We start from the raw sequence: 47,157 nt of genomic DNA on the forward strand, positions 1-47,157 counted from the left end.
GGTGAGAAGGGATTGCTCATCACGACCGGTACATTCACCAAAGACGCTCAGGATGAGTCCAAGCGGGATGGTGCCCCGCCCATCGACCTTATCGACGGCGACCGCCTATGCCAGTTGCTGAAGGCGAACGCTCTGGGCGTCGAGACGCGCGAGAGAATAGTTGAGGATGTCATCGTTGACCCCGACTTCTTCGGGGCACTCGAACCTCGCTAGGCCATTGAGGACGAACATTGCAAGTTGCTGCGACACAGGTACGTGCCGTGGCTAAACCTGTTGTGCTTCAACGCAGTTTCTTACCGCCGATCAGGTAGGGTAGGGCGTAGTCCGGTCGTCGGAGGCGACGCGGCAACCCCCAAAGTTTGTGCCAAAGTGTTGCGCAGGGCGCACACAGCGGCGTTCGTCATGAGCCTGGTGGAGTGACGCCGGGAAACGTTATGTAACGCCAGGACAGCGACGTACAGGCCAGGGTGTAACGCCAGGGCGGCGACGTAAGCGCCGTGAACTCCGTTGGCTGGTGGCAGGGGTGGGAGGTGGCAGGGGTGGGAGCACATAACCCTTTCATGCCACCCAACCAGGGAGAACCATCATGACCACTCATTCAGGCGCACCCCGCACCGCCAAAACAGGCACCTACGAACCCCCCGCAGCTTCGCCTGGCGCCGATTTATGGTGCGGAACCGCGCATCGGTCGCGGCATCAGCAGCCAAGGCGACGTGCTCGGTTCATGGGGCATTCGAAGGTCACGATGACGCTGACGGTGTACGCGCACCTATTCGAAGACGACCACGCCGACGCGATGTCAGCGCTCGCTGCGATAGGCACGGCGACGACCGGGGGAACGTGTTGCGGCTGCAGGGTTAGTCTTCTCGTGGCTTAAACAGATCACGTCCGACCTGAATGAACTGGGTCAACCTGCGCTCGGTACTAACTCCGGTAGCGAACTTTCGTGTCATTTCGGGCCGCATCCAGAATTCCTTCACTACAGCCTCGACATCATCGCGAAATGGCATGTCGCGCCGGACATAGTATCCCATCCCGATTGCAAAGACTTCGAAGGAAGTGTTGAGAAACTGTCCGCTGAAAATCTGGCGATCAGGAATCCATCGCCGGAATGCATCTTCGCCGAGTTTCTCATTTATTGTCTGAAACACCGTTGAAAATACATTCTCGATCTCGTCTCTATTTAGTAATGGGTCTGACGCAAGAGCTAGAGACTGGTCATCCAGAAATTGAGAAAAATTGCGCAGGTCATTTTGGCGCAGGGGGGATCTGTTATGTAGGACCAAGAACCTAAGAACTAGTTCGATGTCGTACTGTTCTTTTAGTAAGCGTTCGGATGGCTGCACCGTATTAACAAAATCGGTGTTCTTTGCTAGCTTTTCTGTCCATTTCAAGAAGTCTGGATCGACGGCCACGAGCATTGCGCTCCTTAGCTCTTGAGGCGTCAGCATTGAACCGTAGCTGTTCAGCCGCTGAAAGAGATCGTACTTGGCGTCCGGTGAGGACTCCCTCTTGATAATCTGGACGTCGATGCGCGAGGACTTGATATCGAAGACCTGGGTGCTCGGCAGCTCCCGGCATTCTTCACCATCCTCGCGTGGATGATTCTGGAAGGGTGGCCAGACCCGGCCTTCCAGGTCTGGAAGATATTTTGTTCCTCGCAGGCGCAGTGGGTCCAGAGGCGAGCCGTCTTCCTTATTCAACAAACCCTGCAACTGCAAGAGTGTGCTCATCCTCTGCAAACCGTCGACAATTTCCCAACCCTTCTCCGTGGTGGCCACAAAAATTGATGGGATCGGTATGCCAAGGAGCATGCTTTCAATCAGCTTGGACTTCTGATCATCATCCCAGCGGAAGAACCTCTGAAACTCAGGTCGAATTATAAGCTCTTTATTCTCAAACATTGATGTCAACTCCCGAACGGACATTGCGAGTCTTTCCGAGGAAATCTCTCGTCTTCGGCTCTCAATCTGCTCAGCAAGATTATTGGGCGTATCTTTGGTTGGCTCCGACACGGCTATTGCCACCCTTCGAGTTCTGTAAGTTCTGCGGACAGACTCGATAAGTCGGGGAAGACCATTGACTCAGTGAATCCGATGAATTTGAGTTCGGTCCGAAGGGTCTCATGCTCTCCGGTGTATTCGTACTTCCTAAGGAGTCCTGCCCACTTGTCCTCAGTGTCTGCGATCGCTTCCATACTATCTTGAAGCTCGCCAGCCATCGTGAACGTGCCCCGTTGCGCAACGATGCGCGGACTATTGTGAACCCCGTATATGGCGACAGGATGCTTGGCTCGCCAACCTAGGTGGTTCTCTGACGTGACAGGCTGCCAGCGTTCACCGATTTCGTCTGCGATTGTCAAGATGTTGATCCCAGTTTCTTGGAGTTGCGGTACTTGTTGATTCCAACCAACGGGGTCGAGGGTCCAGATTGTGGGGCGAGGCAGAGACGGAGCGTTCTGCACGTCCGACAGGGGGCCGGGGGCCAAACTGGCGAAGTAGGCGGCAACCAAAAGGTTCTCAGACCAATCAAGGAGTCGAGTGGGCACGCCATGGTGCTGCATAGAGAAGAGATGCTCCCACGGCCCCTGCGGGTAGCCTGCAGCCCAGAATGGAAGGCTTCTTTCCCTGAATCGGGCAAGGAGCCGAGACTCGCGACGATAGATTTCCTTGTCGGTACGTGGGCCATCTCGCATCAGTTTCGGCACCAGATGGTACTCGTGGCTGCTGTGCCCCCTGAACCAGAGGCTCTTGCCGTCAGCCCGCTCAGCGAGCACGAGCTCTATTAGCTGATTGACGGATTGGAATTGAACCACCTCGACTACCACGGCTGGTTAGTTTATGGTCCCGGCCTGTCGGCGTGGTCTTCGACACGCGGCCCATACGCGGCCCCAAATGCGTCCGAACACCACCGAAGCCCCAATCAAATCGCTCTGAGCAGGGCTTTTGTCGGAGCCGATGACGGGAATCGAACCCGCGTATTCAGCTTGGGAAGCTGATGTTTTGTAGTATGGGAGGATGAGCCCACCCGCCCTGACCTCACCAAAAGCACTGGTAGACTGATGTTTTGGCACTACATGTGACGCAGGGCGGTCGCACGGCATACGCTGCCGTAAACGTAAGTCTTAAACGTAAGTCTTAAACGTAAGTAGGTTCAGACGTGAAAACTCAGCCACGACGGCGGCGCGGTGAAGGCTCCATCTACCAACGCAAAGACGGCATGTGGATCGCGCAGGTCTACCTCCCCGCGACCGGCAAGCCCTACCAACGAGCACGCGCCAAGCAATCCGACGCCATCGCCGAACTCAGGAAAATGCAACGCGACGCCGACAAAGGCATCGACCTCAGCGCGAAAACCACCACCGTGTCCACATGGATGACACAGTGGCTCGACGACATCGCCTCCCGCAGAGTGAAACCCAACGTCCTCGCCAACTATCGCAGCATCAACCGCCGACACATCGAACCGCACATCGGGAAACGGCGCCTCTCATCCATCGACGCCGCAGCAATCCGCAAACTGCTGCGCACCGTCGAAACCAACGTGTCATCCCGCACCGCGCAGATCACCTACAACGTCCTCAATCCAGCCTTCGCCGACGCGGCGAAACATGGCCTCCTCGAATGGAATCCCGTTGCGCGCGTGGACCGACCGGGCGCACTGTCTGCTCGACGAGATCCCCTCACCTCTGCGCAGGCGAAAGCGATCCTGAGACACCTCCTCAACCAAGGCGACCCCTCAGAGCTCGCCCGCTGGTCCACTCGACTGTTCACCGGCTTCCGCCAAGCCCAATGCCTCGGATTGACATGGGAGCGCGTCGACTTCGACCACATGGTGCTGGACATGGCCTACCAGGTGCAGCGCCTCCCACTCAAGAAGGGCGTCAGTCATCCACGCGCACAAGACGTGTACCCGCGTGCCGACTTCGATGTGCGCCGCGACCTCGACTTCACACCCTTGTGGAAGGGGTGGTGCCTTGTCGACCCGAAAACCGAGTCGTCCCGCAAGATCGTCCCCATGGTTCCGCCACTCGCCGCAGCCTTGCAGGCGTGGCGGGATGCGAGCGACGACACAACCGGTCTGGTGTGGTCACGCGACGGGGGGAAACCCATTGCGTCACGTGACGATCTGGCCGACTGGAAAGCACTCTGTGTCGCCGCAGGAATCGCCCCCACCATCAAGGATGCCCCGGTGCAGCACGTCGGACGCAACACCGTCGCGACACTCCTACTGGAGGCCGGAGTCGAAGAGTCGGTACGTATGGCGATCCTCGGACACTCCACCGTCGCCGCCCACCGCAGATACGCCTACGCCAACACCGACATCACCCGCGCCGCCCTCGAGCAAATGGCTACCTTGCTGCAACTCTCAGACGCCGCAACCGATTGACGGTGAGCGGTGCGTACGCCAACGCTTCCTCGGTGTCGCAAAGCCGATTGACTCGCTGCCAGAACCGGGTTACTGACATGTTGAACTCGGATCTGATCGCATCGGCCATGGCGCCGCTGTGATTCCACCGTTGGCCGGCCATGTCGAGTAGGCGGCGATCCTCGCCAGTCATGCGCGCTCCTCAAGTTGCTTCCCCACCCACACCTTCTCCTCCTCAGTCATGGACTGGACGAACACCACCAGCATCGGCACGTCCACCCACAGCTCGGCTGCGGTCTCGCGTGCGTCGCGTGACCACAGCAGCGCGTCGACCAACGCTTCGAGTTGGATGAGCCGTCGTGCCGCGATGCGCTCGACTGTCAACTCCTCGCGAGCTCGCAGCACGCGGTCAGTGGGGAACACGCGGCGCTCATCGTGAACGAGCTCGTGGGCGAGTGTGGAGCGGCGTTGAGCCTGATCGTCGCCAGTGTTGATCGTGACCCGATCACCGCGCAGACAGCCGCGGCGACCATCGGCCAACCGCTCGAAGGTGATGTTCAAATGCTCGCGGTCACGCGCGTCTCGCCAGGGGTGGTACATACCGGACAAGCTAGGGGAAGGCTCTGACAAAAACGGGCGTGACCAGGAATTACACAGATGTAAGTTGCGTGCGGAGGTTCATCTCCATCGCCTGTTCTGAGATAATCTTCTCCCACCCAGGCGTACTACCTCCGGCTACGTGAACCGCAGTACGCGCGGCCGCGAATGCGCTGGTGACGGCATCTTCGGCGCGCTCCGCATTAATCGACATCGACATCTCGATTGTTCGCGCTGCAAGGTTGAGCGAAGCGTCAGCATCCATGCCGTCCATGTCAGCGAGGCAATCGGCCACATCCTCGAAGATGGTTTCCAGGTCGGTGTCCGAGAAGTCTTCGAACTCTAGCCGGAACTCAATGTGAAACCAGTTCATCGCGCCTCCCAACAGTCTTGCCGCTCGAACCACTTGCCCGCGTTCTTCCCGTAGTTGGGATCTGATGGGGTGAGGTGGATACTCCGCTGGTGTTGACCACACGGACAATACGCCCGGTAGTACTTCTTGTTCTTGATTATGCGCCATCCAGCTCTTTCTGCCTGCGTGAGGATGCTCTCAAGGTCTTGACGTGGGTGTTTCGGTCGATCACTCACGCCCCGTCCTCCGGCCCGTCGGGGTCGGGCGCTTCACCCTGCTGGTCCATGTCGCGGCGGGTCTGCTCACTCTCAGAGATGCCACCAGTGTCACGAGCGGCGAGGTCATGGTCGGCCTGGCGCTGGTCGCGGCCGTCAGCCGCCTGGGTCTTCTCACTTTCAGCCGCTTCGCCCGGTGTTCGCGGTTGCGGGGTAGCTTCCACTGCATTGCCACTCTCCCTTGCGTCCAGGAGCGCTCGGACCATCGCGCGGATAACGCGGCGCTCACTACCGGTGAGCCTCCCCGCTTCATCGGGGAGGGTGAACGGCTCGACAGGTTCCTCGCCCCGAAGTCGATAGACCTCGGTGGGATCGATACCTAAGCCATCGGCGAGCTCCTTGATGGCCTCATGTGATGTTCGATCTCCTCGCAGGATGCGACGGACCTTGGTGTGGTCCATGTTGATCCGCGTGGCGAGTGGCCTATACCCAAACTCGACGCCTATCTTGTCGAACAGGGGCCGCCATTGCTCTGGCGGTAGTTTCGGGTCGCCCACAGTGCCCACCTTGCATGTCGAGTTGAGTGTTCGAATAGTGATTCGCTAGACGGTCCGTCTAGGAACTACTCGCATGTAATTCGAGGTCAAGCTACTTACCAGCATATTTTCTCAGACTCGTAGTTGACACCATCGTCTAGTGGTGTAGCGTGGTGCGTACACCAAACAACGACAGGAGGGCTCGACCAAATGGGCTTCACGTCACGCGACATGTACGCGGAGGTTGTCGATAGCGACCTATTGCGTCGGGCGCTGCGGCGGTCCGGGCTCTCGTACCAGGAACTAGCCGATGAGGCGACCAGTGAGTTGCGACGCATTGCGCGTAGCGAACGCCGGAAACGTCGCGACGATGGAGTTCCCGATGGTGTGTCGAAGTCGCTCGTCGAGCGACTCGTCAATCAGCGGACCAAGACCACGCATGAACTGCGGGCCATCGCCATTGAAAGGTCTCTCGGCGTGACCGATGGCGATCTCTTCGCGCCGCGAATGTTGCATGGTGCACACGCCGTACCCCGATCCGCATAGCCACGCAAAAATGCCCGCCCGGTGCGCGAACACCGAACGGGCCTGAACGAGAAAGAAGGTCTCGTGAGTACCAAGAATACCGAACTGGTTCCGATTGCGGTACCAGGCACCGACCGCCAGATCATGGCAACCGTCATCGACGGGCGCCCTTCCGTGTCTATCCGGCACGCCTGTGAATCCATCGGCCTTGAACCTGCCCGACAGATTCAGAAGCTCAACAGCAGGTCATGGGCAACCGTGTACATGACGCCCACGGTTGCGGCGGACGGCAAGACGCGCGAGCTCGCCATGATCGATCGCCGCACCTTCACGATGTGGCTCGCGACGATCGACACCAACCGTGTCTCCAAAGAGGCACGCCCGATCGTCGAGGCGTTCCAGGCCGAAGCTGCGGATGCGCTCGACGCCTACTTCCACGAGGGCGGCGCGATCAACCCGTCCGCGACCGAGGATCAGCTCGACCGGATCACTCGGCAGGCTCAAGCTCAGGCGTCGGTCATCCAAGCCCTCAGAGGCATCGTCGACCCGAAGCACCTTGAGGCGAAGGGCCGGATTGTGCTCGCCCGCGCGTTGGGGGAGAAGCCGGAACTCGACCCCACAACCATTCCGCTGTATGTGTCCGACTTCCTCAAGTCGAAGGGTCTCGCGTCAGACATGGTGGCAGCGAAGGCATCCGGATTCGGGAAGCGGCTGAAGGGTCTGTACGTCGCCGAGCACGGAGACGCCCCGGGTAAGGCGTTCCAAGAGTTGCCGAACGGAACTACCCGTGAGGTGTTCGCGTACACGGAGGCTGATCGTCCCTTGTTCGATCAGGTGTGGGCACGTCACTACGCGACAGAGGTGGCGGCATGAAACTCTCACCCCGCTTGTTGAGCGCCCTCATGGGCATCGGTGTTGGTGTCGCTCTCGTCACTGGTTGCGACCCCGAATCCTCTGTCGCTAAGCCGACTCCGGTTGCGGCGACCCAGGCTCCTGCGACCGTTGCCGTCCCTGCTCGGTCTTTGACCGAGAAACAGGACCGCACCTACTTCGCGTGCGCCGCGCCTGTTTACGGCTTGCATGTCTCCTATGACGCGGCGGAGGCTACCGCGCCGGATGAGTTGGCACAGGTGGTGAAGTCCGGGCGCGAACTGTACAGCGCGTACACGGATGTGCCGTTGTCGGTGGATGAGGCAATAGAGGCTGCTGATCTCTCCGACGATGAGGCCGCAACCCTGCGTTGCGCTGTCCAGGCTTTCGGTGATGCGGCATGAGGTTGGTGGAGGTGTTGCGGGGTCGGTCGGCTTGATTCTCGGATTGGTGGCCCATGGATGGTTTCCGTTGTGCGGGTTCGATTCCCGTGATGGGCACGCTCGGCGTGGCAAGGCAAGGCATGGCGAGGCGGGGCACGGCAAGGCAAGGGATAGGTGGCTCGGAATGGTTGTAGCACTGTTCGATTCGGTGCCCGAGCACGGCCAGGCGCGGCAGGGCTGGGCTTGGCGCGGCTCGGCTGGGCTTGGCGCGGCACGGCCCGGCAAGGCAAGGCAAGGGATAGGGGCCGGGAATGGTTGCAGGAGCGTTCGATTCGTTCCCCCGGCGCGGCTAGGCGGGGCGCGGCGGGGCGGGGCTCGGCAAGGCAAGGCTCGGCAGGGCAGGGCAAGGGATAGAGGTAGTCCGGATGGTCGTATCAGCGGTTCGACTCCGCTGACGGACACGCGCGCATGACAACGAAACACACACTCACGCACGGAGACTCGTATGAAATCATTCACCATCACACTCACCGGCAACACACCGTTGCTCATGCACAACTCACGCCTGTCCGATCCGCTCGACCCGGCAACCAAGGCATTAAAGAAGATCAGCGGCAAGCGATCCAAGACCGACGACGACCACGAAGCAATGGGCGAAGCCGAGTTCATGGGCGGCCTCTACCTCGACCCCGACGTCGGCCCATACATTCCCGACCTCAACATCGCGGCAACACTCCTCGGCGGTGCCAAGCTCAACAAGCTGGGCACCAAGGTCACTCGCGGAATGCTCATCACCACCCCCATCAATCCGGTCTCCTACGACGGCCCGCGTGACCCCGCTGAAATGTGGAAGTCGGGGCGGTTCTCCCATCGCGCATCCGTAGGCGTCGGACAGTCCCGCGTCATGCGGACCCGACCCGTCTTCTACGACTGGGCTGTGCAGGCAGACGGATTGATCGACGAATCACAACTCGACTTCGACCAGCTCATCCAGATCGCAAGCAACGCCGGCGACTTCATCGGCATCGGAGACTGGCGCCCCCGTTTCGGGCGCTTCACCGCAAAAGTTGAGGAGGCATGATGCGCAACCCATTTCAGCCCATCGGGGACAAGTCCCGTCGAGCCATTCTCGTTGACCTCGTGGCGGACATCCCCGAAGACACGATTCTTCCGTACGCCGACATCGCATCCGCCCTCGACGTTGACGAGGACGACCGCGAGATATGCCAGGGTGCGGTGAATGCCGCTAAGCGCGGCATCGAAGCCACGCACAGCAAAGCCCTTGTTGCGGTGCCGAACATAGGCTACCGGGTGGTCAAGGCATCCGAGCATTTAGAACTTGCGCAACACCACCAGAAACGCAGCCGTCGACAGCTTGTCCGCGCGAAATCGAAAGTCGCACACGTTGATATGTCGAAGCTCACCAAAGGTGAACGCGCAGCAGTCGGACTCGCAGTCACATCGCTCGGATTGCAGATGGACTACATGCGCCGAAACGACTTACGTACGTCGCGCCTCGAAGATGCCGTCGCAGTCGTTGCTCAAACCACCGAGAGATCGGAACAGGAGATCGCAGAACTGCGGGAGCGGTTGTCCCGACTTGAGCAGATCGGAGGCGACGCGGCATGAGGCACATCGTGTGGTGGCTCGACGGAAACCTCTGGCGCTCAGTCAAATGCGCCAACCGCTCCATCGCGCTCCTCGTCGCTGCCGAGTACACGTACGCCGGCTTCTACATCCAGATCAGAAAGGCGGCAAGCGCATGAACTACTACGGCTGCGAAGTTTTAGGGGTCGAAGCTGACCACGGCGACACCGCAGACATTGTGATCCACCTACCTGAATCCATTGGGCCGGAGCTCTTCATGGGCATCCCGATTGTCGACATCGAGGGCTGGCCCACCTTCACCGACCACTCCCGCGCGGGTTGCTGTGCGGGAGAGCGCGACCGGGCACCTCTCACGCCCACGGCGGTCGCGCACCCCGACCCGGTAGAGGAAGCCGGGTCGGGGACCAACCTCAAGGAGGACAGATGACCGTCGAACCACTACCGATGATTCTCTACGACCTCGAGAACGCGGTCCAGGCGTGCAGTGGCGTCTCCAAGGACACGCTTCGGCGTGAATGGAGGGAACGGAAACTCACTTTTGTGCGGGTACGTGGCTCGAAGAAGCAGTACATCACTGCTGACGAATTGCGGCGTTGGGCAAACGATTTGGAGAAAGCCTGATGTCGAATCTGTTGCATGTTTTGTTCGCGCCTGTGGGTGCTGAGGAAACAACATTGTGCGCGGTCCTGTGGATGATGCTTGTCGCGATCGTCGCCTCGTACTCGCCACGCCTGTTCACGCAGGATGCCCACGACGATGTGAATGTCGACAACCAGGTGAATGTGCTTCCTGCGCGGGGTGATTCGGATGAGTGACATTCGTGGCGTCACCCTCGGCCAGCCCCTCACTGACGCCCAGCTTTCGCACGTCACCGCAATCCGCGATCACTGGATACGCGTCGGCCTCTCAACCGAGCGCTGCGACCGACTGAAGGCCGAGCATCTCGTGAAGTCCGCATACCGCGTTGCGGGACTGGATGAGCCGCCGATCGTGGTGTGGATGGACTCGCCGCTGGGTGGGGTACTCGCATCCGCCATGATCCGTAATCTGTCAGAGAAGGGCCAGCTCGAGAACCAGCTTTGGGGCCAGCTCGGGGGCCAGCTCCGGGGCCAGCTTTGGGACCAGCTTTGGGGCCAGCTCCGGGACCAGCTTTGGGGCCAGCTCCGGGGCCAGCTCCGGGGCCAGCTCGGGGGCCAGCTCGGGGGCCAGCTCCGGGACCAGCTTTGGGGCCAGCTCGGGGACCAGCTTTGGGGCCAGCTCCGGGGAGCGGAACTCGTTGCCGAAGCGCCCGATCCGGGCAATGACCCGCACACCATCCGGCTGTACGAGCTGCCCGCGGTCCTCGAAGAGGCTTACAGCGAGCCCGCGCGAATCGCGTTGGTTACTAACGGCTCTGTCGAGCGAGACGGCACTCGTCACCGCTACGGGATTGTCGTCCGCAAATCCTTCTCCGATCCGATTGCCGCAATGGCAGACACCTACGGCGTCCCCGCTCACGTGTACAAGCAGCTCCAAGTCAGGCGCTGACAACCATCCGAAAGGAAATCGCAATGACCGCAGTAACTCTCGCTGAAATGATCGCCCTCACCGGCAAGGAGGTCCTCGACTATCTGGACCGTGATGCCGCTATCCCCGTGGTGGATACCGCTGCCGCGCAGGGTGATGTGCTTCTCGTCCGCGTCAACCGCGCGCCCGCCACCACAGAGATGCCAAGGATGGTGGTAGCGGTTGCGTCGGAGGCGTCGTCCAACACTCACACCCTGCATCCGCACGGTCCGGCGTTCTGGGATGCTCACACGTCGCGTCGGGACGACGACGTGATGCTCGGCGTGGTGACAGTACCGGAGGGGTCGGAAGTCTTCGTCTCACACCAGGAGCATGGTGGCCTGATCATGCCGGCAGGCACGTACGAGGTGCGTCGCCAGGCGGAGTTGGGCCGGATGGTGCAGGACTAATGACGTGTAATCGTTGGGCCGACGACGACGGCCTGGACTGCTATCTAGAATGCCGAGACCACCAGGTGCGCACCGAGTTTGATTGCGCCGCTGATCGGTTGATGAGCATTCCTCCGTCAAAGCCATTGCCGTCGTCGCGGTCTGTGTGGCTGGCGATCTTCGGGGGATGCATTGTCGTTGACGCGCTTGTTGTCCTCGGTGTCGTGTCGATCGTCGAGTGGTTGGGGGCGCGATGAGTGTCATCGAGTTCCCTGCCCACCAACACAGTGTCGAGTGGCACATCCTCGACGCCGAAAACGAATTGCATGACCTCGCGCACTGTCTCGGCTTTCAAGCATGGGTTGGTCATCCGCGGGGTGAGTGGGAAGTGCAGGTCATGTCGGGCCGTCATGTCGCGGTCCGTCTACCAGGTACGTCGCGGCTTGTGGTTGTGGAGTCAGCTATCGCATGGATGGAGGCAAAACAATGAGCCGCAAACGTGCTGATCGTTGCGCAAGAGGACACTCCCTTGTCGACGCCTACGAGACGATGAAGCGAGATGGCGCAGTGAATCGGCAGTGCCGTACCTGTCGTGCCGAGCGTGCCCGCATCACCAAATGTCGTCGCGGCCACGACCTCACCGACGAGAGCAATGTGCGTTGGGATGGTGCACGCCGACGCTGCATCACCTGCGCGAACACAACGAAACGTGCCCGAAAGACGCATTGCGCCAACGGGCATGAGTTCCGGCCGGAAACGACATCGGTCAGTGCTAGGGGGTGGAGGACATGCCTGCTGTGTCGTCGCGAGGAGTATGCGCGCCGGGGTACACCGAAGCCGCCTCGTAATCCGGTAGTCGTGTTGCAGGCACCGCCACGTGATGAGAACGCGTTGCCGATCTGCCAGGGCGATGAGCGGTTCACGAGTGATGACCGTGAGGTGTTGATGCAGGCCGCGAAGGCGTGCCGGTCGTGCCCGCTGATCGCTGAGTGTGCTGAACGTGCACTGATTGGCCGCTATTCGTGGGGCGTGTTCGCGGGAAACATTTTGTCAGGCCGCATGTCTCGTCGTCAGCGTTTGGCGTTCGAGGAGATGCGCGCATGACCGCTTATGACGACGGCTACGACGGTCACCCATCCAGCCGCGACTACGACGACAAAGACCACAAGGACTGGATTGACGGCGACTACGACCGCTGGACCAGGGACCACGAAGACGATGCGTAGTCCCTGGTACTTCCCGCCCCGCGAAACCCGCGCCCTCGACGAGTACGAGCAACTCGCCCGCGACGGCGTACCCGAATGCGACATCTGCGGCGTGTGGGGACACCACACCACCAGATGCCCTGAACGGCACAGCCTCAGAACGGTTTCCACGCATGAACCCGACCCCTGGAAGGACACAGCATGAGCGTTTCACCACACGACGAACTGGCGGTACTCACCGCCTACCAGAAGGCCGTAGGTGCCCGCATCAGCGACCTACGCAAGACGCTCGACGACACCACAACTGGACTCAAGCCGGACACGAAACTGCCTGTGTGGGCAGGCGGAATCAAGGTGGGGCGGGTCACCCGCTCACAGGGTGGCGAAACGAAAGCATCCATCATCGACCGCGCCCAACTGAACGCGTTCATCCTCGCGGAAGGCAACGCAACCCTCGACTTGGTGGAGGTGGTGAACACGCCCGAGTGGGCTGTCGCTGAGGCGATCACCCGCGCCGAGAACGGTGAAGCGATCCCCGGTATCAGCATCACCACCACTGCACCCGTGTTGAAGGTGTACGTCGAACCTGACGCCATCCACATCGCGGAGCAGGCGTTGTCGAGACTTCCCGCATTGGGGGCAGGCGATGAATGACATCACTGTATTTGAGGCGTGGTCTAACGTGATGGGCCAGGTGCAGGGCATCCGAAAGGGTGAGCGGAACCAGGCACAGAACTTCAACTTCCGTGGCATCGATGCTGTGCTCAATGCTGTTGGACCGGCACTGCGGGAACATCAGGTGACGGTCGTGCCCACCGCCGAAATGATCGATGTGGAGCGGTATCAGACCGCTAAGGGCGGGCAGATGCAGGGCGTGATTGTGCGCATGACGTACACCGTGTTCGGGCCTGCGGGTGACAGTTTCGCTGGTTCCGCGTACGGGCAGGCAGCAGACGCAGGCGATAAGGCGGTCAGCAAGGCCGAGAGCGTCGCCTATCGGACGTTCCTCCTGCAAGCATTGACGGTCCCCACCGATGAGCCCGACCCCGACTCCCAAGTGCACGAGCGGGTCTCACCGCTGCACGCGGCGAAGATGAATCTCGCAGCCGCCGTCGAGGCGAACGGCATGGACATTGGGAAGTTCGCAACCTGGGCCATGTCCGTGAAGGGGCCGGGGTTGAACATCTCCGAATGCGTTGATGTGGCGAAGATCAACGCCCTCACCGAACGGGTCTCATCGGAAGGCGCAGCGATCCTGGGCGGTTCGGATGAGTGAGCCACTGAACCCTGTCGATGTAGAGAACAGCATCTCCGAGATCGCGAACCGTATCGCGAAAGGAGTTGCGGTCGTGTCGAATGCGTACGCCGCATATCTCGACGCCGACCGCATGTATGACCGGGCGTTCGCGCAAGCCTACATGGCGCACCAGGGGCCAGCGCACGAGAAGAAGTATGCCGCCGAGATTGAGACGGGAGAACTGCGGTCAACACGGGATGAGAAGGATGCAGCATTCCGGTACGCGGATCGGCAGTCGAAAGCTCTGATGGAGCAGCTTCGCGCAATGCAATCGGTCAACAAATCTGTGATGTCGATGTACAGCGTTGCGGGGAGGTCGTGATGTGTCCTGTGTGTGCGTGCGGCTTGGGTACCGGGCAGATGGTGCGCATGGATTGGGCGAACCGTACTGGCGTGCTGGTCGATTGCCCGAACTGTGTGGCGTACAGGCAGTCTCAGGAAGTGTTGGAGGCGTTGTGAGAGCCACAGGGTTTTCGAAGGTTGTGCGCGATCTGGTGGCTGAACGGTCGGGTGGTGTGTGTGAATTGCTGATCCCGGTGGTGTGTACGGGTATGGCGCAGGTGATGCATCATCGTCGGCCTCGCGGGATTGGTGGGACGCGGCGGGTGGACACGAATGAGCCGTCGTCTGCTTTGCATATTTGCGATGCGTGTCATCGGCATCTTGAGGTGTCGGAGCGGGGTGTGGCGCGCCGGAATGGGTGGTTGGTGTCGCAGCACGCGTCTCCGGTGAATGTCCCTGTGTTGTATCGCAGCCGGGTGTGGCTGCTGCTGACTAACGAGGGCGGGTTCGCCCCTTTTCTGGAAGGAACGGCATGACCATCACGATACCACCTATGAATTGGAGAACCGATGAGTGACAGCATGATCCCAGAGTTTTTGCCCACCCTTTCATCCGGAGCGCATAACCCCGGATCAGGTGAAGCCTGCGTGATGGAGTATGTGTCTTTGCTTGCGGGTGAGGCCTGGTCGGATTCGCCTGCCTGTACTCATCCCGCGTTGGCTGCGATGGCACGGCGTGTGAATGATCGACTGCCTGATTGTGAGCGGCATCGTTTGGTGCCATTGATTGGCCGGTTGTTTGGTACCGGCGGTACTGCCACCTCGGGGCCTGAAAGGCACGTGTTGTCTGTGCGTTTGGCGGTGTGGGCTGCACGGGAGGTTCTGGCTTTTACGGGTGAGGATCGTGTGGTGTGTGAGGCCGCGATTGTAGCTGCTGAGGGCTGGTGTGAGGGGACGGTTTCGGCGGAGGAATGTGGCGTCGCCGCCTACGCCGCCTACACCGCCGCCAACGCCGCCGACGCCGCCGACGCCGCTGCCGCCTACTCCGCCGCCAACGCCGCCGACTCCGCCTACGCCGCCTGCGCCGCAGCAGCCTGCGCCGCCGCCAACGCCGCCAACGCCGCCGACTCCGCCTACGCCGCCTGCGCCGACGACAACGCCGCCGCCGCCGCCGCCAACGCCGCCGACTCCGCCTACGCCGCCAACGCCGGCGCTGATCTTGTCGATTTGCTCTCCAGACTCATCGACGAATACGACAGGCTTACCGGGCGCACGGAACATCGGCACGTGTCAGATGGGGAATTGCGGGCACTGGCTGAGGCGATCCGATGAGTGACATTGTGGAGCGGGCGGAACGGCTACTGGCCGGGATCACGCCGGGTCCGTGGTGGTGGACGAATGAACTCCGGCAGCGGCTCATTGCTGGCGGCTCGGAAGATGACCTCTCCGATGCGCGCGAGATAGTCCGCTGTGCCGCGCTACTTCACCCGGACAAGGCTGACGCCGAGTTCATTGCTGCTGCACCGCAACTCGTAGCGGACCTCCTGGCCGAGGTGAAGCGGTTGGAAGGCGACCTGCAAATGGTGGCCGATTTCGCTGGTGCCGCAACCGATGTCAGGGACATCGTGCGCCAGTTGCGGGCGCAGCGATGCGTCGTCGCATCCCTGAGTGCCGAGGTGAAGCGGCTCCGCGACGTTATGGATGAGCTGACCGACGTCTTGTACGTGCCTACCGACGAGATCGTTGACGCCGTACGACGACGGCTGACTCCCCGCGTCATCGAGACGCAAGCCGAGGTGAACGCTCTTCCTGCCGGGGCCGTGGTCCGCGAAAACGGTCCTTACCCAGAGGCTTTCGTATATGAGAAGTACCTCGATGAAACCGAGTGTGACTACAGATGGTTGTATCCGGGTGATAGTGACCCGCAGATCGAGCCACCACTCCCCGTGACGGTCCTCTACGCCCCCGAGGGTGGTGACCTGTGACCGCACGAGATGAGTTGCAGCGGTGGGTGGAAGGCGGCTCTTGGGCCGATCAGGGATACGAATCTGAATTGATACCTGTCGACCTCGCACGCCGGGTGCTGGCCGAGATGGACAGCGGGCGCGATGAACTCGAAGCCACACGAGGCTACGCAGGCAAGATGGCGCGCAAAGCCGAGGCGGCTCAGTTCGACATCGAGGACGCCGACCAACGACGTGACGATTGGAAGTCCCGCTGGCAGGAGGCGGTCCGTCACGCCGACGAAGCATTCGCCGAGCGTGACGCCGCGCAAGCCATCCTCGCCGAAGTGCGGGAGCTACGCGACGAATACCGCGCCTACCTCGACAGCGGCCAAAACCAGGACGACCCGACAGGCATCGGACCCCTCCTCTCCGTGAAGGGCGTCGTCCACGCCCTCACCGCAATCCTCGACAGGAGCACACCATGACCGAACCGAAGAAGTACCGCAAGAAGCCCATAGAGATTGAGGCGATGCAGTGGGACGGCAAGTTCCACTCAGCCGAGCCCATTGCTCGGTGGCTGAACGGGCGTGCGGTTGTGTGGCCAGTCCCGCGAGGCTACGAGCACCACCGGCGTCGAGGGACGGAGCAGGACAGGTCGCGCGGAGACGTCCTCGACACAGCACCCGCATTCCTATCCGTCTATGGCCTCGGCGGTAGCTCTGTACGTGTGGACGCCGGGAGCTGGTTCATCGTTGATAACGACAACGTGAGCGTGCTTACTCGCGAAGAGTTCGCCGCGACGTACGAGGCGGTGGAGTCATGACCGACCACGACACCACCATCCGCGAAGCACGGGAGTACCGGGATGCCCTCACTTCCGGAGACGTCATCACGGTCCAGATCAAGTCCACTGCAAAGCCTCTCGTCCCCGTTGACCCCGACAAGCTGAGCGGAATGCTCGAAGCCCTCCTGGCCGTGATCGAGCAGCAGCAGGCCACCATTGAGCGGTTCGAGGCCAGCAATCGCTACGGCGATCAGATGATCTTCGCGCAATCCGATGTGATCGGCGAACTCAACAATGACGTGAGTGACCTCCGCGCCACCATCGACCGGCAGGCCGAGACATTGCGGCGGGTGCGGGAGCGCGCAAACGACTACGCAGACGCAGGTCTTGCCCGCATCCTCGACGCCGGGGGTGAGGGGTGAGCGAACTCCGAGACCTCGAAGACACGGCGAGTGTGAGCGATGATCCGCGACTACGGCTGGTCCACCCTCACCTACCGACACTGCCGCCACTGCGGCACATCCGACAACGGGAGACCGATGTGAGACCACGCCTACTCGACCTGTTCTGCGGCGCAGGCGGTGCAGCAATGGGCTACCACCGAGCAGGATTCGACGTCATCGGCGTCGACAACAACCCACAACCCAACTACCCGTTCGAGTTCCACGAAGCAGACGCGCTCGACTATCTGGTCGGTAATGGATTGCACTACAACGCAATCCATGCATCGCCACCCTGCCAAGCATCCTGCACCCTCACGAAAGGCACCAACGCCGGCCGCGAGTACACCCAGCTCATCCCACACACCCGCGCCCTATTGGCCTACTACCGTGTGCCAACCATCATCGAGAACGTGCAGGGCTCCGACCTTCGCCGCGACCTCACCCTGTGTGGGGAGATGTTCTCGCTCGGCGTGATTCGGCATAGGTACTTCGAGGTATCGAACTTCACCGCGGTGCAGCCGCACCACAAATCCCACCGCGGGCGCGTCCGGGGGTGGCGGCACGGCAAGTACCACGACGGGCCTTACGTCGCGGTGTACGGAGACGGCGGCGGCAAAGGCTCCATTGATGAGTGGCAGGCCGCAATGGGAATCGACTGGACCGACAACCGAGAAGAAATCGCCGAAGCCATTCCACCCGCCTACACCGAGTTCATCGGCCGGCAGATCATGGCGAGTATTCAGCAGGCCGCGTCATGACCATCGCCGGCGTCCTCCACGACAGCACCTACGCACTCGCACGTCGCGAATACCAGGCTGGGCAACTCGCCTGGGAAGGTATGTGTCTCAGCGACATCGCGGATCGCCTCGGCTGTAGCGCGAAAGCTGTCCGACAACACCTCGACAACATGGACATGATCCCCGACCGCGGCCCGTACCCACAGTGCGGCACCGCCGCGGGCTACAGCATGCACCGCCGCCAAGGAACGCTCGTGTGCCGCGCATGCAACGACGCGGCGAATCAGCAGAAACGGAGAACGGCGTGACGAGCGACTACGGGCAGTTCTTGGCAGCGAAGGTCGATTTCGACAGCCGCACCGGGTTCGAGATCGACCTTGACGACGTGCACCCCGCACTATTCGACCACCAACGTCGGATAGTCCAATGGGCGGTACGCGGCGGACGACGCGCGATCTTCGCCGCGTTCGGACTCGGCAAGTCAATCATGCAACTGGAGATCCTCCGACAGATCCTCAAGCGCGAAGGCGGTATGGCACTCATCGTCTGCCCGCTGGGCGTGCGCACCGAGTTCGCCCACGACGCAAGGAGGCTCGGCGTCCAGACACGGTTCATTCGGCGCAATTCAGAAGTTGACGGCCAGGGCATCTACGTCACCAACTACGAGAGTATTCGGGATGGGAAACTGGACCCGTCGCAGTTCGTGGCGGTGAGCCTCGATGAGGCCGCGATCCTGCGCTCATACGGGTCGAAGACATACCAGACGTTCCTCCCACTGTTCTCCGATGTGCAGTATCGTTTTGTCGCCACGGCCACACCATCACCGAACCGGTACAAGGAACTGATCCATTACGCCGGGTATCTCGGCATCATGGACACAGGATCGGCTCTCACGCGATTCTTCAAGCGCGACAGCACAAAAGCCAACAACCTCACCCTGCATCCCCACCACGAAAAGACGTTCTGGCTGTGGCTCAACTCGTGGTCGGTGTTCCTACAATCCCCGGCCGACATTGGGTGCGACGCCACTGGATACGACCTGCCCGAGCTGGACGTGGTATGGGCCGAGGTCGACGCCGATCACACCTCAGTGAAGTTCGATCGCGACGGCGCGGCACCCCTGTTCAAGGGCGCCGCACTGTCAATGGTCGACGCAGCCAAAGAGAAGCGCGACACCATAGAGCAGAGAGTGGCGAAACTGTGCGGGATGGTCTCACAGCATGACGCGGTGACCGGCGGGGACCAGGTGATCATCTGGTGCGATCTCAACGCCGAGCAGGACGCGATCGAGAAGGCGATGCGTCGCCTGGGGTTTAGCTACTCCTCGATCCACGGGTCACTCGATCCCGACGAGTCCGAACGCCGCCTCGAAGAGTGGCGCGCCCGAAAGACGAAGGTACTCATCGGAAAACCCGTGATGCTCGGCGTCGGAGTGAACCTCCAGCAGTGCAACACCGCATTCTATGTGGGCATCACCCACAAGTTCCACGACTTCATTCAGAGCGTGCACCGAGTGCAGCGGTTCGGCCAGACACGCCGCTGCCGTATCACGATCATCTACGCCGACTCCGAACGCGAAGTGAAGTCCACCCTGCTCACGAAGTGGCATCTACATAAGGAGTTGACCGACAACATGACACGAGTCATCACCGAACACGGCCTATCGAACACGTCGATCGCCGACGCGCTGAAGCGGTCCATCGGCGTCACCAGATCGGAAGCATCCGGTGAAGGATGGCTACTGGCTAATAATGACTGCATACCCGAAACCGCTGCAATGGAAGAGAACTCAGTCGATCTGATCGTCACATCAATTCCGTTCGGCAATCACTACAGCTATTCCAACACCGTCGAAGACCTCGGCTACACCGACAACAATGATCACTTCTGGGCGCAGATGGATTACCTCACCCCAAACCTGCTGAAGATCCTCACCCCCGGACGCATCTACGCCTGCCACGTCAAGGATCGAATCCTGTTCGGAGCGGTCACCGGCGCCGGAATCCCCACTGTCGCACCATTCCACGCCGAGGCGATCCACCACGGCCAGAAGCACGGATTCGACTACATGGGGATGATCACTGTCGTCACCGACGTCGTGCGAGAGAACAACCAGACATATCGGCTGGGCTGGTCCGAGCAGTGCAAGGACGGCTCGAAGATGGGTGTCGGATCACCGGAATACGTCCTACTGTTCCACAAGCCGCAAACGAATCGGGAGAAGGGTTACGCCGACCTCCCGATCGCGAAAGACAAAAGCATCTACACCCGCGCGAGATGGCAGGTTGACGCGCACGCCTTCTGGCGATCCAGTGGGGACCGGAATCTCACCACTGAGGAGTTGTCGGACCTTGGTCCGGAGCAGTTGTCGAAGCTGTTCACTGAGCAGACCATGCGCCAGGTGTACGACTACGAGTCGCACGTGAAGATCGGCGAGGAACTCGACGGCCGTGGCGCTCTGCCTGCCACGTTCATGAGCCTGGCTCCGGCGAGCTGGCGGGATGATGTGTGGCATGACGTGAACCGGATGCTCACGTTGAACGGTGAGCAGTCGAAACGCAACGTGGAGCAACACATTTGCCCGCTCCAATATGACATCGTCGACCGACTTATCGAGCGATTCTCCAACCCTGGAGAGTTGGTATTCGACCCATTCTGTGGCTTGGGAACTGTCCCCATGCGCGCACTCAGGGCCGGTCGCCGGGGCCGTGGCGTCGAGCTAAACGCGGGGTACTGGCTCGACTCGGTGAAGTACCTCGAAGCCGAGGAACGCCGCAATGACATGCCGACACTGTTCGATCTCACCGAGGCCTCATGATGAGCGACCTCGCCAAAGTAGTGGGCCGCATCGAACCCGAATGTACCTGTTCTTGCCATGACTTCCAGGACGGCTGCTGGTGTGGGTACTGCTGCCATCTCGACGACCACACACTCACGGACGGTGATGCCTCGTGACGTGGACCGGACCCCGCTGCCCCCACTGTGAGCGCGCCATGAACGCATGGGGGCGCGTGTGCTGCGACTGCGCGAGGGGGGCGAAAACCATTGCGGCGCAAACAGAAAACAGCAGGACAGAGGGTAGGATGGAGACGACCCCGGCGAGTGCTGGACACACTCAACCGGGGTCTGACCAAACCGTTCTGCCTAGAACAGAAGGGAGTGGCTATGCCTGATCGTAGCCCTCGAACAATCGTTCAGATCATGGATGAGTACGCCTCACTGAGATCACTGTCCAGAGAATACGGTGATGAGCTCTTCGGATGTGCTGATCTGCTGGCTGAGGTGCTGGTTCTCGCCTGCGAGCCGCCTGCGGATCTGGCTGCGGCGATCATCGAGCTCATCGTCCCGGCTGCTGACGAACCGTCTGATGGGTGACGGGGGATTCGTGCGACTTCCATACGAGCTCATCGACAGCGGTCGCCTTACGCAGAACGAGTTGACGGTCTACATCGCCTTGCTGCGGCATAGAGACCATCACTCAGGCCGTTGCTGGCCGTCACACTCGACCGTTGCCAAGGAGGCGAGGGTGGCGAAGTCGACAGCGAAATTGGCGATCAAGAGCCTCGTCGAGAAGGGCGTTGTTCGTGTTGTTTTCTCTGAGCCACGGAAGCCGAACGTGTACGAAGTGTGCCTGTTTTCGAGGTTCCCGAGTGGCCCGGAGGGTGGGTCGGGAGACGACCTAGGTGGGTCGGGAGACGACCTAGGTGGGTCGGGAGACGACCTAGGGCTAGGCCGAGAGACGACCCACCCTAGGTCGGGAGACGACCCCGAACAAGAACCAACAACAAGAACCAATGAACTAGCTCCACCGAACTCGAACCACGAAGAAGCTCTAAGGCTCGACGCGTCGAGCGAGAACGCAGGATTCACATTCACGACCGAACCCGAAAAGCCTGCGACAGGAAAACAGATCACCATCCTCAAAGACCTGTACATCCACATGACTTCCGAAACGCCACCATCAGCGATGGCGAATCAGTGGACGGAGTTCAACAGACGCCAGGCAGACGAGCGGATCACAGCATGGCTCAAAGCGATGCCACGAGGAGACAGCTACGCAGGACCGGCATACGGCGACGCCGCATACAACGCGCTATCCACCAACGGACAGGACGCTGCAGATCGCGGGATGATGCCCGACAACATTGCGAGACTCTTCAAAGGCGGTGCCGCATGAGTCACACGATCACCCTGCCGATCCCGCGCCCACTGCTGACGACGAACCAGGCACGGTCGCGGCATTGGCGAATCGCCTACCGCGCCAAGAACGAAACCGAACTGCTCGTCCGCAACGCCCTCGCACTCGCACCCATTGCGCCACGGACAATCCCGCAAACCGTTTCGGTCACCTGGTTCGCGCCCGACGCCCGACGCCGAGACAGCGACGCCCTGGACTTCACGAAGAAGGCCGTGCTCGATGCGTTGGTGAAATCCGGCGTCCTCGAGGACGACTCCCACAAGTTCGTGACGAGTTCCACCACAGCAGTCGTCATCGACAGAGACGATCCGCGCATCGAGATCACGATTGCCGATACCGATTCCCGCTCCACGGAGAGTCCACCAGCGAACTAAAACCCTGTGCCCCGTATCCGAGTGACCCCCACACCCCGAAAGGCCGTCAAATGCCCACAGAGACGCCAAAGCGCGAAAACCCGCCAATCACGACCGGATGCTGCGACGCGCAATGGTCCGGACTCGCCGCCGCACACTGCGCCGCCTGCCACCACACATTCACCAGCGCAGGCGGATTCGACCGACACCGACGCGGCGGAAACTGCCTCAACCCCGCCGACATCGGAATGGTGACAGCGGACCGGAAATGGCCGGGATGGTCGATGCCCGGTTCATGGAATGGCCCCGACGAGGCCGCGTCATGACGACCACGCACACGCCGCAGCAAACACTCCACGACTTCATCACCACGAGCATCCACCGTTGGATGCACGGCCAACCCCGGCACCGCGATCTGGGTCAGCATGTGGCGCTCGACTTGTGTGACCACTATCGGATTGAGCCGCGATTCAAGAGCAGGAGCAACCACGCATGAGTACACCCCTCACTGACGCCCTCCACGACGGCACCCTGACCGACTCGGATCGTTGGGAGCGGGTACGGGCATTCGTCGACCTCGCTCCGATCACACTCGAATTCGAGGAGATGCCATGAGTGATCCCTACCTCACGCGGGCTGAGATCGACCACCTCGCAAACGAGCTCGCCAAGTTGCCGGGCATCGAAGCGGAACTCGCGGTGGCAGTCACAGGCGTGAGACGTGGTGCTCCTGTTCGCAGAGCCGTGCCGAGATCGAAGCCGCCCTACTCGATCGAGATGCAATCGCTCATCGACGACCTGCGTGACACTCTTGTCGCCGTGGTGCGTGACCTGTGTGAGCAACGTGGCCTGGACTACGACGGCGGGCAAAGTATCTCAGGCATCGGCAAGTGGCTGCACGCGAATCGATTTGGTCTGCAACTCATCGAGTCGGGCGTCGAATCATTCAACGATCTGTGCACCATCATCACTCGGTGTGAGCGTTCACTGTCGTGGAGCGAGCAGGAGTATCGAATCCCCAAGGATCGTGAGGACGAGATGGTCGCCCGAGCCAATCGCTTCGAGGTGGATGCTGCAGCAGTAGAGCGAATGGCACACAAGCTGGGTGATCAGGCCAAAGGACTGAACCGAGACAGGGTGGACTACCTGCGCCGACATGAATACCTCGAGGGTCACCGCAACGTGGACGAGAAGACTGGTGAGCCAGTGGGCAAGTGGTGGTACTACCTCGGCGATGTGCTGTCTGCACATAAGAAGGCGAGAGAGAAACGCGCTCGACTGCCGAAGGTTGACAAGGCTCAGCAACTATCGTGATACGCTACCGCTTGAGCGACCATCATCCCCGGACACCAGCAGGTGCCGGGGATGTTTCGTATCCACACTTCCCCTCATACGCCTCAAGGCACGCAGGGGAATCGGAGGGGCGCGCACTCCGAGCAGCCACACTCGCCAGGCAACGCTGCACAACACCGCGCACAACTTCGGAGGTAGAGCGATGCAACTCCTCGCATGGGCACTCATCACACCCATCTACCTCACAGCCCGCACCATCACAAGCATCACCAAGCGCCTCGAAGTAGCAGCCATACGAGAAGCAGCATGGGCGAATGCAGTAGCAGCAGAGGAAACCTCGGCACATGGCAAGAGCCACTAAGACCACCGCACGCGGACTCGGCTGGCAACACCAACGCACACGCGCCCAACTCCTCACACAACACACAGACGGAACACCCTGCTGGTGGTGCGGACGCCCAATGTTCAAACAACCCGAACGCAACTGGGACACCACACCACTCGAAGCCGACCACACCCTCTCCCGCTCCCAAGGCGGAACACGAGCCGACCGACTACTGCATTCAGTTTGCAATAGGCAGAGGCAAGACGGATCTAGGGACCACTTGCGGCCCGCGGTAACCGGGAGCTCATCAGCTATACCCCCGACATTGGGGTCGCTCGGTCATCGAGCCATGGATTGGCCCTGACCTACCCACAAAGAAGAACCCCCGAACCTGAGGAGAACCCATGCACCGGAAAATCACAGTCATCACCAAGCCGCGCGTGACCCGCACCCCACCCCCCTCAAATATCTGAACCCCCCTGTAGTTGCTGACTCCGAGGTGGTCAGGTTTTTCTCTCCCCCGGTGGAAATGCCCTAGGAAGAGGTGGAGGTTATGGCGTTTGACCGGGACTTATTGCGACCTGGGGGGTTGCAGGCGCGGGGTTCGGCGTTATGGGACGCGCTTACGTCGAATTCGGAATCGGTGGAGCGATGTGTGCTCGCGGGAGAGGCGGCGAGGCTAGCTGATCGGCTCGACAGGCTCGATGAGTTGCTGAGTGGCGATATTGATACCTGGGTTCGGTTGACGCACAGGCTGATGACCGAGGACTACGAACTGAAGATCGATTCGGCTGCGTCGGAGGCACGCCAGACTGCGGCGTCACTTCGGCAGATTCTGTCGCAACTCGCGGAGGGTGCGGCACCAGCGGTGGGAGGTTCGATTGCCGACGAGCTCGAAGCCCGCAGGGCTGCTCGGCAAGCAGACTCCTCGGGTTGAGTGGATCACTCCACGCGCCGCGGACTTCTCGGCGGGGCTGGATGCGCTGGATCTAGCCGATGTGGCTGGCAGGGATTCCCTTAAGTGGCAGCAGTACGCCGTCCGTAAGGGGATGGCGAAGCAACCTTCGGGGTCCTGGGCGGCGTTTGAGGTCGGCGTCGAGGTATCTCGGCAGAACGGGAAGAACGGCTGCATCGAGGTTGTCGAGCTTGGCTGGATGATCACCGAGCCGGGTGTCAGCATTTTGCATACAGCGCACGAGTTCCAGACGGCAATGGAGTCGATGGACAAGCTCGAGGCGCTAATCCGTTCGCATCCGTTACTGGAGAACGAGATTCTCCAGGTTCGGCACGGCAACGGCAAAGAGATGATCAAACTGCGGAACGGTTCGATCATCAGGTTCCGCACTCGAACCAAATCGGGCGGTCGTGGCTTCTCGGTGGATCGACTAGTCATCGATGAGGCCATGATCTGGTCGCCTGCGTCCCAGGCGGCGATCATGCCATTGCTGACGACGGCGAAGAACCCGCAAATCTGGTATCTCGGGTCGGCGGCTGATGCAGATGTCCACGAGTACTGCGGAAAGTGGGCGTCGCTGCGAGCTCGGGCGCTTGCTGGTGATGACCCGGCGCTCATTTGGATGGAGTGGTCGGCACCTGACCCACCGGATGATCCTGTTGCGCGGGCGGAATGGCGCCAGAATCGAGAGAACTGGGCATACGCGAACCCATCTCTCGGGCTCCTCATCTCCGAGCAGTACATCGAGGATGAATGTGCAGCATTCCGTAAGGACATCGAGAAGTGGGAGATCGAGCGGCTGTCGGCGGGGAAGTGGCCGCGCGAGGGCCTTAACCATAGTCCGGTCATCGATCCGGAGGCGTGGAATGCGATGACGAATCAGTTTCCGGCGCTGGTGGGTTCGATCGGCCTGGCTCTCGATCGTAGTCCTGATGGGTCGGTGTGGGTGCTGGCTGCGGCTCAGCACACTGCTGATTCTCGTGTGCATGTGGAGATCGGTTACTGCCGGTCGGCGACGTTGCGTGGTGCTGCCGCGTATGTGTCGAAGGTTGTTGCGGCGTGGGACCCGTGCGTGTTGGTGATTGATCGGAAGTCTGCTGCTGCGGCGGTGGTTCCGTTGCTTGCTGAGGATGGCATCGAGCCGGAGTTGACGGGTGCTCCGCAGATGGCTGTCGCGTGTCAGGGGTTCCTTGATGATGCGGGTGATGGTCAGTTGTCGCATTCGGGGCAGGGGGTGTTGTCGGATGCGGTTGCTGATGCGACGAAGCGGATCATGCCGCAGGGCGATTTTGCGTGGGACCGCACTGAGGGGTCGGTGGCTCCGCTGGTGGCGGTGACGTTGGCCCGGTGGGGTTTGCTCACGTTTGGTCTTGATGTGGCGGGTCCGATGGTTCGTCCGCCGATGCCTGTGCCGGAGAGTGTTTCGGCTGATGTTGATGTGTTGACGGCTGCGTTCTGAGAGGAGGTGGGCTGTGGTGAAGCAAGTTGCGGTGAAGGCGCCGAAGCCTGCGTTCTCTGAGAAGGGCTACGTGTCGAGCATGGTGCCGGATGGCACGTTCTCTCAGTGGGAGATGTTTGAGCGGGTTCCGGATTTGCAGTGGCCGGCGTCGGTGCAGACGTACTCGCGGATGATGCGTGAGGATTCGCGTGTGTCGTCGTTGTATGCGGCGATCACTTTGCCGATTCGGCGTACTCCGTGGCGTATTGAGGCTGCTGGTGCTCGTGATGAGGTGGTGGAGTTTTGCGCCCGTGATCTCGGGTTGCCGATTCAGGGTGGCGATGATTTGCCGCAGCCAGCGCGCACGAAGGGAAAGTTTTCGTGGACGCAGCATCTCGGGTGGGCTCTCACGAATCTTGTGCAAGGACACAGTGTGTTCGAACAGGTGTATCGCGATGACGGTGATGGTTGGGTGCATCTGCATAAGCTGGCGCCTCGTCCGCAGCGCACGATCTCGGCGTGGAATGTGGCGCTCGATGGTGGGTTGATGTCGATTGAGCAGATGGCTCCCGCGTCGACCGGCAAGGTGCTGTACGGGGTGTCTCCGCTGCGTATCCCGATCGGTCGCCTTGTGGTGTATACGCGCGACATGGAGCCGGGGCAGTGGATCGGTAATTCGTTGCTGCGTCCGTCGTTCAAGCATTGGCTACTCAAGGATGAGTTGATTCGCTATCAGGCGGTGGCGATTCGCCGTAACGGCATGGGTGTGCCGATCGCGGAGTCTCCCGAGGGTGCAACACAGGATGATGTGGACTACCTGGCCCGCATGATGCAGTCGTATACGGGTGGAAGTAATTCTGGTGGTGCTCTGCCTCCGGGCGCGAAGATGAGTCTGTTGGGTGTGCAGGGCAACCTCCCCGACATTCAAGCGGCTATTGCCTATCACGACAACATGATTGCGATTGCGGGGTTGGCGCACTTCCTCAACCTGTCGGGTGGCGGGTCGTATGCGTTGGCGTCGGTGCAGGCGGACACGTTTGTGCAGTCGGTGCAGACGTTCGCCGAGTCGATTCGTGACACTGCGACCGCCCACATCGTCGAAGACCTCGTGGACATCAACTTCGGTGTTGATGAACCTGCGCCGCGGATCGTGTTCGACGAGATCGGATCTCGACAGGATGCGACCGCTGCGGCTCTGAAAATGCTGGTGGAGGCAGGCTTGTTGTCTCCGACGATTATGGATGAGCAGACGGTTCGGCAGCAGTTGGGTTTCCCCGCAAAGCCTGAGGGTTCACCTGCGGCGGTACCGCAGGCTCCGGGGTTGGCTCCTGTTGCGGCGTCGAAATCTCGCCGCACATCACCCAATTCAGTGGAGCAGGGGGCGTTGTGGTAGACGTTCCGGCCACTCCGGTGTTGGCGACAATCCCGCGTGTAGAGCTCGGGTCTGTGGGCACCTGGGACATCAGCAATATTGCTGGCTGGCATCCCACTGCTGAGGATTTTGCGTCTGCCGTGTCGGCTCTTGATTGTCCTGCTGTGCGGCGCCCGGTGCTGAAACTTGGGCACTCGGACGGACCTGGCGACCCTGCCTTGGGGTTGATAGACAACCTTGCGATGTCGGCAGATGGACAGACTCTCGTGGGGGATTTCGTTGGCGTACCCGCATGGCTGGCATCGGCAGACGGGGAGGGGCATGCAGTTATTTCGTCGGCTTACCCCGACAGGTCGGGGGAGTGGGAGCACAACTACACATGCCAGCTTGGGCATACTCACCCGTTTGTGCTGCATTCGATGGCGCTACTCGGGGTTGTGCGTCCTGGGATTGGCACTCTGCAAAGTCTCTATGACTTGTACGCGAAGGCACCAGATAAGGAGAAGCCAATGGCTGCTACTGCATTGGCGTCGGTAACTGTTGATCAGGTGCGTTCTGCGTACTACAACGGTCCCGCCGCGAACAACTACAACTTGTGGATTCGGGAAATGCTTATCGACCCGCCACAACTCATCGTCCAGAACGATGCCGACGACTCTTTGCTGAAGGTCCCATATGTGGTCACTGATACCGAGGTGACTTTCGGGGAACCGGCGAAAGTGAAGGTCGAATACATCGATGAATCTCCCGCCCCTAATCCGTCTGCGGACGGTGACCAGGTGGCGGCAGCCGCACCAATTGTTCGGTTCGCGTCGCGCGCCGAATCACGTCCCGGCCGTCCGGTCGGTACGTCCAAGCCCACCGCGGGAGCGGATGGGGTAACCACCGAAGGAGGTTCGGGCGTGGAAATCACGAACGAGCAACTGGCGGCACTCCGCACTGCTCTCGGGCTTGCGGACGACGCCGATCTGAGTGCGATCACCGATGCTGCGAAGGCGATTGGTGATCAACTGCCGACCTTGCGTGAGGCGTTGGGCCTGGCCGAGGACGCCACGATCGATGACATCGCGAAGGCCGTGAAGGATAAGCCTGCCGATGACGGTGCGCCGACTGACGGTCAGCCTGCCGCGGCGTCGACGAAGCTTCCGCAGGGTGTTGTGGCGGTCGATGCGGGTCGTCTGGCGACACTCGAGGCCAACAGTGCCCGGTTCGCGGAGCATCTGGAGAACGAGCGTCGGGCGGGTATCGAGAAGACGCTGAATGCGGCAATCTCGGAAGGCCGTATCACTCCGGCGCACAAGGAGTCGTGGCGTAAGTCGTTCGAGGCAAATGCTGATCAGGCGCGTGACCTGCTCGCCACTCTGGCCCCGAACTCGGCTGTCCCCGTGTCCGAGCTGGGCCACTCGACTGAGCCGGCCGACGTATCCGACGTCCGCGACTCTGCGGCATACAAGGGACTGGAGGGCTGATCATGGCCGGAATTGTTGTGAAGTTCGAGAAGGGCCGGATTACCCACACGGCCGAGGCGCCGATCGTTGGTGGCCAGGTTGTGCATCCGGGTACTGGTCCACGCAGTGCGGTACCGGCGACCGCCGACTCTGAGAAGGTCCTCGGCGTCGCGCTCACCGATGCCGCACCGAAGACCGATCCCGCACCGGGCGTGCTGTATGTCGGCACCGATCAGGTGACCGTCGCGTCGGCGCCAGCCTCCGTGCCGGTGAAGTCGAACAACAGCGCCAACCCGGGTGACCTTGTGGTCGCCCACACCGCGGGTGCGGTGAAGAAGGCCCCGGCCGAGGCGAAGATCACCCAGATCGTCGGCCGCGTCATCGAGAAAATCGGAGGCGCAGACAACATCGTCCTCGTCCGGCTGGGAGGCTGACCAATGGCAGACAACACACCCGTCATCGTGTCGATTAACGATGGCCCGAGCATCACCGTGAAGCAGGTGATGGGCGACCCTAAGGTCATCCCTACTCGCGTGATCGACCTTGTGCGAGATCAGATCGTCGGCGAAACCCTGTTCCGCAATGCGGGAAATCCAGGAAGTCTTCTGGTCCAGTTCCAGAAGTCCAAGCCGATGTTCCTCGATGGTGGCCCTGAGCCCATCGCCGAGTTCGGCGAGATCCCGGTGTTCGACCTGGGTGAGGGTGAACCGGACGTTGCCCGCGCCCTCAAGATTGGTGCAGCCGTGCGTATCTCGCGAGTCATGCGCGACTACAACCAGATCGACAAGGTGAAGCACCAAATCGATGGCGCATCCAACACCATCATTCGGGCCAACGATACGGCATTCCGTGAGGCACTCGACGACGCGGACGTGCCTACGGTCGCGGCTAGTGCCGCATGGGACACCGCCGGGGCGAAGGCCGTCAACGACGTCATCGACGCGATCGATCTCGTGAGCACCGCGACGTACGTCGATGGCGATCCGTCCCAGCCTCTCGGCTTCACCCCTGACACTCTCGCGATCCATCCGTCGAATCTGCGGGCGTGGTTCAAGAGCGACGACTACAAGGCACTCTTCCAGGGCAATGTCGCCGGTGAGCACGTCGCCTTCAAGGGGGCGCTGCCGGAGAAGTTCCTTGGTCTGACGGTGCTCGTGTCGCCGTTCTGGCCACTCGACAAGGCGCTCGTCAGCCAGCGGGGCATCACCGGCTTCTATGCCGATCCCGACCCCTTGCAGGGCACCGGTCTCTACGGGGAGGGTGGCGGCCCCAATGGTGGTCCGACAGAAACCTGGCGTGCGGATTTCACCCATACGCGCGTGATCGGTGTCGATGAGCCGAAGTCTGCTTGCTGGATCACAGGACTGCGCTGATGTCGGAATACCGCCTTCTAGCGCATCTCTGGACCGGAAAGGATGGGGTGCGCCGCCGGCGTGGAGACGTGTTCACTCCCCCCGACAGTGAGGTGCAACGCCTACTGAAGGCGGGCGCCATCGTGTCCGCCGACCCCAATGTTGCCGTGTCTGAGCCGGTGTCGGACGGCAAGCCGGGGCGCCCTCGCCAGACCGCCCCTGTCGCCGAGTGGCGGAAGTACGCGGTCGAGTCGGGGAAGTTCAACGCCGATGAGGCGGAAGAACTAACCAAGGCTGAACTGATCGAGATTCTGTCGTGAGCGGGGAGGGGGTGTTCATTTCGGTTGACGATTTCGCTGCGGGATGGCGCCCCCTCTCTGACGCGGAAGAAATCGACGCGCAGCGACTACTCGATTCCGCAGCGGCATGGATTCGTGAGCAGTACGAGAAATTCCATCACGCGCCGATTGCAGATGATCATCCAGGCGCTATTTCCGTGTCTATCGACGCTGTACGTAACGCGATGGAGACTGGAAAATACGCAGGTCATTTGGCTTACGGCCGAGGGGAGGGGCCACGTTCAAAGTCAGGGACCTTCGCCGCTCCAGGCGGATCACTAGTATTCACAGATTGGCACAAGGAGCAGTTGGGTATCCCGACACGCCCTCGCCCTTCCTTCTCTTTCGACGGGATCGTGCAGGATGCTCGGTACTGAAACTGTCATCGTGACAGGCGATTTTGTCCGCGACGAAGACGGGAATGTCACGTCCGGAACAGGCATCGGCCCTGTCAAAAGATGCCAGGTGCAGCCCCTCACATCACAAGAGTTGGTGGAACGGGGACGCTCTGCCACCGATGATGCTGTTCGTGTTCTCTTGCCGATAACTGAAGGAATCTCGCGTGACTCCGTCCTGATCGTTCGAGGCGAGCGATACCAGGTCGACGGTAACCCTCAGCCATACATCGATCCGGATGATCCTGAGATGTCGGGGTATGACATTGAGGCAACACGGAGGGCGGGGTAGTGGCTGCATCACCGTTTCGACCTGACCGCAAGGGGATCGGCGAGATCCTAAAGACCGAGTTTGTCACCGAAGTCAACAGGCTTGCACAGGAAGTCGGTGATCAGTGCGGTGACGACGTCGAGGTGCGTTTCTACACCACAGACCGTGGTGCAGCATCAGTCACCGTACCCGCCGAAGTGCAGGCCAAGGAAGGTGCGTTGACGCGCGCCGCCACTGCTGTGGGCTTGGAAGTTAAAGCGAAATGACACAGCCGACTGCCGCAGTAAAGCCACAGGATGCTGCGCTGCTGATGAAGTCGTGGCTGAAAACCCGCCTGGCTAGCAGGTTTCCAAACCTGCATGTTCGGCTCAATCACGACCCTGCGTGGGCAATGGGGTCTGACCCCGAGCTCGTTGTGTTCGATGACGGGTCCGCGCTCAATCAGTGGCCCGTCAACACGTCACCAACGATCCGCATCACAACGTGGACGACGGGGCGGGATGTGTCAATTGCCAACCATGTTCTCGGGCTTGTGTTGTGCACTCCCATCACCGGCATAGCAAAAGTGCTTCCGGGGTCATCGGTGATCGAGTCGACCGATTCCAAAACTGGCGCCGATTTGGCGTCTTTCACGGTGCGTACACGCGTCCGCACCGTCGCCCTATAACTGGGCCTGATTCCACCACCCCTCTCCCGTGTGGGTGGCAGCCGCACAAATTCCGTACCCAACAACCCGAGAGGGGTTCTTTCTCATGGCTGGAAATCCCGAGAATGTGAACATTTGGGCTGAGGCCGACGTGTATGTCCTCAAGCCTTCCGATCTGACCGGCGCGCTATCGACGGCGCTGCCCACCGACGCGGATGCTGCGTGGCCTACCGCATGGAAGCCTGCCGGCCTTCTCAACGGCGACGCAGGTTTCGAGGAGTCCGCCGAGTGGGATGAGACCGAGCACTCCGCGTGGGGTTACGGCGTCATCAAGGTCGGCTACAAGGACTTCAAGATGACGCGGAAGTTCACGACCCTCGAAGAGAATCCGACCGTCGCATACCTGCGGTCGAAGAACGACACGGCGACCGCGGTCAAGGTGTCGCGTCCTGCCGACGCCTATCTCGGTTTCGAGACCCGCGACGGTAACGGCAAGATCAAGCGCCGCATCACGACCATGCCGGCGTCGGTGAAGTATTCGGGTGCGACCGAGAATGAGTCGGATCTGCCGGAGGTCGAGTTCGAAGCGAAGATCTTCCCGAACGACGTGAAGGAACTGTTCATCAAGCAGGAAGCGTCGTGATTTCGGTCCGGTTCACGGAGGATCGCGGTTCTCGCGTGAAGGGTGATGTGGCGCGGTTCGACGATGCGTCGGCTGCCTACATCGTCGGCGAGGGCGCGGCGGAGTTCGTGGACGTGCCTGGTGATGTCGTCCCCGAGGAGGAGTTCACGCCTCCGGAGGGGTTCAAGCTGGCTAGCGCCGAGGACGGCGACTGAGCCTGTGAGTGTCGTCCCGCCCGAGTTCTTGTGCGGTGCTCGGGCGGGGCGGCTTCAAACCGCACAACAACCGCACAGGGGATGACATGGCGACGATTCCAACGGACGCGGAGATCCACGCTGCTGGTGAGCAGCTAGGTGTTCTTGACGAGAACGGTGATGTTCCCGCACACAAGCGGGCGCAGGTGGCGAAAGCACTCACCCTCGCCGCCAAGGAATCCCGCCAACAGGTTTCAGCCGCAACTGATTGCGAAGCGTTCGCGCAACGCATCCGACAAGTACAAGACGCACTCCAACACGAGGGCGTCTCAGGTGACAGTTCCGCCCGAGTTCTCGGTGCTATCGCGGCACCACTCTGGCGGGAGATGAAGGAGAAAACCGCACATGACCGCACGCGAGATTGACATCAACGACTACGACGCCGACGACTTTGCCGACGAGTACAACGAGCCACGCACCGAGATCCCCGACCCGGGTCCCAAGCGTGCCGGGAATCGCGCTCAGCGGCGTGAAGCTGCACGCACACATCGGGTGTCGGATGAGCATCCGGTGGAGCGTGAGGCGAACGGCATCACGGTCGTCGCGGTCGACTACGACGGCGAAACGTATTGGGTGCCGTCCGATCCTGCCGAGTGGGATGCGCGCGCGACCCGGGCGTTCGAGGACGGCAAGGCGTTGACGGCGCTCGAGTACATTCTCGAACCTGACCCCGACAGCGGCAAGAGTGGGTATGACCTGCTCACGTCGAAGCGGTATCGGATGAAGCACATCAACGAACTGTTCGAGAAGATCGCGAAGGCTGGCGGGTTCGACTCGTCGGGAAACTGAGGGGCCTGCTCAAACTCATCCATGGCCCGAAGGCTGCGCTTGTAGAGGCTGATCTGGATCGCTTCTATGGGCGTGACCTTCGGGACCTGTGGCGGCGGGATGAGCAGGGTCGCCCTCTGTTGACCTGGCGGATGCTGTACGTGCGGGTCAAAGCACTACCGGCTGACTCCTCGCTCGCGGTTGACGCCAACGGCGGGAAACGCCCCTGGACCGTGAGTGAATACTTGCTCGCGGACTTGTGGGAGTTGCAGGCGAACAAGAACAACAAGCGTGGCGCTACGCCGAAGCGTCATCCGGCGCGTCCTGCCGCGCGAGCGAAGCAACGTACGCCGGAGCAGCAGCGGAAGCATGAGCAGGCGTTGAGGAGGCACCGCCGCCAGTATCAGCGCCACTACGGCTAGCAGTGGTACTCGCCGACTTCGTAGCGAACCTGAGTGGTCACGGGGTTCCCAGGTTTTGCGGAGATTAAGAGAACTTCCGATGGCGAGCCAGAAGAGCTCCAACACCAATTCCGGCTCCCGTCCGACGAGCTCGGCGGGGACTGTAGACGGAGGCTGTTCAGTGTGTCTGGCGGTCGATGATCCGCGATCCACTTGGATACCTCTTCAAACCGTTGGTCGGGAACCTTATATGCCGCAACTCCTTCGGAAGTGTTGCTGGAGATTTCCTGAGATCCGGGCGGCATCTTCACACCCAAGATTCCGGTGTCGACTGGTGCATTCGGGTCACCCTGCGTAGTAGCGCAAGCGGACGTGCTCAGGATCGCGCAGAAGGCGACTACTGCGGCAAGTGTGCGGTTCTTCATCGCCGCAGCATACAGCTACTAACCCGGCAATCGGGATCATTCGGACGAATCACACATGCAATTCGGTGCGCTCCGGCGCGTGGTCGAAGGAGGTGGTTAGGAGATGGCGAATATTGGTTACGCCACCCTTTGACTCCAGGTCATCCCTAGCCTCCAGGGCGTCTCGGGCGAGATGTCGAAGCAGCTCGGCGGGCCGATGGCCGAGGCTGGCAAGAAGGCCGGTAACCAGCTCGGTCAGGGTATCGCGTCTGGCGTGGAGCAGTCGAAAGCTGCGGTCGAGAAGGCCACCACAGCGGTCACGGCGGCTCGAGCTAAGGAAGCTGACGCCGCTGGCAAGGTGAGGGTCGCTGAGGCGCAATTGCAGGCGCTGCGAAGCAAGGGCGTGACCGATGCAGGGCGTCTCGCCGCCGCCGAGGAACGCGTGAACGCGGCCAAACGCAATGCCGAGATCCGCTCGAACGCCGCAGCAACCGCCGATCGCAACCTCGCCCGCGCCAAGGAGCAAGCCTCGACCGCGGCGCGTGGCGGTACCCAGTCGATGCAGGCGTTCGGCGATGCAGCCGAAAAGTCAAGCAGCCGCATGTCGTTGATGAAATCTGCGGGACCGCTCGCTGCCGCAGGGATCGCGGCTATCGGCACTGCCGCAGTGGCGGCGGTGAAGTTCGTTGCGGACATCGGTGAGTCGTTCGAGCAGATGCGATCGAAGATCCAGTTGTCGACGGGCGCGTCGGGGCAAACCCTCGACAAGCTGAACGAGTCGGTGAAGAACGTGGCGAAAGGTTCGCCTGCCGCAATCGGGACCATCGCTGAGCGCATGTCGGTGCTGTATCAGCGCACCGGGTTGACCGGCAAAGAGCTCGAGACGCTCACGAAGCAGGTCAACAAGGCGGGCGCGGCGCTCGGCCAAGACCTCGACATCAAGACGCTGACCGGCACCATGGCGACGTTCGGGGTGCAGGGCAAGGACATGTCGTCGGTTCTCGACGACATCTTCCGCGTGTCCCGCAACACCGGCATGGGGATGAACGAGATCGTCTCTGCCGCCAAGTCGGCTGCACCGTCGTTGCAGGAGTTCGGGTTCAACCTCTCCGACTCTGCCGCGCTGATCGGTTCGCTCGACAAGGCGGGCGTGGATGCCAACTCCGTCCTCGCCACGTTCGGCAAGGGCTTGGTGAACGTGGCCAAGGCGGGCCAGTCGCCCAAGCAGGCGTTCGCCGACGTCACCAAGGAGATCCAGGGTTTCATCAAGCAGGGCAACACGGCGGGCGCGGTGAACGTCGCGTCGAAAATTTTCGGCACGCGCGGCGCCGTGCAGTTCGTCAACGCGGTGAAATCGGGTGCCGTATCGATGGATCAGCTCACTAATTCTGCTGCCAAGCAGGGTGATTCGATCCTCGACGCCGAGGGTGCAACTGTCACGTGGGCGAAGACGTGGGGTCTGTTCAAGAACAACGTGATCATCGCGCTCGAGCCGTTGGCGACCCGGTTTTTCGATGTGTTCATCAAGGGCATGACGTGGCTTCGCGAGAACGGTGTTGTCGCGATCCAGTTCCTCACCGCTGTGTTCTCGCCGCTGTTCGACACGGTGTCGCCGCTCGCTGAGCGCATCTTCCCGGCAATTAGCGTTGCGGTGGGCGCGGTCGCACGTGCAGTGTCGGCGGCGACCGGGTTCATTGACCGCCATCGGACATCATTCGCGATCCTCGCGGGTGTCGTCGGAACCATCATGCTCCCGTCGCTTCTGCGGCTCGGTGTTGCATGGACCGTTTCGGGCGCTCAGGCGATTGCGGGCGCGGCGAAGAATGCTGCCGCGTGGGTGATGCTCCGGGTGGAGGCCATCAAGTCGGCTGCGGTGTCGGTGGTGCAGTCGTGGCGCGTTGTCGGTGGCTGGATTGCCCAGGGTGCGTCGGCCACGGCACAAGGCGTCCGCGTTGCGGCCGGATGGGCAATGTCGGCTGCCGGCGCGACACGATCAGCCGTGACGTCCGTGGGGGCCGGTGCGCGCGTTGTGGCGTCATGGGTGGCACAAGGAGTTGCCGCCACAGTCAATGCTGCGAAGTCTGCTGCGGCATGGGTGGTCGCCTCTGCGGGCGCAGGAACGGCGACCATCCGCACAGTCGCCTATGGGATTGCATCGAAAGCGGTTCGAGTAGCGACCCTGGCATGGGCTGGCGCGCAGTGGGTGCTCAACGCCGCCATGTCGGCAAACCCCATAGGCATCATCATTGCAGCACTTGTTGCGTTGGTCGCCGGAATTGTCCTCGCCTACAAGCACTCCGAAACTTTCCGCAACATCGTGCAGGCCGCATGGAATGGCATCAAAGCTGCGGTGGGTGCGGTGTGGGGGTGGTTCTCGGGGACGGTGTGGCCGGGACTCAAGGCGGCGTTCTCCGCGATTGGTGCCGCAGCTATGTGGCTCTACCAGAACGCCATCCTCCCCGCGTGGAACGGAATCCAAGCTGCGATCGGCTTCGTGTGGGGCATCATCCAGGGCTACTTCAACATGTGGATGAGCGTCATCCGTGTCCTCGCTGGGGTTGTGATGTGGCTGTGGAACAACGTTGTGTCTCCGGCCTTTAACGGGATTGCTGCTGCCGCACAGTTCATGTGGAGTGGTATCTCGACGATCTTTGAGTGGTTCAAGGCCGGGGTGAATCTGCTCGGCAGCATCGTCAGCACAGTGGTGAGCGCAGTGATCGAACCTGCGTGGAATGCGGTCAAGGCTGGCGCCGAGTTCATGTGGGGCGGCATCCAGCAAATCTTCTCGTGGATTAAGACGGGCTGGAACGCTCTCGGCACCGCGATCCGCTGGGTCGTCGACAACGTTGTGAAGCCGGCGTTTGATGCGATCAAGGGCGCGCTGCAGTCGGTGTGGGATTTCTTCGGCACTGTCGTGTCGGGTATCGGGACGGCGTGGGACAAGCTGAAAGGATTTGTCGCGACGCCGATTAACTTCGTCATCAATACCGTGTGGAACAACGGGCTGCTAAAGGCGTGGAACACGATCGCCGGTTTCCTTCCTGGCCTCAAGCAGATGTCTCCGCTGGCTCCTGTGAAGTTCGCAGAAGGCGGCTCGGTGCCTCTCGCTGCTGGGGCGAAACGCGGCAAAGACTCGGTGCACGCGCTCCTCATGCCGGACGAGCACGTGTGGGACGTCAACGACGTTCGCAAATCTGGCGGTCAGGGTGCCCAGTATCGGATGCGTCAGATGGTCGACGCCGGGAAGCCGTTCACGTGGACTCCAGGCGGGCTGGCTGCTGCGACGTCGGATGGTGGGAACATCCCGCGCTTTGCCGATGGTGGCGCAGTGTCGGCGGGCGACAAACTCGCTCCGATGCCCGGTGAGGGTGGCCTACAGGACATCGCAAAGCTCATGGGGCGCATCATTTCACGACTGTGGTCCAAGGGCGTGTCGAGCATCGGCGGCTATCGGCCTCCGGACGGCTACAACGAACACTCATCGGGCCGTGCTCTCGACGTCATGATCAACGACGCCAAGACGGGTACCAGCGTCAAGGACTTCGCGATCGCCAACAGCAAGAAGTTCCCGCTGAACTGGGCCATCTGGCAGCAGAAGATGTGGTACCCCGATGGTCGCTCGTCGGGCATGGAGGATCGTGGTTCGCCGACGCAGAACCATATGGATCATGACCACCTGTTCTATGCGCCGCAGTCCGTTGACCCGAACGTAGTGCCCGAGGGTTTGGTGACGAGCGGATTCGGTGGTCCATCAACCGCGGACATGCTCAACATCATCAAGAAGAAGATCACCGAGATCGTCGACAAGGCGCTCAACCCGGTCAAGGAGGGCATGAGCCGGGTCATTGGTTCGCCACCGCCTGAATGGTTGGGTATCCCGCCGAAGGCGTTGGATGAAACCAAGACGAAAGCTGTTGATACGGCGTTCGATCTGGCGGGCAAGCTGGGCGACAAGCTCGAGAAGGCGTACGAGGCGGCGAAGAAGATCACGTCGACCGTCACCCACATTCTCAAGGCTCCTGGTCGTGCGATCGCCGGACTGTTCCGCGATCAGGGTGGGTTTGTTCCCACAGGCCAGTCGATCGTCACGAACGAGACAGGCAAGCCCGAAGCGGTCTTGAACTGGACGCAACTCAACGACGTGAAAGCGTTGATGGATAAGGGTGCATCCATGTCTGAGGCGATCGCCCAGGTGGGTGCATCGAAGCCGGACAGTGACACGATCCCGGCCGGTGCAGTGGTGTTGAAGGATTCGGCGACTGCCGCTGAGGTGCAGGCCGCGGCAGACAAGATCAAGTCTGCAGCGGACACAACATCCGATCCGAGTAATGGTGCGGGCCAGCCGAACACGAGTGGTGTCGGTGGGGCGTCACAATCGGAGACGCCGGGGAAGATGAAGAGCCTCAAGGAGTTGGGGCAGGATGCGGGTGGAATACTCGCTGAGGGTATTGGCGACTTCTTCGGGTTGCCGTCGTGGATCACCGACCCCGGTAACGCGGTGTCGATCGATAAGGGTGAGAACGTTCGCACCTCGAATCAGGGTGCGGCGGCGGGTAACTCGTCGATCACGAATGCGCCGGAGGCCCCATCGTCTCCGTCTGTGACGCAGTCGACGCCGCAGAGCTCGTATTCCGATCCGCAGTACGGGGATGGGTCGACGTTGCAGCAGGGTTCAGCCCCGCTGTCGAAGATGCCTGAACTGGGTGCGGGTGGTGCCCCGAATATCTCCTATGACCCCTCCAAGGGGGCCGAGCAGTGGCGCCCCCTTGCTCAGTGGGCGATCGACTATGTGAATCAGTCGATGAAGGGCGCGTCGCAGGTCCAGGCGATGGTGGAGCAAATCGGAGATGAGTCGGGGGGTAACCCCGACGCCCAAAACAACTCTGATTCGAACGCTGCTGCTGGCGATCCGTCTGTGGGGCTGCTGCAGATCATCCAGTCGACGTTCGACTCTGTGCGTGACCCGAAGCTGCCGAACGACCGACGGAACCCGGCCGCGAACCTCGTTGCGGCGCTGCGTTACTACGTGCCGAAGTACGGCAAGGATCTCACCGCGCGGTGGGGTCACGGTAAGGGCGGCTACAAGCTGGGCGGTTTCACCGGCAACTTTGGCCTAGACGAGATTGCAGGGTTCGTGCATGGCCGCGAGTTTGTCGTCAATGCGCCGAATACTGCCCGCAACTTTGACCTGCTCTCCGCGATCAACTCTGGCGAGGACGTGCAAGGCGCGCTCGTCGGAGCAGCACAGGGATGGGGTTCGGTGTCGGATCGAGGTTCGCGTCAGCGTGTGAGTGGATCGGGTGGTCGGGTAACAAACATCACCGTGTACGGCCACACTGCCGGCGACATCGTGAATGAGATCAACCGCAACGAGTTCCGCGGATCAGCAGGCTACGGATCGAGGGTGCGCTAGTGGACTATCCACGCGTCGTCGAGGTGGACGGAGTTAACGGCTCAACGTGGACGCTGCACGGCCGCGGCATGGGACCCGTCATCATGTCGGGCGTCAAGGGCCTCTACCATCCGCTGCGCGTGCCTCGTGACCAGAAGCCAGCCTTCATGCCTGGCGGCATCCCCGGCATCCCGAAAACCGATCCACAGGTGATCGACCTCAAAGTTTTCTCCTCTGGTCCCACGGGGATCGAGTGGGAAGAGATCGAGAATGAGTGGTGGGCTGCATGGTCGGATGAGGCGGATTCGACGCTGCGTGTATTCAACCGTGCGGGTGACACGTACCGCGAGCTTGATGCGCGGGTGCAGACGTGGCCCGAGGACGACATGGATGCCGAACCGGAGGAGGAGTTCCCGTGGGCGATGCCGTTGATTGCGTACCGTCCTGGATGGCGGGGGCAGACGATCACGTCACGGTGGCCGTTGTCGGGCACCGCGACAGGTAGCGGCACGCTCAAGTTTGTCAATCCGGGCGATCTTGACATCAGTGTGCAGATCTCCCTCACTAACACCGGGGTCGAGCGGTGGACGGTACCGGATGGTATCGACGGCGCCACTGTCAAACTCGAACGGTTCCCCGCGTCGGTCGGTGATCTGTTTATCGATACCGACCCGTTTGCGATGCAGTTGGATTCTGACGTTGAGTCGCAGATCGCTATGTCTTTGCTGGGGTTGAGGTTCCGCAAGATGATTCCCGCGAACACCACTGTGCCGGTGGAGGTGCCGATCAGTGTGACTGGCGGCGCGGGTGCAGCGAAGGCGTACATGACGCCGATGTGGAAGCGGCCATGGTGACCGCTCCGGTCGATATTCGTCTCGACGGCGTTCGGGAGCGGGTTCTCGAGCGTCATCGTGTTGAGGCGGCTGCGACGCAGCAGCGTCCCGAGGTGATGATCTGCGACAAGCAGTGGCAGCTCGTCGCGTACGTGCAGGGCGAAATCGACGCCGATTTCGAGGAGATCGCCAACGACACCGGGGAAGGCGACCTCACACTTCCCGGGCGCCACAAGCTCGTGAAATGGCTGCTCACGAAGCAGCGGTGGCCCGAGGACGTGCACATCATTGTCCAAACCCCGTACAAGCGGTGGGCAGGCAAGTGTGACTCGATCAAACGGGTCATCGCATCGGGCGAGATGGTCGCTGTGCGTCTACATTTCCTGCACGACTACGACCGGGCGAAACATCTCGAATGCTATGCAACACCGGGTAGCCCAGCGGAGTTTCAGCCAATCAAGGCGATGCCATGGGTGGGGCCATCGGTGACGGGCGTCAACACGTACGGCCTGATGAATATGTGGCGTGTTCAGATGGGCATCGACTCGTTCCCTGACGACATTCTTGCCGGCATGGGCATGTTTGATGACTACCTGCCGCAGGATTGGTGGACCACGATGGTCCCGAACAATCCGCTGGTGGATACGTCGCGACCGACGGCAATGTCGGCGCGGTTCCCCATGTTTCACGACCTCGTGCTGCCGACTCTGCAGGACGGCGGGCTGCACCTGTCGGTGCAACGCTGGATGCCGGGTGATCCGCCGATCCCTGGGTTGAATCTGTCGGGCGAGCACTCGGTGCGGGTGTTCAAGACGATCGACAAGTCCGGATACCAAGGATTCACAGGCACGCTAGTCGATGGGCTTCTCAACTTCGTTGGCGTGATGGCTGAGGACTTCATCAACGAGATTCGACAAGAGCTCTCGCGCACGGTGCCGCCCGAGTACAAGCTGCCAGGCATCTTCGGCACGGTGAAATCTGCTCCGGCAATTGTGATTCCGGAGGGCAACCTCACGCCGCTGTCGTCATCAACGATGACTCTGCACAAGGCGATCGCCTACGCGATGGTGACGGGCGGCAAGAGTCCGCAGTGGGTCAACTCGCTCGCCAAACTGGCGGCGAACGCCGCGCTGGGATGGTTGGGCGCGACAATCGGAAACCCTGGGCTTGCGCTCGGTGTCTTCGATTTTCTGATCGAAGACACCATTCTTGCGTTCCATCGCACCCCGAATCCGGTGCGGAAAGCACTCATGGGGCCGGACGCGAACTGGGAGCAATGGGTGCAGGGGCCGGGCGTGGGATTCACGCTGTCGACGCTGCAGGCTATCAGGACCGGTTTCTGGGATACCCGCTACTACACCAGCTTTGAGGCCGAGCTCGACCCTGCGGCTCTGCCGTGGAAGTTGGGCAAGCACTTCGATCTGATGGATCGGATCGCGTTCGAGATCGCCGACCAACTCTACGTCGACCACGTGACGAAGTGGGGTGTGAAGTGGTCAGCCTCCGAACCCGTCACTCACCGTTTGACGATCGGTGATGGTCGCGCGGAGGAGTCCCCCGCGGCGAAGATGCAGCGCTACAAGGAGAGCATTTTGACCCTGATTCAGCAGCAAGGCGTCCTCTCTGATGGTGGGACCGTGTGATGGAGGACATTCGACGCGTCGACGACCACGGCGACACCTACTCGATCCCCTATGACCCGAGTGCACGTAAGACGCATCGTTGGGAGGGTTTGTTCCTCGACATTCCGATGACGATGGTGCGTGATCCTGCGGGGATTTGGCAGCCGTCGCCGGGGGCGATCATGTTGCCGCACACAGCCGCTCGTATCGCTGAGCACGTCGAGTTGTGCGGCTTTGCCCTCGATGATCAGGCGGCACAGATCCGGCGTGTCGACCTACCGCGCGGCGCACACCGCTGGCAGGATGCCCGTTCCCCGATCCCTGACATCGATCCGGTCGACAAGGTGCGGGACGTTGCGACCGCTGTCCTCACGACGTCGGAGAAGCAGGCGTTGATAGAGCGGCTACAGTCCGACATTGACGACATCCACCTTGAGGAGGAGCAGTCGTGACGTACACAGACCGCCAGTTGGGTTATGCGCGAACAATTGTGGCGACGGGTAGAAGTCTGGGTGTCACTGACCGGGGCATCAAGATTGGTCTCGCTACCACTCTGGTTGAGACGAATCTGCTCAACTATGCGAATCGTGCTGTGCCGGGTTCACTCACTGTGCCGTATGACGCTATCGGTTCGGATTCCAAGAGTGTCGGCTTATTTCAGCAGCAGCCGCAGTGGTGGGGGCGTGGTGACGGTATCGACCTGATGGACCCGGCCACGTCTGCCCGCCTGTTCTTTGAGCAGTTGAAGAACCTCGACTACAACAACACGTCTCGTACTCCTGGCTGGTACGCGCAGACGGTTCAACGATCAGCTTTCCCGAACCGCTATGACGAGCGGTTCGCGGAAGCGTCCGCACTCTACGACCAGATCGCAAGCAGTTCAGGAGGAACCGTGGCGAAACCACCTTTTACCGAGATCGAGTCAATGGGCAGTTCGTGCTCATCGCGTAGTGGACAGAAGCCCCGCTACATTTTCCTGCACACCCAGGAAGGGAACGGTACGGCGCAGTCGCTCGCCGCGTACCTGAACAATCCAAACAACGGTGCCAGCTACCACTACACCGTCGACAACTCTGGTGTCGTAGTTGACGTTGTGGACACCGATTATGCGTCATGGTCGGTCGGTGATGCTAACAGCTACAGCATCAATCTATGTTTCGCCGGATCGTATGCGGGTTGGTCCCGTCAGCAGTGGCTCAACAACATGGGCCGCGCGATCGACATTGCCGCTTACCTGGTGGCGCAGGACTGCAAGAAGTATGGCATCGCGGCGGCCTGGCTCGGCTCGGGTGGTAGCTACCGGGCCGCAAGTTCCGGCGTCTCGGACCACCAGTACGTCACCAGTGTTATCGGCTGGGGGTCGCACACCGACTGCGGCAAGGGCTTCCCTGGCGATGTGTTCGCGGCGTCGTTGACGAAGTACATAAGCAACAGTGCCGCGGTGGTCAATCAGATCGACGCTGCTGCTGCTGTGGCGAAGGCGTGGATTGGTGCACGGATCACCAGGGGTGAGAACGTTTGCCCCGACAAGTTGGGTAGGTGGGCTGAGTTCGCCAACGCGCACATCTACTGGACGCCGCAGACCGGGGCACACCCCATTCCTCATGGCGGGTTGTTCGAGGCGTGGGCTGAACACAAGTGGGAGACGGGGCCACTCGGCTATCCGGTGCGTGATCATGCGGTGCTCGCAGACGGCGGAGTGCAGGCATTTCAGGGTGGTGTGCTGTACCGCAAGAACGGCGCGGATCACGGCTACTTCGTGCATGGCGCGATCGGTGGCCGGTATGCAGCGGATGGCTACGAGAAGTCAGACCTTGGATGGCCCACGTCGGATGAGTACAAGTCGGGCACCGGGATTTCGCAGGATTTCGATAACGGAACGCTGCATTGGGAACCGTCCGGTGTGGTGAAGACAATCAGAAAGGCATGACCATGAAGGTGTTCGGCTACAAGCCATCTCAGATTCGTAAGTTCGTTGTCGCGGTCCTCGGCGCCGTCGTCCTGATCTTGACGCAGATTCTCACGACGGGTGCTGATGTCATTCCGGCGTCGTGGGGTGCGTGGATTTCGACGGTAGTGGCGGTCGCGACAGCGGCGGGGGTGTATCTCGCACGCAACGCCACCATGATCGACAGCCTCGACGAGTGATTCCCATGCCGCACACCGACAACGTGAGTCTCTACGTTGTCGGCGGGTTGGCGGTGGTCCTCATCGGCGTTCTCAGTGCGGTGATGCGGGCGATTACGCGGGGCGACCTCGTCCCCCGCTCGACAATGGACTCGCGTCTTGCTGATCGTGACGCGGAGATTGCGCGCATCACCGCGCGGGCAGATGCGCAGTCAGCGGCGCTGGAAGTGGCGACCGTCCTCACAACCGAGCAGGCGCACACCATCGCGACGCAGGCTGACAGCATTTCCGACTTCAGTGAGGCCCAGCGTCTCAATGTCCGTGTGGCGAATGCGCTGCACAACACAGTGGCTGCTGATGCTGGCGGTGAGTGACATGGCAGATCCGATCGTGGATGACGCCGATGGGCGCCGCGCCGACTTCGAGCGGCAGATCGACGCGTTGCGTGCTGCGCGCCCAGGCGTGGATGCGCAGCGCGCGGAAGCGGCGCATCTTCTCGAAGAGTCTCGGGATGCGGAGCGCCGCAACAATTTCGCTGAGGCAATCGCCAAGAGCATGAGGAGGAGGCGGAAGTGACGTTTTCGGACCTTGACGCGGGCGATTACGCGATCTTCACGTGGACGGTGTTGCAGATCTGGTTGACAGCCTTGTACGGGTTGCGGTCACGGTGGCGTGCATCGACTCCGGGGCATATCCTGTTCACGTCGTTCTGCTGCACGTCGATCGCGCTGTCGCAGGTGTCGGTGACGTTGCTGACGGATTCGAGCTATGCGGGCCGTGATGTGATTCGCCCGATCGCCTACACGCTCGGGATCATCGGAACGCTCGTGATGCTGCGGTTGCTGTTGCAGATGCAGCGGAAGGATCGTTGACGATGACCATCCTCATTACGGCTCGCGGGATCAGTGAAGCCCGTAACCGCAACATGCTGTCGCAACTTGTTTCAGGACTCCCCGCCTGGGAACACATCGAACTCGGGTGGTCGGCTGAGTACGGCTTCGTGAACGCGGATCGTCGGTGGGATGGGCGGTCTTTCGAGAAGGCCCTCGGTGACGGGTTGTCGTTGCTGACGAACGTGATCGAGCGCATCCTCGTCAACGAGCCGACACCGCGCATTGTGGTCGCAGGTTATTCGGGTGGTGCCGCGTTGGTGCATCGGTGGCTGGCTGACTGTTGGGGAAGCTACCCGGAGGTGAAGGGCGCGGTCCTGGTGGCCGACCCGCACGCACCGTTGACGAACGGGCTGTCCGGCGTGGCGGGCCAGCGACCCATGAAGACGTTCGGCCCGGTCCTGTGGGTCAGCAATCCGCGCGACATGATCTGTTGCTGCCCACCAGATTCGCCGATCCGCACTATCGGGGACCAGACCGCCATGATGAGCTTCTGCGATCCTGCCGCGTGGGGATTGGACCTGCTGGATCGGGTGAAGAACAACCGCTGGCAGCAGATTCGCGCCAATCCGCTCGACATCATCGGCACCGTTCGTCGTTACGGGCGTGCTGTTGATGATGTGTGCGGGTACCTCGGCGTCGACCCGCGGACTCTCAAGTTTTCGGGGTCGCTGTGTCAACACACCGTGTACTCGTGGCAGCGCCCGACTGAGGGTGACACGTGGCTACAGAACGCCGCCAAGCGAATCAGGAGTGTGGCATGACGTCACCAGACGGCCGGCCGCTGTCGGCATATCAGGACACGCAACCTGAGCCGGTCGGGTCGTGGCCGATGATGGTCAATCTGTCGAAGTTGGGCGAAAAGATCATCATGACACCCCTTGCGCATCTGATTGCGTGGGTTCTGGGTGATGACGTCGAGGACTGGGACACGCTGGAAGAGCTGCGTGACAATCTCATTCCTGCGCTATTGCGTCGTCCGTTGGAGATTCTCGCCGGGATATTCCACACCGGCACGGACAAGACGGGCATTGTCGGCCTGACGGAGATCGCGAAACTCTTTGCGCCAGTGCAAAACATCATTGACACCATTTTCAACGGCTACCACAACACGTCCGAGACGGGTAAGAACCTCAACGACATTTCGGTGACGATGGCGAACGTCGATAACCGGCTCACAAATCTGGAAGGAGGCGGTGTGCGACAGAGCATTACGTCGTCTACGACGATCAATCTGAGCGGCAAAACCAAGGTGAAGGGCGTGCTGATCGGGTCATCCTCGGCGGCGTCTCCGGGCGGTAATCAGGCTCTTCCGAATTCAGAGTGCATCGAGGTGTTGTGCCAGGCCGCCGGAGTGGATGAGTGACCGCAAGATGTAGT

General features: G+C 61.1%; 60 protein-coding genes (1 of these 60 cut by a window edge). 54 read left to right on the forward strand and 6 right to left on the reverse strand.

Going from position 1 to position 47,157, the window contains the following annotated elements; translation table 11 throughout:
* Positions 1–213 carry the end of a restriction endonuclease gene (locus A5788_RS21785; RefSeq protein WP_064866114.1) on the forward strand. It extends 687 nt beyond the left edge of the window, so only the last 213 of its 900 coding nucleotides appear in the window; its start codon lies off the left edge, out of view; the stop codon is at positions 211–213.
* Positions 214–857: 644 nt separating this feature from the next.
* Here A5788_RS21785 and A5788_RS21790 read toward each other — a convergent pair.
* Both A5788_RS21790 and A5788_RS24640 read right to left on the reverse strand, forming a co-directional pair.
* On the reverse strand, positions 858–2,027 hold the full coding sequence (locus A5788_RS21790; RefSeq protein WP_156525580.1) for a DUF262 domain-containing protein: 1,170 nt from the start codon (positions 2,025–2,027) through the stop codon (positions 858–860).
* Complete coding sequence (locus A5788_RS24640; protein ID WP_064866110.1) at positions 2,018–2,827, reverse strand: FRG domain-containing protein; 810 nt, start codon at positions 2,825–2,827, stop codon at positions 2,018–2,020. Before A5788_RS24640 ends, A5788_RS21790 begins: the two co-directional genes overlap by 10 nt.
* Before the next feature lie 332 nt (positions 2,828–3,159).
* Between A5788_RS24640 and A5788_RS21800 the strand changes: the two genes are divergently transcribed.
* Entirely contained in the window at positions 3,160–4,389 is a 1,230-nt protein-coding gene (locus A5788_RS21800; RefSeq protein ID WP_231894092.1) for a tyrosine-type recombinase/integrase, read from the forward strand.
* Here A5788_RS21800 and A5788_RS23650 read toward each other — a convergent pair.
* From A5788_RS23650 to A5788_RS21815, 4 genes are all read right to left on the reverse strand, one after another.
* On the reverse strand, positions 4,352–4,561 hold the full coding sequence (locus tag A5788_RS23650; protein ID WP_082937845.1) for a DUF3263 domain-containing protein: 210 nt from the start codon (positions 4,559–4,561) through the stop codon (positions 4,352–4,354). The two genes, A5788_RS21800 and A5788_RS23650, sit on opposite strands and share 38 nt — an antisense overlap.
* Complete coding sequence (locus tag A5788_RS21805) at positions 4,558–4,968, reverse strand: hypothetical protein (protein ID WP_231894093.1); 411 nt, start codon at positions 4,966–4,968, stop codon at positions 4,558–4,560. The genes A5788_RS23650 and A5788_RS21805 overlap by 4 nt, the downstream gene beginning before the upstream one ends.
* 49 nt (positions 4,969–5,017) lie before the next feature.
* Positions 5,018–5,338, reverse strand: a complete 321-nt coding sequence (locus tag A5788_RS21810) for a hypothetical protein (RefSeq protein WP_064862723.1) — start codon at positions 5,336–5,338, stop codon at positions 5,018–5,020.
* Positions 5,339–5,549: 211 nt separating this feature from the next.
* Entirely contained in the window at positions 5,550–6,089 is a 540-nt protein-coding gene (locus tag A5788_RS21815; RefSeq protein ID WP_064868535.1) for a hypothetical protein, read from the reverse strand.
* A gap of 189 nt (positions 6,090–6,278) precedes the next feature.
* Here A5788_RS21815 and A5788_RS21820 point away from each other — a divergent pair, with 189 nt between their 5' ends.
* The 52 genes from A5788_RS21820 (at position 6,279) to A5788_RS22085 (ending at position 47,143) form a co-directional block, all read left to right on the forward strand.
* Positions 6,279–6,614, forward strand: coding sequence for a hypothetical protein (locus A5788_RS21820; protein ID WP_064868538.1), 336 nt, complete (start codon positions 6,279–6,281; stop codon positions 6,612–6,614).
* 63 nt (positions 6,615–6,677) lie between these two features.
* Positions 6,678–7,466, forward strand: coding sequence for a phage antirepressor N-terminal domain-containing protein (locus tag A5788_RS21825; protein ID WP_231894094.1), 789 nt, complete (start codon positions 6,678–6,680; stop codon positions 7,464–7,466).
* Entirely contained in the window at positions 7,463–7,867 is a 405-nt protein-coding gene (locus tag A5788_RS21830; protein ID WP_064868541.1) for a hypothetical protein, read from the forward strand. Before A5788_RS21825 ends, A5788_RS21830 begins: the two co-directional genes overlap by 4 nt.
* A 484-nt stretch (positions 7,868–8,351) precedes the next feature.
* Positions 8,352–8,927, forward strand: coding sequence for a hypothetical protein (locus tag A5788_RS21835; protein WP_064868544.1), 576 nt, complete (start codon positions 8,352–8,354; stop codon positions 8,925–8,927).
* Complete coding sequence (locus A5788_RS21840; RefSeq protein WP_064868547.1) at positions 8,924–9,475, forward strand: hypothetical protein; 552 nt, start codon at positions 8,924–8,926, stop codon at positions 9,473–9,475. The genes A5788_RS21835 and A5788_RS21840 overlap by 4 nt, the downstream gene beginning before the upstream one ends.
* Complete coding sequence (locus A5788_RS23925; protein ID WP_156525582.1) at positions 9,472–9,612, forward strand: hypothetical protein; 141 nt, start codon at positions 9,472–9,474, stop codon at positions 9,610–9,612. Before A5788_RS21840 ends, A5788_RS23925 begins: the two co-directional genes overlap by 4 nt.
* Positions 9,613–9,710: 98 nt before the next feature.
* Positions 9,711–9,881, forward strand: a complete 171-nt coding sequence (locus A5788_RS24385) for a DUF7324 family protein (RefSeq protein WP_231894095.1) — start codon at positions 9,711–9,713, stop codon at positions 9,879–9,881.
* Positions 9,878–10,075 carry a hypothetical protein gene (locus A5788_RS23930; RefSeq protein ID WP_156525583.1) on the forward strand — a complete coding sequence of 66 codons (198 nt, stop codon included), beginning with the start codon at positions 9,878–9,880 and terminating at the stop codon, positions 10,073–10,075. The genes A5788_RS24385 and A5788_RS23930 overlap by 4 nt, the downstream gene beginning before the upstream one ends.
* A gap of 186 nt (positions 10,076–10,261) precedes the next feature.
* Positions 10,262–10,981, forward strand: a complete 720-nt coding sequence (locus A5788_RS23935) for a hypothetical protein (RefSeq protein WP_156525584.1) — start codon at positions 10,262–10,264, stop codon at positions 10,979–10,981.
* 23 nt (positions 10,982–11,004) lie between these two features.
* Complete coding sequence (locus A5788_RS21860; RefSeq protein ID WP_064868559.1) at positions 11,005–11,409, forward strand: hypothetical protein; 405 nt, start codon at positions 11,005–11,007, stop codon at positions 11,407–11,409.
* 528 nt (positions 11,410–11,937) lie between these two features.
* The gene (locus A5788_RS24645) at positions 11,938–12,492 is read left to right on the forward strand and encodes a WhiB family transcriptional regulator (RefSeq protein WP_442902879.1); all 555 of its coding nucleotides are present in this window, start codon (positions 11,938–11,940) and stop codon (positions 12,490–12,492) included.
* Positions 12,489–12,614, forward strand: a complete 126-nt coding sequence (locus A5788_RS24470) for a hypothetical protein (protein WP_269449561.1) — start codon at positions 12,489–12,491, stop codon at positions 12,612–12,614. The genes A5788_RS24645 and A5788_RS24470 overlap by 4 nt, the downstream gene beginning before the upstream one ends.
* A gap of 180 nt (positions 12,615–12,794) precedes the next feature.
* A complete protein-coding gene (locus A5788_RS21880; RefSeq protein WP_064868571.1) occupies positions 12,795–13,247 on the forward strand; it encodes a hypothetical protein in 453 nt (150 codons plus the stop codon).
* Positions 13,240–13,869 (forward strand): ERF family protein, encoded by a 630-nt coding sequence (locus tag A5788_RS21885; RefSeq protein WP_082937849.1) that lies wholly within the window; start codon positions 13,240–13,242, stop codon positions 13,867–13,869. Before A5788_RS21880 ends, A5788_RS21885 begins: the two co-directional genes overlap by 8 nt.
* Positions 13,862–14,212, forward strand: coding sequence for a hypothetical protein (locus A5788_RS21890; protein ID WP_064868577.1), 351 nt, complete (start codon positions 13,862–13,864; stop codon positions 14,210–14,212). The genes A5788_RS21885 and A5788_RS21890 overlap by 8 nt, the downstream gene beginning before the upstream one ends.
* An 868-nt stretch (positions 14,213–15,080) precedes the next feature.
* Entirely contained in the window at positions 15,081–15,503 is a 423-nt protein-coding gene (locus tag A5788_RS23945) for a hypothetical protein (RefSeq protein WP_064907322.1), read from the forward strand.
* Positions 15,500–16,156 (forward strand): hypothetical protein, encoded by a 657-nt coding sequence (locus A5788_RS21900; protein WP_064868583.1) that lies wholly within the window; start codon positions 15,500–15,502, stop codon positions 16,154–16,156. The genes A5788_RS23945 and A5788_RS21900 overlap by 4 nt, the downstream gene beginning before the upstream one ends.
* Positions 16,153–16,602, forward strand: a complete 450-nt coding sequence (locus A5788_RS21905) for a hypothetical protein (protein WP_064868586.1) — start codon at positions 16,153–16,155, stop codon at positions 16,600–16,602. Before A5788_RS21900 ends, A5788_RS21905 begins: the two co-directional genes overlap by 4 nt.
* Positions 16,599–16,940 (forward strand): hypothetical protein, encoded by a 342-nt coding sequence (locus tag A5788_RS21910; protein WP_064868589.1) that lies wholly within the window; start codon positions 16,599–16,601, stop codon positions 16,938–16,940. The genes A5788_RS21905 and A5788_RS21910 overlap by 4 nt, the downstream gene beginning before the upstream one ends.
* Complete coding sequence (locus A5788_RS21915) at positions 16,937–17,323, forward strand: hypothetical protein (protein ID WP_064868592.1); 387 nt, start codon at positions 16,937–16,939, stop codon at positions 17,321–17,323. Before A5788_RS21910 ends, A5788_RS21915 begins: the two co-directional genes overlap by 4 nt.
* Complete coding sequence (locus A5788_RS21920; protein WP_197494462.1) at positions 17,320–18,102, forward strand: DNA cytosine methyltransferase; 783 nt, start codon at positions 17,320–17,322, stop codon at positions 18,100–18,102. Before A5788_RS21915 ends, A5788_RS21920 begins: the two co-directional genes overlap by 4 nt.
* A complete protein-coding gene (locus tag A5788_RS21925) occupies positions 18,099–18,389 on the forward strand; it encodes a hypothetical protein (protein WP_064868594.1) in 291 nt (96 codons plus the stop codon). The genes A5788_RS21920 and A5788_RS21925 overlap by 4 nt, the downstream gene beginning before the upstream one ends.
* On the forward strand, positions 18,386–20,899 hold the full coding sequence (locus tag A5788_RS21930; protein WP_231894096.1) for a DNA methyltransferase: 2,514 nt from the start codon (positions 18,386–18,388) through the stop codon (positions 20,897–20,899). The genes A5788_RS21925 and A5788_RS21930 overlap by 4 nt, the downstream gene beginning before the upstream one ends.
* A gap of 383 nt (positions 20,900–21,282) precedes the next feature.
* A complete protein-coding gene (locus A5788_RS24145; protein ID WP_231895606.1) occupies positions 21,283–21,456 on the forward strand; it encodes a hypothetical protein in 174 nt (57 codons plus the stop codon).
* Positions 21,449–22,258 carry a helix-turn-helix domain-containing protein gene (locus A5788_RS23685; protein ID WP_197494464.1) on the forward strand — a complete coding sequence of 270 codons (810 nt, stop codon included), beginning with the start codon at positions 21,449–21,451 and terminating at the stop codon, positions 22,256–22,258. The genes A5788_RS24145 and A5788_RS23685 overlap by 8 nt, the downstream gene beginning before the upstream one ends.
* Positions 22,255–22,653: a RusA family crossover junction endodeoxyribonuclease gene (locus A5788_RS21945; RefSeq protein ID WP_064868605.1), complete on the forward strand. Its 399-nt coding sequence runs from the start codon at positions 22,255–22,257 to the stop codon at positions 22,651–22,653. The genes A5788_RS23685 and A5788_RS21945 overlap by 4 nt, the downstream gene beginning before the upstream one ends.
* Positions 22,654–22,703: 50 nt before the next feature.
* Entirely contained in the window at positions 22,704–22,958 is a 255-nt protein-coding gene (locus A5788_RS24650) for an FDXHR family putative zinc-binding protein (RefSeq protein WP_442902878.1), read from the forward strand.
* A 166-nt stretch (positions 22,959–23,124) separates the two neighbouring features.
* Positions 23,125–23,247, forward strand: coding sequence for a hypothetical protein (locus tag A5788_RS24475; protein ID WP_269449562.1), 123 nt, complete (start codon positions 23,125–23,127; stop codon positions 23,245–23,247).
* The gene (locus A5788_RS21955; RefSeq protein ID WP_064868611.1) at positions 23,244–23,945 is read left to right on the forward strand and encodes a hypothetical protein; all 702 of its coding nucleotides are present in this window, start codon (positions 23,244–23,246) and stop codon (positions 23,943–23,945) included. The genes A5788_RS24475 and A5788_RS21955 overlap by 4 nt, the downstream gene beginning before the upstream one ends.
* A 1,061-nt stretch (positions 23,946–25,006) precedes the next feature.
* Positions 25,007–25,186: a hypothetical protein gene (locus A5788_RS21960; RefSeq protein ID WP_064868614.1), complete on the forward strand. Its 180-nt coding sequence runs from the start codon at positions 25,007–25,009 to the stop codon at positions 25,184–25,186.
* Positions 25,131–26,663 carry a hypothetical protein gene (locus A5788_RS21965; RefSeq protein WP_156525587.1) on the forward strand — a complete coding sequence of 511 codons (1,533 nt, stop codon included), beginning with the start codon at positions 25,131–25,133 and terminating at the stop codon, positions 26,661–26,663. Before A5788_RS21960 ends, A5788_RS21965 begins: the two co-directional genes overlap by 56 nt.
* 13 nt (positions 26,664–26,676) lie before the next feature.
* Complete coding sequence (locus A5788_RS21970; RefSeq protein ID WP_064868620.1) at positions 26,677–28,035, forward strand: phage portal protein family protein; 1,359 nt, start codon at positions 26,677–26,679, stop codon at positions 28,033–28,035.
* Positions 28,036–28,088: 53 nt separating this feature from the next.
* Positions 28,089–29,483, forward strand: coding sequence for a phage protease (locus A5788_RS21975; RefSeq protein ID WP_156525588.1), 1,395 nt, complete (start codon positions 28,089–28,091; stop codon positions 29,481–29,483).
* 2 nt (positions 29,484–29,485) lie between these two features.
* The gene (locus A5788_RS21980; protein WP_064861372.1) at positions 29,486–29,896 is read left to right on the forward strand and encodes a structural cement protein Gp24; all 411 of its coding nucleotides are present in this window, start codon (positions 29,486–29,488) and stop codon (positions 29,894–29,896) included.
* 3 nt (positions 29,897–29,899) lie between these two features.
* Positions 29,900–30,835 carry a phage major capsid protein gene (locus A5788_RS21985; protein ID WP_064868626.1) on the forward strand — a complete coding sequence of 312 codons (936 nt, stop codon included), beginning with the start codon at positions 29,900–29,902 and terminating at the stop codon, positions 30,833–30,835.
* 68 nt (positions 30,836–30,903) lie between these two features.
* Entirely contained in the window at positions 30,904–31,134 is a 231-nt protein-coding gene (locus A5788_RS21990) for a hypothetical protein (RefSeq protein WP_156525589.1), read from the forward strand.
* A gap of 704 nt (positions 31,135–31,838) precedes the next feature.
* Positions 31,839–32,084, forward strand: coding sequence for a hypothetical protein (locus A5788_RS22000; protein ID WP_064868634.1), 246 nt, complete (start codon positions 31,839–31,841; stop codon positions 32,082–32,084).
* A gap of 486 nt (positions 32,085–32,570) precedes the next feature.
* A complete protein-coding gene (locus tag A5788_RS22010) occupies positions 32,571–33,107 on the forward strand; it encodes a hypothetical protein (RefSeq protein ID WP_064868640.1) in 537 nt (178 codons plus the stop codon).
* 35 nt (positions 33,108–33,142) lie between these two features.
* On the forward strand, positions 33,143–33,301 hold the full coding sequence (locus A5788_RS22015) for a hypothetical protein (protein ID WP_156525590.1): 159 nt from the start codon (positions 33,143–33,145) through the stop codon (positions 33,299–33,301).
* A gap of 86 nt (positions 33,302–33,387) precedes the next feature.
* Positions 33,388–33,705, forward strand: a complete 318-nt coding sequence (locus tag A5788_RS22020; protein WP_156525591.1) for a hypothetical protein — start codon at positions 33,388–33,390, stop codon at positions 33,703–33,705.
* A complete protein-coding gene (locus A5788_RS22025) occupies positions 33,686–34,129 on the forward strand; it encodes a hypothetical protein (RefSeq protein WP_064868646.1) in 444 nt (147 codons plus the stop codon). The genes A5788_RS22020 and A5788_RS22025 overlap by 20 nt, the downstream gene beginning before the upstream one ends.
* 977 nt (positions 34,130–35,106) lie before the next feature.
* Positions 35,107–40,326, forward strand: a complete 5,220-nt coding sequence (locus A5788_RS22035) for a phage tail tape measure protein (RefSeq protein ID WP_082937855.1) — start codon at positions 35,107–35,109, stop codon at positions 40,324–40,326.
* Positions 40,326–41,159 (forward strand): hypothetical protein, encoded by an 834-nt coding sequence (locus A5788_RS22040; protein WP_064868655.1) that lies wholly within the window; start codon positions 40,326–40,328, stop codon positions 41,157–41,159. Before A5788_RS22035 ends, A5788_RS22040 begins: the two co-directional genes overlap by 1 nt.
* Positions 41,153–42,781: a Gp37-like protein gene (locus tag A5788_RS22045; RefSeq protein ID WP_064868658.1), complete on the forward strand. Its 1,629-nt coding sequence runs from the start codon at positions 41,153–41,155 to the stop codon at positions 42,779–42,781. The genes A5788_RS22040 and A5788_RS22045 overlap by 7 nt, the downstream gene beginning before the upstream one ends.
* A complete protein-coding gene (locus A5788_RS22050) occupies positions 42,781–43,212 on the forward strand; it encodes a phage gene 29 protein family protein (protein ID WP_064868660.1) in 432 nt (143 codons plus the stop codon). The genes A5788_RS22045 and A5788_RS22050 overlap by 1 nt, the downstream gene beginning before the upstream one ends.
* Positions 43,209–44,690 (forward strand): N-acetylmuramoyl-L-alanine amidase, encoded by a 1,482-nt coding sequence (locus tag A5788_RS24395; RefSeq protein ID WP_082937856.1) that lies wholly within the window; start codon positions 43,209–43,211, stop codon positions 44,688–44,690. Before A5788_RS22050 ends, A5788_RS24395 begins: the two co-directional genes overlap by 4 nt.
* On the forward strand, positions 44,687–44,908 hold the full coding sequence (locus tag A5788_RS22060; RefSeq protein ID WP_156525592.1) for a hypothetical protein: 222 nt from the start codon (positions 44,687–44,689) through the stop codon (positions 44,906–44,908). The genes A5788_RS24395 and A5788_RS22060 overlap by 4 nt, the downstream gene beginning before the upstream one ends.
* A gap of 5 nt (positions 44,909–44,913) precedes the next feature.
* A complete protein-coding gene (locus tag A5788_RS22065; RefSeq protein ID WP_156525593.1) occupies positions 44,914–45,261 on the forward strand; it encodes a hypothetical protein in 348 nt (115 codons plus the stop codon).
* Between the two features lies 1 nt (position 45,262).
* Positions 45,263–45,463, forward strand: coding sequence for a hypothetical protein (locus tag A5788_RS22070; RefSeq protein WP_156525594.1), 201 nt, complete (start codon positions 45,263–45,265; stop codon positions 45,461–45,463).
* Positions 45,460–45,759: a putative phage holin gene (locus A5788_RS22075; RefSeq protein WP_064868671.1), complete on the forward strand. Its 300-nt coding sequence runs from the start codon at positions 45,460–45,462 to the stop codon at positions 45,757–45,759. The genes A5788_RS22070 and A5788_RS22075 overlap by 4 nt, the downstream gene beginning before the upstream one ends.
* Before the next feature lie 2 nt (positions 45,760–45,761).
* Positions 45,762–46,541 carry a hypothetical protein gene (locus tag A5788_RS22080; RefSeq protein WP_064868674.1) on the forward strand — a complete coding sequence of 260 codons (780 nt, stop codon included), beginning with the start codon at positions 45,762–45,764 and terminating at the stop codon, positions 46,539–46,541.
* On the forward strand, positions 46,538–47,143 hold the full coding sequence (locus A5788_RS22085) for a hypothetical protein (RefSeq protein WP_064868677.1): 606 nt from the start codon (positions 46,538–46,540) through the stop codon (positions 47,141–47,143). The genes A5788_RS22080 and A5788_RS22085 overlap by 4 nt, the downstream gene beginning before the upstream one ends.
* The last annotated feature ends 14 nt before the right edge of the window (positions 47,144–47,157 follow it).

This window comes from Gordonia sp. 852002-50816_SCH5313054-c (assembly GCF_001665925.1).
In the GTDB taxonomy this organism is placed as follows: domain Bacteria; phylum Actinomycetota; class Actinomycetes; order Mycobacteriales; family Mycobacteriaceae; genus Gordonia; species Gordonia jacobaea.

What these genes read in the sequence shown, in the direction of transcription:
- A5788_RS21985 (WP_064868626.1), top strand. Translation starts at nt 29,900, where the DNA reads ATGGCAGACAACACACCCGTCATCGTGTCGATTAACGATGGCCCGAGC.
- A5788_RS24645 (WP_442902879.1), top strand. Translation starts at nt 11,938, where the DNA reads ATGAAGCGAGATGGCGCAGTGAATCGGCAGTGCCGTACCTGTCGTGCC.
- A5788_RS21910 (WP_064868589.1), top strand. Translation starts at nt 16,599, where the DNA reads ATGACCGAACCGAAGAAGTACCGCAAGAAGCCCATAGAGATTGAGGCG.
- A5788_RS23685 (WP_197494464.1), top strand. Translation starts at nt 21,449, where the DNA reads ATGGGTGACGGGGGATTCGTGCGACTTCCATACGAGCTCATCGACAGC.
- A5788_RS21900 (WP_064868583.1), top strand. Translation starts at nt 15,500, where the DNA reads ATGAGTGACATTGTGGAGCGGGCGGAACGGCTACTGGCCGGGATCACG.
- A5788_RS21960 (WP_064868614.1), top strand. Translation starts at nt 25,007, where the DNA reads ATGACCGAGGACTACGAACTGAAGATCGATTCGGCTGCGTCGGAGGCA.
- A5788_RS22020 (WP_156525591.1), top strand. Translation starts at nt 33,388, where the DNA reads ATGGCGACGATTCCAACGGACGCGGAGATCCACGCTGCTGGTGAGCAG.
- A5788_RS22085 (WP_064868677.1), top strand. Translation starts at nt 46,538, where the DNA reads ATGACGTCACCAGACGGCCGGCCGCTGTCGGCATATCAGGACACGCAA.
- A5788_RS22070 (WP_156525594.1), top strand. Translation starts at nt 45,263, where the DNA reads ATGGCAGATCCGATCGTGGATGACGCCGATGGGCGCCGCGCCGACTTC.
- A5788_RS24470 (WP_269449561.1), top strand. Translation starts at nt 12,489, where the DNA reads ATGACCGCTTATGACGACGGCTACGACGGTCACCCATCCAGCCGCGAC.
- A5788_RS21980 (WP_064861372.1), top strand. Translation starts at nt 29,486, where the DNA reads ATGGCCGGAATTGTTGTGAAGTTCGAGAAGGGCCGGATTACCCACACG.
- A5788_RS22065 (WP_156525593.1), top strand. Translation starts at nt 44,914, where the DNA reads ATGCCGCACACCGACAACGTGAGTCTCTACGTTGTCGGCGGGTTGGCG.
- A5788_RS24385 (WP_231894095.1), top strand. Translation starts at nt 9,711, where the DNA reads ATGGGCATCCCGATTGTCGACATCGAGGGCTGGCCCACCTTCACCGAC.
- A5788_RS22010 (WP_064868640.1), top strand. Translation starts at nt 32,571, where the DNA reads ATGGCTGGAAATCCCGAGAATGTGAACATTTGGGCTGAGGCCGACGTG.
- A5788_RS21955 (WP_064868611.1), top strand. Translation starts at nt 23,244, where the DNA reads ATGAGTGATCCCTACCTCACGCGGGCTGAGATCGACCACCTCGCAAAC.
- A5788_RS21925 (WP_064868594.1), top strand. Translation starts at nt 18,099, where the DNA reads ATGACCATCGCCGGCGTCCTCCACGACAGCACCTACGCACTCGCACGT.
- A5788_RS21860 (WP_064868559.1), top strand. Translation starts at nt 11,005, where the DNA reads ATGACCGCAGTAACTCTCGCTGAAATGATCGCCCTCACCGGCAAGGAG.
- A5788_RS22045 (WP_064868658.1), top strand. Translation starts at nt 41,153, where the DNA reads ATGGTGACCGCTCCGGTCGATATTCGTCTCGACGGCGTTCGGGAGCGG.
- A5788_RS22025 (WP_064868646.1), top strand. Translation starts at nt 33,686, where the DNA reads ATGACCGCACGCGAGATTGACATCAACGACTACGACGCCGACGACTTT.
- A5788_RS22060 (WP_156525592.1), top strand. Translation starts at nt 44,687, where the DNA reads ATGACCATGAAGGTGTTCGGCTACAAGCCATCTCAGATTCGTAAGTTC.
- A5788_RS21805 (WP_231894093.1), bottom strand. Translation starts at nt 4,968, where the DNA reads ATGTACCACCCCTGGCGAGACGCGCGTGACCGCGAGCATTTGAACATC.
- A5788_RS21820 (WP_064868538.1), top strand. Translation starts at nt 6,279, where the DNA reads ATGGGCTTCACGTCACGCGACATGTACGCGGAGGTTGTCGATAGCGAC.
- A5788_RS24475 (WP_269449562.1), top strand. Translation starts at nt 23,125, where the DNA reads ATGAGTACACCCCTCACTGACGCCCTCCACGACGGCACCCTGACCGAC.
- A5788_RS23930 (WP_156525583.1), top strand. Translation starts at nt 9,878, where the DNA reads ATGACCGTCGAACCACTACCGATGATTCTCTACGACCTCGAGAACGCG.
- A5788_RS23925 (WP_156525582.1), top strand. Translation starts at nt 9,472, where the DNA reads ATGAGGCACATCGTGTGGTGGCTCGACGGAAACCTCTGGCGCTCAGTC.
- A5788_RS24145 (WP_231895606.1), top strand. Translation starts at nt 21,283, where the DNA reads ATGGATGAGTACGCCTCACTGAGATCACTGTCCAGAGAATACGGTGAT.
- A5788_RS22050 (WP_064868660.1), top strand. Translation starts at nt 42,781, where the DNA reads ATGGAGGACATTCGACGCGTCGACGACCACGGCGACACCTACTCGATC.
- A5788_RS21945 (WP_064868605.1), top strand. Translation starts at nt 22,255, where the DNA reads ATGAGTCACACGATCACCCTGCCGATCCCGCGCCCACTGCTGACGACG.
- A5788_RS23935 (WP_156525584.1), top strand. Translation starts at nt 10,262, where the DNA reads ATGAGTGACATTCGTGGCGTCACCCTCGGCCAGCCCCTCACTGACGCC.
- A5788_RS21840 (WP_064868547.1), top strand. Translation starts at nt 8,924, where the DNA reads ATGATGCGCAACCCATTTCAGCCCATCGGGGACAAGTCCCGTCGAGCC.
- A5788_RS22035 (WP_082937855.1), top strand. Translation starts at nt 35,107, where the DNA reads ATGTCGAAGCAGCTCGGCGGGCCGATGGCCGAGGCTGGCAAGAAGGCC.
- A5788_RS21830 (WP_064868541.1), top strand. Translation starts at nt 7,463, where the DNA reads ATGAAACTCTCACCCCGCTTGTTGAGCGCCCTCATGGGCATCGGTGTT.
- A5788_RS21880 (WP_064868571.1), top strand. Translation starts at nt 12,795, where the DNA reads ATGAGCGTTTCACCACACGACGAACTGGCGGTACTCACCGCCTACCAG.
- A5788_RS22080 (WP_064868674.1), top strand. Translation starts at nt 45,762, where the DNA reads ATGACCATCCTCATTACGGCTCGCGGGATCAGTGAAGCCCGTAACCGC.
- A5788_RS21890 (WP_064868577.1), top strand. Translation starts at nt 13,862, where the DNA reads ATGAGTGAGCCACTGAACCCTGTCGATGTAGAGAACAGCATCTCCGAG.
- A5788_RS24650 (WP_442902878.1), top strand. Translation starts at nt 22,704, where the DNA reads ATGCCCACAGAGACGCCAAAGCGCGAAAACCCGCCAATCACGACCGGA.
- A5788_RS21915 (WP_064868592.1), top strand. Translation starts at nt 16,937, where the DNA reads ATGACCGACCACGACACCACCATCCGCGAAGCACGGGAGTACCGGGAT.
- A5788_RS21810 (WP_064862723.1), bottom strand. Translation starts at nt 5,338, where the DNA reads ATGAACTGGTTTCACATTGAGTTCCGGCTAGAGTTCGAAGACTTCTCG.
- A5788_RS23650 (WP_082937845.1), bottom strand. Translation starts at nt 4,561, where the DNA reads ATGACTGGCGAGGATCGCCGCCTACTCGACATGGCCGGCCAACGGTGG.
- A5788_RS21835 (WP_064868544.1), top strand. Translation starts at nt 8,352, where the DNA reads ATGAAATCATTCACCATCACACTCACCGGCAACACACCGTTGCTCATG.
- A5788_RS21885 (WP_082937849.1), top strand. Translation starts at nt 13,240, where the DNA reads ATGAATGACATCACTGTATTTGAGGCGTGGTCTAACGTGATGGGCCAG.